This is a genomic window from Apibacter adventoris, assembly GCF_002964975.1.
In the GTDB taxonomy this organism is placed as follows: Bacteria; Bacteroidota; Bacteroidia; order Flavobacteriales; family Weeksellaceae; genus Apibacter; species Apibacter adventoris.
This window is the reverse complement of sequence record NZ_PSZM01000002.1, coordinates 1-57,671: the sequence shown is the minus strand read 5'-3', so window position 1 is coordinate 57,671 and position 57,671 is coordinate 1. Positions and strand designations below refer to the sequence as shown.

The following is a 57,671-nucleotide window of genomic DNA, read 5'->3' as shown; positions in this document are numbered from 1 at the left end:
TTTCATTTTAGAGGCTATATTGAAAAATTCATCGACTGAAGTAATATCAATTTTTTGAGCAGTTAATTCATGTACACCACAAATTATTATTAATAATAGTATAATAAGTTTTTTCATAATAGTTAGAAAAACGTTTTTTTTAATAATATATTTTAATTTTGACAAAACATTTTTTAGGATCTCAACTCTCTTTTCTCTTAGACATGTCTTTTCCTCTATTATTTTATTAATTAACTCGCTATATCTCTATATAATAAAAAGTCCCTCTTTATCATAAAGTCTCCTTTAACCATTTAAAAAATTCCTTTTGCCAAATGATTCCATTTTGTGGCTGCTGTACCCAATGACTTTCTTCAGGAAAATAAAGTAGTCGGCTTTTTATTCCTCTTAATTGAGCAGCCTGAAAGGCTTCTAATCCTTGGGTATAAGGAACCCTATAATCACGCCCTCCTTCAATAATTAATATAGGTGTATCCCATTTATCAACTTTTGTAATAGGGTTAAAATCTTTATATGCTTTGGGTTGCGGATTCTCCCAATAAGCCCCTCCTATATCGTGGTTTGGGAAAAAAACCTCTTCAGTAGATCCGTACATGGATTCTAAATCAAAAACACCACAATGAGAAATAAACGTTTTAAACCTTTTATTATGAATCCCAGCTAAATAATATACGGAATATCCGCCATAACTAGCACCTACAGCTCCTAATCTTGATTTATCTACATAGGATTCTTTAGATATTTCATCTATTGCTGATAAGTAATCTCTCATAGGTTGTCCTCCCCAATCCCCTGAAATTTCTTCATTCCATTTTACCCCAAAAGAAGGTAACCCTCTACGATTTGGTGCTACAATAATATAGTCATTTGCTGCCATAATCTGAAAATTCCATCGAAAACTATAAAACTGAGAAACGGTACTTTGAGGGCCTCCCTGACAATATAACAATGTGGGATATTTTTTATTTTTATCAAAATTTGGTGGAAAAATTACCCACACCAACATTTTTTTTCCATCTGTTGTATCAACCCATCTTTCTTCTACTTTGCCCATAGCTATTTTACTATAAGGTTCATCGTTTACTGAGCTTAATCGGGTTTGTTCACCAGTTTTAATGTTTACTTTATAAATCTCTGAAGCATGATTCATATCTTGACGTTCTCCTACCAAAAAATCTCCTGATAAAAATATGCTGACATAATCGTGAATTCCTTCTGTTATTTGTCTGATTTTTTTACTTTTTATATCTATTTCAAAAAATTGATATGTAGCATGTATTCCAGCTAAAAAATAAATTTTTTTGCCATCTTTACTCCACACATAATCTGATACCGTATTATCCCAGTTTACTGTAAGGTTTTCGGTTTTTCCGGTTTTTACATTATATATTTTTATATCGTTTTTATCTGATTCATATCCATCAGTTTTCATAGATAACCAAGCTAATCTATCTCCTTCACTATTAAACTTAGGATTTGTATCATACCCTTTATTATCCAAAGTGATATTTTTGGTTTGCTGTGTGGCTAATTCATAAAGAAAAATATCGGTATTAGTAGATATAGCATCTGCTGTTCCGAATAATTTTTTTGATTGGTAAACCAAATATTTTGCATCTGGTGAGAAAGAATAGGATTCAGAATTATACTTTTCTCCTTTGTTAATATCAGTTAAAGACTCAGAGGAAGTCCCAAGCCATATATGTTGAAAATCACCGTCTTTCCATGTATCCCAATGTCGGTACATCAAATGATCATATACTTTTGCATCTGACTTTTCCAAATCAGGATATACATCTTTTCCTAATACTTTTTCTTCTTTTACCGACTTTGAAATAGCCATGTATTTATAATCTTTAGAATAAAGTAACCCGGAAAGATTCCCTTGGCCTTTATTTATTTGTTCCGTATCTCCATTAATTATATTATAGGAAAAAACATTTTCACCAATAGAGTAAACCAAGGTAGTATCATCTTTGAAAAAAAGAGCTTTGGCCTTTTCTTTGATATCGGTCAAAGGCTTCATATTTCCTTTTAAGGTTACCAGAAATAAATTCCTTCTGCTATTATTTTCTTGTACATCATAATACTGAACCCCATAAATAATATCGCCCTTATTATTCACTGCATCTATCGATACTCTACCTAAACTCCATAGTAATTCCGGAGTTAATCGTTGCTTTTGCCCCATAAAAAATGTTCCAATTAAAAGTGTTATTACCAAATAAATATTTTTCATTATTGACTTTTTGTACTTCAAAAATAATATTTTTTAAAAAATTATTTAAGTATAAATAAAATTACTCAACAATAATTTAAAAATCTCGATAAATCTAATTAGAATAACTTAATTTTCTTTGTAACTTTACTTAATAATAACTTAAAAAAGTAAACAATGGCTATATTAGTAATGTTCAGGCATGGACAAAGCGTATGGAACTTAGAAAATAAATTTACCGGATGGGTAGATGTAGATTTAACAGACAAAGGAAAAAAAGAAGCTAAAGAAGCAGGTGAAAAACTAAAAGGAATGCATTTTGATTATGCTTATTCTTCTGATCTGAAAAGAGCACAGGAAACTTTAAAAATTGCCTTGAATGAAGCCGGTATTTCTCATGTTCCTACCACTTATGATAAAGCGTTAAACGAAAGAATGTACGGAGACTTACAAGGATTAAACAAAGCTGATACGGCAAAAAAATTCGGAGATGAACAAGTACACATTTGGAGGCGTAGTTATGACATTGCTCCGCCCAATGGAGAAAGTCTTAAAGATACAGCCGCAAGAGTAATCCCTTATTTTGAGAAAGAAATTGCACCTAAACTGAAGGATGACAAAAATATTGTAATTGCTGCCCATGGAAATAGTTTACGTGCTTTAATTATGTTTTTGGAAAAAATGACTCCTGACGAAATACTCAACTTTGAAATTAAAACCGGAGTTCCCCGTGAATATCAATTAGACAAAAATCTTAAGGTTATAAAGGTTAAAAATTTATAATATTTTAAAAATTTAGATCAATATAAGCACTGTATAACACAGTGCTTTTTTATTTCTGTTTATTATTTATTACAATTCAATGAATATGAAAAAAATCATAAAACTATAAAAACATTTTTTTATATATTAAAATTAAAAAAAATATATATATTCGAAATATAATTAACTAACTGCTAATCTATGATAAAAATTTACTCTTTACTTTCTATTTTCTACTTTCAATCTCTTCCTTTTTTTGCTATATTCCTTTATGTGCCCAACAAATTCAGTGGCAAAAAACTTTAGAGGAAAACAGGGTAATTACTTATATGAAGCACTTTCTACCCCTGATTACGGATTATTTAAATGATTTCCAATATAAAAATCATGTATTGGAGTTTTTACCTCATTCAGAAGAATATTATGATTATATCTTGAAAACCTATGTATATCATTATACAGATCATTTGGGGAATATTCGCCTGAGTTACCGCCAAAACCCTGCAAATGGTTCACTGGATGTACTGGAGGAAAATCATTATTATCCGTTTGGATTAAAACATACAGGATATAGTAATAATAATCTGCAACCGGGGTATAAATATAAATACAATGGAAAGGAATTGCAAAATGAACTAGAACTTAATATATACGACTACGGAGCAAGAAATTATGATCCGGCGATTGGAAGGTGGTTTAATTTAGATCCACTGGCGGAACAAATGAGAAAACATTCTCCTTACAATTATGCCTTTAATAATCCTGTTTACTTTATTGACCCAGATGGGATGAAAGGAGTCGGTTGGGGTAAAACCGAAGAAAATCAATGGGTTTATCAAAAAGGAATGAAAGAAGGTGATGCTACATATACAGAAATGGGTTACATAAAATTTAAAGAAGATGGATCATTTATAGAAGGGCGTATTAATGATGGAGAAGTTGGAACCATTAGGCTTGGAGAAAATGGACTTGCTAATTACGTAGAAAATGGCTCAATTTATGAAATATCAACCGCTTTAAAATATTTGTCCTTTAAAATAGGGCAGACATTTAGTAAAATATTCAAAGATTCCGGTAGTGAAACATTTCCAGGATTTTATACAACAGATGGAAGTGGAAGGAAAGAATCTTTTGAAAGACCTTCATGGTTTAGGTTTGGCAAAGATAAAATAGATGATCAAGATTGGGGAAGCTGGATAAAACCAGGAACGGGAGGTCCAAGTAAATTATTTGGAGAAAGTTTTAAGAATTTTGCAGATGGTATAAGTAATGGAATAGATGCTTATCGTACATTTGTTCCTGATCCTAATGAAAAAATTTGGATTAAAAAAGATACAGTAATCCTTATGCAATCAGGAACATATAAGGCAACGGTATCTTATCCTATAATTAGAGAGGTACTTAGAAAGGATTCTGTTGAATACTCAAGGAGGATGGATAAGCATGCTGCATTTATACGAAGTCTAGTAAAATAATACAAATTAAATAATGAAGAGTAAATTAATAATTATAACCTTAGGATTTTTATTATTTGCAGTATTTAGTTGCACAAAAAAAAATATAAGAATAGAAAAATATCCCTCAGGCAAAATTCATTATAAAAAATATTTCACAAATGACAAACAAGATTCTTTAGAAGAATATTTTGAAAATAGTCAGCGACTTAAAATGAAGATAACTAAGATCTCAAAAGATAGTCAATATATAGTTCATTTTGATGAAACAGGAAAAGATAGAATAGAGGGATGGGCTCTTATAAAAAGGGGTAAAACTTATAGAAATGGATGGTGGAAACAGTTTTTAAATGGAGAGAAGTCTAAGATAGAATATGTTACTGTAGGAGATACTACAAGAACAAATCAATTATATTTTTATGATTCTGATGGGAATATAGATTTTAAATTTTCACACTTTTATAAATTTGATTTACCGGATACTATTGAATTTAATAAACCCTATAAATTTCATATAGAACTAAAGTCTCCTATACAGGGAGCGAAAGAATCTTATGTGACAGTTCTTAAGTTATCTGATGAAATAACCCCGGATTATTTAAATTTTTGGAAATCAAAAAGCACTTATGATGTAAAGGAGTTAAGTACAAATTTATGGGAAATAAGTCATACATTTAGATATAAAGGTAACTTTACTATAAGAGGTTTTATTTATAGGGCTTGGTTAGAGTTTAAAGATGAAGGTGAAAAAGATTCAATAACAGAGATAGATTATAGAGATATAACCTATATAAAGAAGCATATATATATTAAATAGAAAGAAAAGAAATGAAAAAACTTTATGATTTAGTTCTGGTATAGATAAAATAGAAATCAAGATTGGGGGACATGGATAAAACCAGAAGCAGGAGCTACCGTATCTAAAGCAAAAGCATATAAGGCAAGTGATGGAATCCTTTTACTAAAGAGTTGGTTTAATAAAAAAATAGAAATTTTATGAAGAAAAAATATATTTTAGTTTTAGTAAGCTTTGGGTTATTTATTTCTTGCTTAAAACCCAATTGTGAAGAAAATGCTAAATTATCAAGAAATAGAGAGTGCTTGCTTATTATAGAACAAGAATTGCCAACAAGTACACCATATTTAAAAGCTAGAGGAAGAAATTTAAAAACAAGTAAATCTTGTGAATGTTTAGATAAAGGACGTTGGTGGATACAATATAGAGATAATATGTCTGTAGGAGATACCTTAATAAAACGCAAAGGAGAGTTAGTATTTTATATACATAAAAAAGATACTATTTTAAGTTTTCCCTGGGAATGTGAGGGTAAAATATATAAATAATGAAAAATTTAATTTCGCTTTTAATTTGCATTTTGATGATTTCCTGTACATTTACTTATACTAACAGAACCAGGGATAAGGAAAACAGAGAAACTATGGAACAATCCAAAATTAAAGAACTAATCCTAATAATTTCTGTATCAGGAGGAACAAGAGCTCATATAATAGATATTGGCCAAAATAATAAATTAACGTATCGAATAGGTTTGTTTAGTGTCGCAGATGATTTTGACTTATCCAAAGTCAAGTGGAACGATAATTATAAAGTGATAAAGAAACAATTAAATAATGAAGAAATAGGGAAGATAAAAAGCTATTGTTCTCGTAAAGAGGATTTAATATTCAATGATCCCAAAATAGTTAAAGATAGTTGGGAATATTATCTCTATATAGATGGAAATAAAGTTGCCTTTGGGCGCAAATTCAATTACGAGGACTTTCCTACAGAACTCAAGAATTTTATAAATTATATTCTTGGGATAACGGGTAAACTCTATGATATACCAGGAATGTCCTAAACATATAAAGCCCGCAATTAGCGAACTTTTCTAATACATAATACTTTGCAATTTAGTTTGTTTAAGGAACGAATCAAGCAGTTCCATTACCACGTTTCTTTTATCGTCCGGGAGTTTTTGAATATCGGCAATTTTAACCATAAGTTCTTTATCAAAAATCAGCTTAGAGTTACAGATAATCAATAAGAAACTTAAAAAAATACCATAATTTTAACAAGAAAATCTGATTGTGCTAAAAAAATGAAAATAATTAATTATATTTTACAAAGTTATGTGAACTAAGCTATCTTAAGGTATTTATGATGAAGTTGCTGTATATAAAGAACAATGGGCATATGATCCATCAAGTGTTGGTGGTTTTAATTTCCTCAAGTCTAATAAAATCAGATTAGGTTCTGAGAATAACTGATTCTATTACAGGAAATAATTTAATTAAGGCCTAGCCTCATCTAAATCTGAAAGAACAAGAATCTTGGAAAAGTACCACTAGTGATTATAAAAAGGCAGTAGAAAATTATGTGAAATGAAAAAAGTAGTTATTATAATATTTACATCTATTTTATATAGTTGTATTACTTATAATCCTGTGATTGCAGATTATAATTTAATTAAAAAAGATGATAAAATAATAAGTTTTAAAGTTTTTTTAAAGAATACAACAAGTAAAGTAGTTGAAATTTCATATAATTTAGAAAAATTGAATGTAGGTTGTGGAAGTTGGGATACATTAGGTATAGAAACTTTTAATATAAGAGATGTAAAAAAGTATTCATTAATAGATAATTTTTTATTAGAAAATAAGAAAGGTGAATATAGAAATTTTTTTAATAGAAAGGCTATACGGAAGGTTTTTTATAATAAAGAAATTATTGATTTTTCAGGACTGGGTGAAATGATAATACACTGTGAAGATAATTCTACTATATTTATTAAGCCTAAAGGCTATATGTTATACGATACGTTATCAATTGACTATAATTTTTTAAAAGTAAAAAATTATGATACAAAAATTAGATTGGTGTATGTATATAGAAGTAGTAATGGTAAATTAGAATTTATAAAGTCTAATTGGATCAACTTAAAAGAGTAATTTTTTAAATGTAAACCCAAATATGCCCCACACCATAACGTGTGGGGTTTAATAATATAGTAATATTTACTTATATTTACACAGCATACGCATTTTTGGTTTTATAGTCACGCAGGAATGCTTCTAGTAAAGTATTTACAATACTCCCCTATTCATATATAAATTTCAGAAAAATGGAGTGTTTTTATGATAAAAATGGAAATGCATTATCCAGTGGAAACTCTGTTGAAGCGCATATCCCTAAAACAGATTATAACCCTAAAGTGATGACTAACTATTAGCTTATGATTTTTAATAAAAGTATTTATAATAATTTATCAGATGATATAAAAGACCAGCATCTTAAGACATGAAGGAGGAGCTAAAGGGCATATTGGGAAACCAAAAGCCAGTCATTCACAAATATATAGTGATCAGAAAAAACAACCTTTATATCCCAAAACCACGCCTGAATTTAAAAAACATATTGAAGATAATATCAAATATTATGAAAAAAAATAAAATAAAAATAGTTTATATTTTTGCCTTTACGATAATTACATTGTTATTTTTTAATTGTAAAAACAAATCTATTCAAGTTAAAATTGAAAATCAAGAGCCTTGGTATGATTCTATAAATAAAAAGGATAGTTTATTTACTATAAAGTTATTTACTACCTTGAGTTTCAAAAATTCAAATTCAAAAGATATTATTATAGAAAGAAAAGATTATAATAATTTCTTTATAATTTTCAGAAAGGATACATTTGCTTTAGTTCCTGAAATAAATTATGCAAAAAAGATAGTTAAAAAAGGAGATAGTATTTCTATTGTATATTTAACAGATTTATATCATAAAGAAAAAGATTTTGATAATCCTGACTTCTTGAAAGAGATTGAAAACTGTTCGATTAAACAATATAACAGTCAGGAAAAAATCAAAAAATCTTCTGAATACAAGATTCAGTCAAGAATAAGTTTATGGAATGCTCCTCCTTCCACAAAAACTATAGATTAACATTAATTAATGTAAATGGCTATTTATAAATAAGAAAAAGTTTGATATTTTCATTAGTGAGTTTATTGTTCTCTTGCAATAAACAGAAGGAGCAAAAAAATATAGTCCCAAAATTAGATTTCGTAATTAATGAATCTTTGAATAAATTAATTTTTCAGGAAATGGAAGAGTTTTCTAAGCATACAAATTATAACTTGGTTAAACTAAAATACCAAAAAAAAGCAAATATTGACTATGTTTTAGTTTCAACCTCTGGAGATTATATACAAGATTCTATATTATACTGTCAAAAAATAAATAATAAACTAGTTTTTGTTTATAAAAGCAGCAATCCTGAGATAAATAAGATTTTTTATTCTCAAAATAATTGTGATAGTATTCCTAAAGAGTTCCTCAAATATAAATATAATTCTAATAATCCTAACTGGAGTGACCCTTGGTATAAAATATTCAAAGTTTTAAAAAAGGATTCTATAGTTCCTTACAATGAGAAATTTGAGGATAGTTTATTTATATCTTTAGAAATCCCTATATCTTATAAATAATGATTCGATAAAAAAATTTAATAATAAAAATACATTTAAAATTATTGATAAAATAATAACATATAAAAAAGATTTATCCAATTACCAGGCTCGAAATTATGATCCGGCGATTGGAAGATGATTTAATTTAGCCCCACTTGTGAAACAAATGAGAAGACTCTCACTTTGTAATTATGCGTTTAATAATCTTATCCGCTTCTTAGACCCCGATGGGATGGCACCAGATGATTGGTTTAAGAATAATCAAACTGGAGAATATGTTTGGATTAACACAGATCCAGATGCAGCAACAGTTGTAGCAAATCATACTTATATTGGTCCTAGTTATGATGACGTAAGAAAAGATTGGCAAGCAAATACAACGGCTATAGAAAGAGTTTTTTCAAACCCTAAAATAGATGCTTCAGGATGGCCAGGAGAAATTGGGGTTCCTAATAATGATAATTTAAGCTTAAAAAGTAAATGGTCTAATTCTGATAGTTTTATAGGTCAATTCTCATATAATTATGTAGATTCTTGGTATACTGTGCTTCGGTTTGCTACATTAAATACTTTTAAAAGTGATACATATTCAGCTAATGATTCAAGATATTTATATTTTGATGGGCACCTCAATATGATTCAGGGGAAAGGGCATTAGAGTTTGTTTCCTCAGTTATACCATACTTAGGAGAAGTAAAATTATTTTCAGGAGCTAAAACACTAAATGCTAGCCAGTTTTCTAAAAAGTTTAAAGAAACTTCCATTTTAAAAGGTTCAGCGAATAGTAGGTGACAGAAAAATAAAATGTATAATTCTTTGATGAGATTATATAATAAGTATGTTGTACCTTGTGGTCTTAATAGTTCAGGGACATTTATAGATGGAACAATATTATTATCAGAAGAAATACAAAAATAAAATATGGCAAATAAAATTTTCGAATTATTAATTAAACAATTAATATCTGTATATATAGGATGCAGTATTATATTTTTATATTATAAAATAATTGGAAAAAATATTTCATATTCTGAAATAATTAATGCAGAGGATAAAAATACAGGTTTAAAAAAGTATAGATATAAGGGATTCTATATAGGGGTTTTATTTATGACAATACTAGTCATTTTAATAGCTGAATTTCTTTAGGGGGTGACTATTATTGATCCTTATGAAAGATATTTTTTTGCAAACAGAGAAAAAACAGTTCCAAGAGTAGTTAAATACACAAATGAAAATTCCAAATATAAAACAAGAACTCTCTAGAGAGAACATCGTTTAATAACCTAATAAATAAGCAATTGAAATTTATTTAAAAATGGTTAAAATATAGGGAGTTATAATGGTGATTCTGGAATAATTGACAATTGGGTTTATTAAAATTAATCTCATGAAAAAGACATATGATAATCTTAAAAAATAATACTAATAGAAAGATTGGCAGTAATAAATATTGGGAATATAAGGTATCTTTTCTTGTTGAATATAAAAAAAAGAATATCGATAAAGAGCTTATTTAAATAAAAATAATGATTCAATAAAAATCTTGTATTATGGTTTATAAAATTTATTTTAAAATAAAACTCTTTGATAAATAAGTTTTATAAGTATAAATACAATAGAAAGGAATGGCAAATGAACTGGTACTTAATATATACAACTACGGGGCAAGAAATTATGAACCTTCAATCGGAAGATGGTTTAATTTAGATCCGCTCGCGGAGAAAATGAGAAGACATTCACCATACAACTATGCGTTTAATAATCCTATCTATTTTATTGATCCGGATGGGATGGCTCCGAATGCCCCACCAGTTAAAGCTAGTCAAGAAATAAAAAATTGGAAAGTTTGGACTGATGATGATGGAACTTGGGAATGGAATAATATTTTGGGAATTTGGGAGGGAATACAAGGAACGAATTATGATGTAGATGATGATGGAACTAGAATAGAAGTAAGAGATATAAATGAAGTTTCAATAATAGGACATGATCCAAATAGTTTAAATCCAAGTACTTTACATAAAAATTTATTTGGTTTAACATATCCGGGAGGTAATAATCCATTAACTTATGGAGGAGATTATACATATGAGTATGTGCCTACCCAATTATCAGAATACCCGGCAATCGGACATGACAGAAGATATGATAATCTAAAAATTGAAGGAGCTTCAGGGCTATTACTTGACACACGAGCAATTGGAGCAGATTGGAGATTTGTAGTTGAATAGTTATTTATAGCTTCAAATCCATTTGGTTATGTTAATACAGGTGATAGCATAATAATTACAAATAATGAAGATAGAGGAAAAGCTCTTATTTTAGGTATTGGTTTAGGAATAGCAGCTACACCTAAAACTATTTTTAAGCTATCTACAGATAATAATGCGTTTTATAATATATATAAAGATTATAAAACAGCAAATAAGGGTGTAGATAATATACCTAGAAAAAATGTATCAAAATAATTTATATATGAAGAGTATATTTAGTTTAGTATTTTTGAGTTTAATTTTTATTATTCAATCGTGTGATAATATAAATAAAATTTCAGCAGGTAGTTATCCTTATTCTGAAAAATATATTGTTAAAATGAACGAGTTAGAATTAATTGATAGAATTAATAAATTTAAAGAAAATAATCCTGAATATAAAGTACCTAATTTGGAAGATCATAGAAGTTCACATGTGTATCGTGTTTATTTTTATTTAACAAGTAAAAACAAGGTTTTTTCATGTTGGACAAGGCCTTGGAAGGATGATGTTTGTAATATTTCAGTATTCGCTTTAGATGCCGTAAGGGATGGAATAGGTTTAGGTAATTGGAAAACAGTAAATACTAAAGATTTAACCAAGGAAGAAAATAAACAAATAAAGCAAGTTTTTAAAGAAAATATTTTAAGTAAGCTGAATTATTAAAATAGATTACTAATGCATATATTCGACATAATATTAGGTAGAGAATTAACCACTTACTTAGGAGCAGGAATCCGATACTTGTATTTACGATTAAGAGGAAAAAAAGTGAAATTTTCCGAGATTTTAAATAGTAAAAAGAAGAGCATGAAATAGATAAAATGTTCAATTCTACTAGAAATTATTATACAGCACTCATAATCGGATTAGTTATTATGGCTTTAATTATGGGATATCGTAAATATTTTATGTAATACTGTTTTTTTATAATAAACATATGAAAGTAAAATACAAGATAAAAGACATACAACAAAGGTTATTTAGTGATAATTAAGTATTTTGCAATTACTTTGATGAAGCATGGGAGGTAGTTTCTAATGCAGGAATTATTATTTGCCCAAAATGTGGTAAACGAAATAATAATCCTTTTTGGAAATATTGATTATATTTTAACAATAATAACCTGCAACTATTAGTTAAATACAATGGAAAGGAATGGCAAAATGAAATCGGACTTAATATATACGATTAAGGGGCTCGAAATTATGATCCAGCAATCGGAAGATGGTTTAACTTAGACACGTTGGCAAAACAATATCGTGGATACTAACCTTATACTTACGCGACAAATATCACTATTTACCCCATATTAAAAGTTAGAAAGAGATGGAAGAATAGTATTGATTAGGAAAACAAATGATATTTTTGATAAACTTTATACTACTGATAATAAAGGAAATGTAAAAGAGAATAAATGTATAATTGTAACAAAAAACAATCCACAAGAAGAAACTATTATCTGTGACTTGGTTACTTCTTATAAAAAAGTATAGAAAAAACTAAATTTGCTAAGTCTTGCTAAAAAATGATTAATATGAATTATATATTACCCATAACAGTATTATTTTCTATTTTTTTTACAAGAAAAAAATAGAAAATAAATTCTTTATAAATGATAAAATCTATAATCAAGTAGTGAAAGGTGTAGATGTATTAAGAAAAAACTCCATTACTAAAAAAATATTCTATATTTTATATTTTTTTTAGAAGAGATAGTTTATATGAAGATAAATTTAAAATAATGGCCAATGTCGACAAAGTAGATTTTTTTACTTACAAAACCAATACAATAATTATTACTCAACCACACAATTTGAAATATAATATATTACTCCCAACCCATACTAATACCTACAAAAATCCATCTCCAGTTATAAATGATAAATTTGATAATAATTACAAAAGGAATAGCATACAAAATAACACAAGATCGCTTACTATATCTTTATAAAGAAAATTTAAATTCAATATTTAGAAATAAAAAAGAGTATGAATTTCCAAAACCACCTAAACCTAAGACTATAAACTCTTTAGAATGAAAAGATAAGAGATAATTATAAGGAAAAATGACAGTAAAATTACTTCCTTTTTAAAAACCCCTGTTAATGATTTTATTAACAGGGGTTTTTATTGTACCCGGAGTGGGAATCGAACCCACACGATATTGCTATCACTGGATTTTGAGTCCAGCGCGTCTACCAATTCCGCCATCCGGGCAAGTAAACAGGGAGGCAAATATACTTATTTATTTTTTTCTTATCAAAATTATCTCCTTATTTTATTCTTTTATATATTCGTATAAATTTTAAAGATGAAAATTATAATTATTAACGGCCCTAATTTGAATCTGTTGGGAAAACGGGAACCTGAAATTTACGGATCTCTTACCTTTGAAGATTATTTTTCTTCCCTTCAAAAAAAATTCGCAGCGGTAGAATTAGAATATTTCCAATCTAACCACGAAGGTACTCTGATTGATAAAATTCATGAAATCGGTTTTTCTTATCAAGGAATCGTAATTAATCCCGGAGCCTTTACCCATTATTCATATGCCTTATATGACGCATTAAAAGCCGTAACCACTCCGGCGATTGAAATCCATATTTCTGATATTGATAAACGTGAAGACTTCCGTAAGGTTTCCGTTACCTCTGCTGCTTGCATTGCTCAAATCAAAGGTAAAGGACTATCCGGATATGAAGATGCAATTCATACATTTATAAAGAATACAAAATAATAAATCTTTGTAGTCATGAAAAATAAAATAAGCGCCAAGGTAATACATCAAATATTATTTATATTAATCATTATTGCCCTGTTTATACTTATAATCAGCCAATTGGCTGTTTTTTTACCTAGTTTGCTAGGAGCTGTTACCCTATATGCTATAACAAGAAATTTTTTTCTTTACTTAACTGAGAAAAAAAAGTGGAATTCCTGGCTGGCATTTATACTTATTTTCGTTCTTGCCCTATTAATTATTGCCGCTCCTGTTTATCTACTTATCGAACTGACCTACTCTAAAGTGCAGACGGCCATTTCTTATTGTGAAAAAATTAGTATTTCTTTAAATAAAATATTAAATGACTTGCAAGTCCATTATGGCTTTAATCTCTTCAGTAAAGAGAATATTATAGAGTTTACAGGATGGGCAAGCAAGTTTATTCCTGATGTATTAAATTCTACCATAAACTCTATAATCGTTTTCTTTTTTTCTTTTTTCATCTTCTTTTTTATGATTATGAATATACGAAGTATGGAATCTACCCTTATGAAATGGTCTCCTTTAAAAGACAATAATAGTATAAAACTAGCCCAACGATTAAAAACAATGATTCAATCTAATGCAATTGGTATTCCGGCCGTAGCTTTGATACAAGGAATAGCTGGAGTAATCGGATATGCCATAGTTGGAGTCGACAATTTATGGTTTTGGTTTGCAGCAACAACTTTCGCTTCCATGATCCCTATTATAGGGTCTGCCCTGGCATATATTCCAATAGCTATTTTACTATTTACTTCAGGACAAAACTGGCAGGCTGTATTTGTTGTGCTTTATGGAATCCTGGTTATTGGAAGTATTGATAATATTTGCCGATTTACCCTGTTAAAAAAATTGGATAATGTACATCCGTTGATTACTGTTTTCGGGGTAATTTTCGGAATGAATATTTTTGGTTTCCTTGGGCTTATTTTTGGACCTATATTACTCTCTTCTTTCTTTCTTCTTTTAGATGTTTACACAGATGAATTTAGCGATAGTAATTAAATTAATGATCTGAAAAACTTTTTGAAGTTATTTCCCAAATAAAAAAGTGTTATAATTTATTATATGAACCTAAAGACCATCTATCTTGGCACTAAATATATAAATGAATATAATGTCAACAATAAATTTTATATCTTAAAAACCTAAAAATGTAAAAAACTATGGCAAAAATATTAAAAATTCATCCGGAAAATCCTTCCGAAAAACAAATAGACCAAATAGTTTCCATATTAAAAAAAGGTGGGGTTATTATATATCCAACCGATACGGTTTATGGACTAGGATGTGATATTTTCAATCATAAAGCCATGGAAAAACTGGCAAGAATAAAGGGCATAAAGCTAGAAAAGGCTCAATTTTCCTTTGTATGTAGTGATTTGAGTGATCTGGCTAAATTTTCCAAACCTATCGATAATTCTATATTTAAATTATTAAAAAGAACTCTACCCGGTCCCTTCACTTTTATTCTTAATGCATCCAACAATTTACCCTCTATTTACAAAAATAAAAAAACCGTAGGTATAAGGATACCAGACAATCCTATTCCAAGAATGATTGTAGAAAAATTGGGGAATCCTATTGCTTCCACTTCTACTTATAGTGATGATGAAATTATTGAATATACCACAGATCCTGAATTAATTGCCGAAAAATATGACAAACTGGTGGATTGGGTTATAGATAGCGGAATGGGTGATCATACAGCTTCTACTGTAGTAGATGTAACCTCTGGAAACCCGGTAATATTAAGGCAAGGAAAGGGAATTTTAGAACCATACTTATAATATAATCATCTAAAAAACAAACAAGTACTTTTTAAGCTAAAACTTTAATTTATACCCATTATAAGAACTTCAATTCTAGCTATAAAACTTGTTAATAATCATTTTAGTATAGCAAACTTAAATAGCCTTTCTTTTTTTAAAAACAATAAAATATAAATCAAGGCAGCAGGAAAAAAAATGCCCGAATTATTTATTCAGGCAAAGAAATATCATTAAAAGCTAAACCATTTTTAGCTAATAAATTTTTCATTTATATATCTTATCTACATTTTTCCAATTATAATTTAAATGGAATAATATATAAGGTAATAGTACTCTTGATTTTTTCAAAAAAAGATTTATATACTCTTGATTACTACTAATTTTTAGTATGTAGGTTTATTTATAAATCCTATTTGGAACTTAATAATTAAAAAGTTCATTAATACTCAACTCTTTAATTTTTCCTAATTTTTCAACAGCATTCCAATCCAAGTTCTCTTTTTTTCCAATTAGAGAAACATTATACTTTTTTCCCTTTATATATTTATTAAAAAAATCTCTTAAATCATACATTTTCATTTCTTTGATTTTTGCATATATTTCTTTTCTTATATCATAATCCAGCCCTCTTTTACGTGCTGCCCTATAAGACCAAAATATATTGGATTTAGTGATCCGGTCCGAAGCAATTTGTTTTAATGCTCCGTTTTTTGCATTCTCAAACTGTTTATCTATCTCAGGCATATGATTCATCAGTTCACTCATAGCTTCAACTGCCTGAGGTAATTTATTTGCTTGCGTTCCCAAATAGCAAGATATAAAATCATAATCTTCTTTTTTGGTAGCAACTGCATAATTTGCATAGGCTGAATAGGCTAGTGAACGGCTTTCACGAATTTCCTGAAATACAATTGAAGATAATCCCCCTCCAAAATATTCATTAAAAACTCTCGCTAAAGACATTTTTCCTACATCAAACAAATCCCCTTTAGACTGAAATAAGATTTCTGCCTGTACCATATCATAAGGTGCATAATATAAAGTACCGTCAGATGATAATTTTTCATATTTTATTGGAGATTTATATGTTAAACCTTTTCCAAAATTATGTGATTTTAAAAGTGCTTTTTCAGCTACTGACATTCTTTTACCGTAATAAAAAATTTCTTTCTTATAATTATGTAAATCATGAATTATATCTACCAGATCCTGAGGATTTTTATTTTTTAATTTATCCTTAGAAATATTATTTGTAATCCGGTTAAATTTACCATATTGAGCATAAATAGCTAAAGCTTTAAAAATAGATTGTTTGTTTAGTTTAGAATTTTTTCGGCTTTTCTTAATTGTTTTCACATAATCATTATAGGCATCCGCATCCGGCAGAGCCCGAGAAAATAAATGCTCAAGTAAATCTAACCCTTGCGGGATATTCTCTTCCAAACCTTTCAGGTGAACATATATTCTGTCATTATATACTTGTACATCGTAAGTAACTCCAGCCTTATAAAATTCTTGTTCCAGCTGGGATTTACTATATCGATCAGTCCCTAATAAATGAAGATAATTTAAAGCTAAAATTAAATCTTTATTATTATCTGTTCCAAAATCATATATAAAATAAAGTCCGGCCAACTCATTTGTTGTATTTTTTATAAAATAAAAAGGGGTATGCTCTAATTCTTTTACTTTAATAAGTGCTTTATAATCTAAAAATACCGGTTTAATTTCTTTTTCTGGAATCTGGGAAAATTCTTTGTAAAATAGAGATTGATCTGTACGGTTCAAAACAATAGGGGTAATACCCGGATTTTCTACTCTTATTAATTTATTGTTTTCTCCTTTTTCTTTAAAAACTACCACATAATTATTCTGATAAAAATTATTGGCAAATTGCATTAATTCCTGTTTGGTTATCTGGCTTAATTGATCAATTTCTCCTAAAACCTCTTCCCAAGATTGTTTTTGAATAAAAGCGTTATACATTTTAGTTGCTACCCCATTAGCTTTCTCCCAAGATCTCAATCGTCTAGTTTTTAAATCTTTTACTATAGCAACTAATAACCAATCTTCAAAATTTCCTTTTTTAATTTCTTCTAATTGTTCTAATAATAATTGCTGTACTTGTTCTAGAGTTTGCCCTTCCTTTGGAGCTCCATAGAGAACATGTATTCCATAATCTTTAAATATACTAGTATAAGACCCTGCTCCATGTGCCCTTTGTTTTTGGTTAATGTTCATATCAATAAGTCCGGCTCCGGTATTACTTAGAATCATATCTATCATTTGCACATATAATTCTTCTTTACTCCCTGTGCCTTCAGTTCTGAAAGCTAACTGCAACCTTTCTGAAGTCGGACTTTTTACCACTCTTTTTATAACATGATTGAGCGGTTTTTCTATTACCTTTTTCTTTACTGGTTGTTCCTTATACTCGAAACTACCAAAATATTTATCTATAAGCTGTATGGTTTTATTATACTCTAAATCTCCCACTAAAACCAACGCCATATTATTAGGAACATAATATGTATTAAAATATTTATGAATTGCTTTCATAGAAGGATTTTTTAAATGCTCTGATTTTCCCAATGTGGTTTGCTGTCCATAATTATGAGTTGGAAATAAGGCATCCATTAGTTCATAATTCACTAAACGGGCATCATTATCTTGCGCCCTGTTAAATTCCTCATATACTGCTTCCAATTCAGTATGAAAAAGTCTGAGTACCAATTCTGAAAATCTTTCTTTTTCTACAAACAACCATTTTTCTAATACATTGGCAGGAATGTTATTTTTATAAATTGTTTCATCTAACCAAGTATGGGCATTGGTTCCGGTTGCTCCCAAGTTAGAAATCATTTTATCATATTCATTTGCAATTGCATATTTTGAAGCCTCTTTTGAAACACTATCGATTTTTTTATAGATTTTTTTCTTCATTTCAGGATCTGTTTCTTTTTTATGTTTTTCGTATAAATCCGAAATTTGTTCCAGTAATTGTGATTCATTATCCCAGTTCAAAGTTCCTATTTTACTGGTTCCTTTAAATAACATATGCTCTAAATAGTGTGCTAACCCTGTATTTTCGGAAGGATCGTTAGACGATCCTGTTCTTACAGCAATATAGGTCTGTATCCTAGGTTCATCTTTATTCTGTGATAAATAAACTTTTAATCCATTTTTTAAAGTGTATACTCTAGACTTTGAAGGATCCCCATTTACTATTTCATAGGCATATCCCTTAGCATCTGTATGAATTTCTGTGTAATAATTTTGTGCTTTTGCCATGATGACCGAATAATATGTAATTAATAAAACTAAAATTGATTTTTTCATATTAATTAGTTATTTTACTATGATTTTAGAATAATATTTTTTTTAAATAAAAATAACCTACGAATGCTGAACATAAAGAAGTTGTAAGTATGATAAATTTAGCATGATTTATATAATACTGTTGTGATATAGGATCAAATGCCAAAAGGGTAATAAATATTGACATAGTAAACCCTATTCCTCCTAAAAATCCAACCCCAAGCATTTGTTTCCATAAAACCCCTTCAGGTAATTTAGAAATTTTACCAACACAGGCTAAAATGCTGAAAAGCATAATTCCTAAAGGTTTTCCTAGAAACAGACCAAAAAAAATACCCTGGCTATAGCGTTGAGTAAAAATATTTTGTATATCTGAATTCACAACAATAGCTGTATTAGCTAATGCAAAAAGCGGAAGAATAATATAATTTACCGGTCGATGTAACGAATGTTGCAATTTTGAAAAATTAACTTTTTTCTCTCCTTTTTGAAATGGAATAGCAAAGGCTAATAGTACACCAGAAATGGTTGCATGAACTCCTGAATTTAGCATAAAATACCACATAAAAATCCCTCCTACTAAATAAGGTATTAAAGAATAGATCTTTACTTTATTTAGAAAAAGCAATACTCCCCATATCATTAATGCAATACTTAAATGAAGTACAGACAAATCCTGAGTATAAAATAAGGCAATCACCACAATTGCTCCAAAATCATCAATTACGGCTAAAGCAGTTAAAAATACCTTAAGAGCCCCTGGAACTCTTTTCCCTAATAGTGAAAGAACCCCTAAAGCAAAAGCTATATCAGTAGCCATAGGTATTCCGGCTCCTGATTGTGTTTGAGTTCCGTAATTAAAAAGCATATAAATAAATGCTGGAATGATCATTCCTCCTAAAGCTCCCATTATAGGTAGCAAAGCTTTTTTGAGGTTTGCTAATTCACCGGCATAAATTTCTCTTTTAATTTCTAAGCCTACAGATAAAAAAAATACGGCCATTAAAGCTTCATTTATAAACGTTTCAAACGTCAAGGGTTTTCCATGGAAATTAAAAAAATTAAAATCACCAAATTGTAATCTTACCGGAATTTCCCAAAGTTCCAAATAAAAAATCTGCACAGGTGAATTTGCTATGATCAAAGAAATAAGAGTACATAATATAAGCAATATTCCGGTAGATTGTTCTTTTTGAAAAAAATTTATAAATGATTTACTAAGCCGATTCATTGTAAATTACTAAAACATAAAACTTTATTTTTCTATTTAGTTATGACATAATAAAAACTGCAATTTACAACTTTCTGTATTTATAAATATTTGAGATACAAAAACGTCACCTAAGTTTTCAGTATTTGTAGTTAGTATTTAATGGTATTATTATTTTGATGATGTTGTTTATATTTGATTTACTTACTTTTGTAAATTATTTTAACCATTTGAATAAATGTTAACAATTCTCAGAACCTTTTTCGGTTACTTAGTCAGACCCCAATTATACCCTGAATTATTAAGAAAAATTTATAAAAATATTTTTGATAGAGGAAGTGCTTTTAAAGGAAAAAAAGAAGCGGAAAATTGGTGTGCAAAAATGGCTATAAGCCAAAAAGAAGCGATTTTAAAAATAACAAATTCACATTTTTCTTTATCTACTGAATTCCCTAAGGTATTAGAAGAAGCAAAAAAAATGGAATTAAATTGCCCGGTAAAAATGGGTGGAGCCGGAGCTATGGATTTAATTTATGGAATATGTGAATATACACAGGCAAAAAATGTTTTAGAAACAGGAGTTGCTTACGGATGGAGCTCTTTAGCAGCTTTATTGTCCTTACAAAAAAGAGAAGGAATTTTATATAGTTCGGATATGCCTTATTTAGACAGAAATAATGATAAATTCGTAGGCTGTGTAGTTCCTGATTCATTACGTAAATATTGGAAATTATTTCGTTTTGCAGATAAAGAATCTTTACCAAAGATTTTTACCCAACAATCTCATTTTGACGTTGCACATTATGACAGTGATAAAAGTTATAAAGGAAGGATATGGGCTTATAAAATCATCTGGGATAAGATTTCTCCTAAAGGTTTTTTTATCAGTGATGATATTGGGGATAATTCTGCATTTATAGATTGGGTTCAAGAAAATAAATTAAATGCTGTAATTGTAGAATTTGAAAGAAAATATATTGGGATTGTACAAAAAATATAAAATTATTTTATGATATCTTATGAAGAAATTCTGGAGTGGTTATATTCTCAGGTTTCAAACTATCAAAATATAGGAAAATCTGCTTATAAACCCGGATTTGAAAATATTCTGAAATTATGTGATATTTTGGGAAACCCTCAAAACAAATTTAAATCTATTCATGTAGCAGGAACTAACGGTAAAGGGAGTGTTTCTAATATGACCGCTTCTATTTTGAAGGAATCCGGATATAAAGTAGGGCTATTTACCTCTCCTCATTTAAAAAATTTCGCAGAACGTATTCGAATAAATGGTAAAGAATGTCCTCAAGAATTTATTTATCAATTTCTTGTTGAAATTCAATCTTATTTTTCAAAAGATTTTAATCCTTCTTTTTTTGAACTGACTACTGCTATGTCTTTTTCATATTTTGCAAAAGAAAAAGTAGATATTGCAGTCATAGAAGTCGGCTTAGGAGGCCGTTTAGATTCTACTAACATCATCATCCCTGAAGTTTGTGCTATTACAAGTATATCTATGGATCATACTGACTTATTAGGAGATACTTTAGAAAAAATAGCTAAGGAAAAGGCAGGTATTATTAAAGAGGGAATACCTGTAGTTATTGGTGAAAATAAAGAAAATATTAAATCTTTATTAATTAACATTGCTGAAGAAAAAAAAGCTAAACACTTAGATGCTACCCTAATACAAAACAACTACATTTCAGACCTTAAAGGTATTTACCAATTTCAAAATATAAAAACTACTTTAGGAATTATTAAAATCTTACAAGAAAAAGGTTATAATATAAATAATCATGCCATTGAAATTGGATTACTACATGTAAACAAAAACATGAATTTCAGAGGAAGATGGGAAATTCTCCAACAAAAAGATCCATTAATTGTATGTGACACAGCACATAATGAAGATGGTTTCAAACAATTATCTCGACAATTTAAAACTTTATCATATAAACATTTAAGGATTGTTATAGGATTTGTAAAAGGTAAAGATTTAGATAAAATATTTCCTTTACTCCCTGTAAATGGAATTTATTATTTTGTGAAACCTTCCATAAAAAGGGGTTTAAGTCCTAATCAATATAAGATGAAAATTGAACAATATTTTTCTAATTATAAGATATATAACAGTGTACTTGAAGGCTTTACAAATGCTAAAAATGATTCCGATAAAGATGATATTATATTTATCGGAGGAAGTAATTTTGTAGTATCAGAAATTTTTTAAAAAAATATTTGCAAGTATAAAAAATGAGCGTATATTTGCAATCCAATTACAAAACAAAGTAATTACACAAGGTTCTTAAACATATTTTGTTTAGATTAAAGAGGGCGATTAGCTCAGCTGGTTCAGAGCACCTGCCTTACAAGCAGGGGGTCGCAGGTTCGAACCCTGCATCGCCCACCATAAAAAACCTTACTCTTAAATCAGTCAAGGTTTTTTTATTGGTACAGACCCATGGTGTAACGGTAGCACACCGGTTTTTGGTACCGTTTGTCGGGGTTCGAATCCCTGTGGGTCTACTTTTTTATAAGTAAATTAATTTAAATTTTGTAATTAAATAAATTTAAATTAAATTTGCAACCGCAAAATTAAAAAAGAACCTGTAGTTAGGTTGTGGATTTTAAATATTTTAAAAAGAAAATTTAAAAAAAGTTATGGCAAACCATAAGTCAGCGTTAAAAAGAGTAAGACAAAACCATGTAAGAAGGTTACGCAATAAATATTATCATAAATCTACTCGTACAGCTATAAAAGAGCTAAGAGAAGAAACTGAAAAAAACGTTGCAGTAGAAAAATTACCATCTGTCTTCTCTCAAATAGACAAATTGGCAAAAAGAAATATAATTCATAAAAATAAAGCTGCCAATCTAAAGTCGAAATTAAGCAAGCATGTAAATGCTCTTTAATATAAAATAACTATTGGCCCGTTCGTCTATCGGCTAGGACTTCAGATTTTCATTCTGGCAAGAGGGGTTCGACTCCCCTACGGGCTACTTAATTAAAAATCACTTAAGTATATTAAGTGATTTTTTTGTATTCTATTTTTTCTAATAAATTTTTTCATCTGAATTTTTTATTTTCTTTTGATCTCGGTTGGTTACAATGTAAAACTTGTCTTTAGACCATTGTGCTAAAAATATTTTTGATATATCTGTATAGCCCTCTTTTTTTAATTCTTTTTTCAGCCATTCTTCATCTTTGTCTATTCCTTCAAGATATACATGATTAATACGTCCGTTTATAACTAATAAAACTGTATATTGATCAAAATCATCTGTAAAGGCTGTAAGAGATCCATCTTGTTCTAATTGCGCAAAATAAATTTTTGAAATATCATATATACCTTTGCTTTTCAACATATTTGCATAGGTCAATAAATCAATTTTAGATTTTTTAAACCCTTCTACATTTAACTTTCCTTTTATAACTAAGGGAATAATTGGACCTTCTACCATTTTACGGATTAAACCATTTCTTTTCATTATATAAGCAACTATATATATAATCAAAGTCCACATAAATAAGACAATAGCAAATTCTAAAATTGTTATATCCGGATTATAAATAATTCCTCCTACAAGACCTCCTAAAATAATATTCTGTACTAGATCAATACCTGAAACTTGATTTAAAATAGTCCTACCAACAATTTTTATATACACTAAAATGGCAATGAATGCCACAATGAGTTTAAATCCTATCAATAAGTTTTTTGGTATATCTATGTAATTTAACGTACTTTCTAGCATAATAAAAAAAATTTCAGTTTAACATATTTTTCCTGAATAATATATGTTTATTGAATTATAAATAAATATGTACGCAAATATAATAATTAAGATAAACATAATATAATTATATTGCATATTAAACAAAAAAAACTCAGATGAAAATCACCTGAGTTTTTTTATATTTTTAAAATTATTAGAATCTCATCCCCAAAGTAAGAACAAAATTATTTTGCGTATTCTTTATTTTACCAAAGGTTACACTATCAAATATTGGAGATAATGGACCTTCAGAACCAGGTCCAAAATTTCTTATTTCTTTGTTGTTATAATAAGCTCCTGAAAAAGAAGTATAATAATCTGTTTTTATAAACTGATATGCAAAATCTGCAAAAAATTGTCCTATATCATAACCTAAACCGAAAGAAAATTTATTTTTTTCACCTGCCATATAATTTTTCACCATTGAATCTGTCCCTGTTTCATAATTAAATCCTGTTATAGTGTTATCTTTTACAGGAGATGACATATAAGCATACCCTGCTCTTACTTTTAACTCTTTAAATCTATACTCAATACCTGCACGATATTCTTGAGAATCATGCATATAATTATCGACAAAAGTATTATTTAACCTATAATCGGGACTGCCTTTAAATTCATAATCTTTATTAAAATAATTTATAAAGTCAAAGTTAAAAGCTAACGAATTATCATCATTGACAATGTCGGATGCATAAGCTGCACTTAAAACTAATTTACCAGGTGCTGTAACTTTATACTTATCATAATAACCATAATAAATATCCCAATTTAAAACATTATCTTTAGAAACTTCTGCTGTAAAATAATTATAACCTGTATCTATGTCAGACCACCATATCGGAGAATGATAAGCTGCTCCTAATCTTAATTCAGGAAAAACTTTTCCTATTACCCCTACAGATAAACCAAAACCATTGGCATCTTGAGAATATGGTGTTCCTTGTCGATAAAAATAACCTAAATTATTATCAGAAAGCAACCTATCTGAATAACTATCCATTCTATCCATACTTATATAATGCCAATCTAATCCTAAACCAAAATAAATAACATCATCAAAATTAGTAGCAATACTAAATTTTAATTTGGATTTATATCCGTCTACAGATTGTTCATAACTGTTAAAATCAAACTCTTGATTGTTTATAGTATAAACATAATTTTCATTATATGGAAAAACTACATCATTATCTAATCTCTGATAACTATAATTCACTCCTAAATTTAATTTGAGACGATCTGATTCATCACCAAATGCCATAACAAATCCAGCATTAGAAAAGTTAAAATTTGTATCGGTATTGGAATATGAATTTTTCATAGTTGCTTTATTTTTATTAGATAAAACACCCAATGTTAAATTTGCAACAGAATTTCTAAATATTCCTAATCCAGCAGGATTGGTTTCTACAGCGCTTATATCTCCACCTAAAGCTCCCATAGATTCTCCCATACCTATATACCTTGCTGTCCCAGAATTTTCAAAATTTCCATTATATGCATTTAATCCATCATATATAGAATTTGGGTCAAAAATCTGAGATTTTCCATACTGAAACATTGCTAATAAAGCAGTAAAGAGTACTATTTTTTTATTCATAGCTAATTAAAATATTTAATAATTTTTACTATCTTCTTCCTCCAATGGAACCTCCTCTACTTCCACCAAATGAACCTCCTCCTATAGAACCTCCTCTACTTCCACCAAATGAACCTCCTCCTATTGAGCCTCCTCTGCTTCCTGAAGAAGGAGAATATGACGGCACAGAACGACTTTCTGAATTATAATTTCTTGATGGTTGAGATGTTCCAGACATTTCCCTATTTGATGAACCAATGGAGCTGTTTCTGCTGCCACTGAATGTTCCATTTCGAGAGCCTCCTATTACATCGGAACTAATTCTTGCTCTTCCTGAAGTATTATTATTTATTCCACTGTTTCGTGAACTAGAAGTACTTAAAGCATTTTTGTCTCTAGATGTGTTTCCTATTCTTGACCCAGATATAGCATTATTTCTAGATCCATTTACTAAACCGCCTCTACTACCAGAAATAACATTATTACGCACAGTTTGTCGTTGAACATCTTGTAGTTGTCTGCTTCGTACAGATGAATAAGATTGGTCAAGATATGAGGAATTTCTTCCATATACCATACTTGTTGGTCTTGGACCATAATTGGCATAATATCTAGGATTATTCCATCCCCAATATCCATGGTGCCACCTATCCCAATAGGAAGGATATCCCCAACCCCAAGATGGTCCCCAAGAATTTCCCCAGCCCCAACCGGACCAGCCCCAGCTCCATCCTATAGAAACATTCCAATTCCATCCGCCATAAGGTCCCCAATAGCTGTTAAATCCCCAAGGGCCTCCCCAATAATAAGAGCCAAAATATGGATAATAACCACCACCATAATAATAATTATTAACTACTGTTCCTCCATCATCACCCCAAACGTCATTACTCTGATAAGACGAACGATTACTATTAACATTAGAATTATTAGATGCATCATCATATAATAAATCACTTGCTTTGGTTGTAGGGTCAATATAACGTTTCCCTATCCTTACTTCGTCAGAACTTCCAGATGGTTGATTATCGTTATATACATAATCATAAGATTTTTGTGTTTTATTTTTCTTTTTAGGATTGTAATAAATACTATCTTCTCCCGCATAAGACTGTCCCGTATAACATGAAATTAAAAGGCTAATTAACAAAAAGAAAACTCCTGTCGTTAACCAAAATCTTTTTAATATACTATTAATATTATTCATGATATTTTTTTTAGTAGTTTATATATTATATTTTTGTTGCTAAATTAAATTTTTGTTAAAAATACAAAAGTCATACCAATTAATTACACAAATATCCGTTTAAAATTAGGACAAAATATAATTTATGGCAACAATTACATCTAGAAAAGAAGACTATAGCAAATGGTACAATGAATTAGTAATTAAAGCCGATATGGCTGAAAACTCAGGTGTTAGAGGATGTATGGTAATAAAACCCTACGGGTTTGCTATTTGGGAAAAAATGCAAAGACAACTAGATCAAATGTTTAAAGATACCGGTCATGAAAATGCATATTTCCCACTTTTTATTCCAAAATCTTACTTATCTAAAGAGGCAGATCATGTCGAAGGCTTTGCAAAGGAATGTGCTGTAGTCACCCACTATCGATTAAAAAATTCTGAAAACGGAAATGGTGTAATTGTAGATCCTGAAGCTAAACTTGAAGAAGAACTGATAGTTCGTCCTACTTCTGAAACCATTATATGGAATACTTATAAAAACTGGGTAAAATCATATAGAGATTTACCTATTCTGATTAATCAATGGGCAAACGTTGTACGTTGGGAAATGCGTACCCGCTTATTCTTACGAACTTCTGAATTTTTATGGCAGGAAGGACATACCGCACATGCTAATGAAAAAGAGGCTATTGAAGAAGCTGAAAGGATGTTGGAAGTTTATGCGGATTTCGTTGAAAACTTTATGGGTGTACCTGTTATAAAAGGTGTAAAATCTCCATCAGAAAGATTTGCCGGAGCTATAGAAACTTATTGTATAGAAGCTATGATGCAAGATGGTAAAGCTCTTCAGGCCGGAACCTCACATTTTCTTGGACAAAACTTTGCAAAGGCTTTTGATGTTAAATATCAATCTAAAGAAGGAAAACAAGAATTTGTATGGGCTACTTCTTGGGGGGTCTCTACGCGTTTAATAGGAGCTCTTATCATGTCTCATTCAGATGATAACGGTTTGGTTCTACCTCCTAATATAGCCCCTATACAAGTGGTTATTATTCCTATTCATAGGACTGATGAACAACTAGATGCTATTTCAAAAATAGCTAAAGATTTGAAAATTGAGCTTAATAAATTAGGCATTTCTGTTAAGTTTGATAACCGTACAGAATATAAACCCGGATGGAAATTTAATGAATACGAATTAAAAGGTGTCCCTGTACGCGTTACCATAGGTCCAAAAGATTTAGAGAATAATCAAGTAGAAATTGCACGTAGAGATACTTTAGAGAAATCTCTTGTTAATATAGAAGGACTGTCCGTTTATATAACAGAATTATTACAAGAGATACAAAATTCAATTTTTAAAAAAGCTAAAGAAAGAATGAATTCTTTAATAACTCCGGTAGATACTTATGAAGATTTTAAAAAAGTATTGGATGAAAAAGGAGGATTTGTATCGGCACATTGGGATGGATCTATAGAAGTGGAAGAAAAAATAAAAGCAGAAACTAAAGCTACCATTCGTTGTATCCCTTTTGATGCTGTTGAAGAAAACGGAGTTTGTATTTATTCTGGGAATCCTTCTAAAAAAAGAGTTTTATTTGCCCGTGCTTATTAAATTTATATAATATGGATACTCTATTTTCAGAATTATTCTAATCCAAACAAAATTTTTTTTATTCTATTTTTTAACTGAAAAAAAATAAAGTAATTAAAGCTAATATATTTTTAAATCTATCTTTTTAAACAAACTAGTTTAAAATATTTATTATGAAAATCTAGTATGTATAATTATTTTAGTGCTAAATTTCAAAAAAACACATTAGATATAATTCTTATCTATTCTCTACTACATATATTAATAATTGGAACTTAATAAATGTATAATCCAAAAGATATAATTGAATCATATTTACTTTAAAAAGACCAATTTATATTATATAAATTAGCTAAAAAACAAAACTTATGGAAACAAATAATTTTAATTATGTTATAATAAATGAAATAGATTTAAAAGATATTTTTGTATTATTAAAAAAATTGTTAATTATGTTTTCTAGTTTAGCTCATAAAGTCGTGATATAAATGTATTATATTATTTTTTAATCAATATATTCCTTAAATATCTTATATATAAGGTTAAGGTATTTTTTAAATAAGTCGTTCACTCTTATGAGTAAATATTTTCTAAATAAAAAATAAAATTTGAATCAATTCTTTTATAATATAGTCATTTATTTATTAGGTCTGGGAATGAACCTAGCTTCTCTTATTTCAGAAAAGGCTAAATTATGGGTAAAAGGAAGGAAAAACTTATTTATAAAAATTAAGAATAGTATTTCACCGAAAGACCAGGTGATTTGGATGCATGCAGCTTCTTTAGGGGAATATGAACAAGGGTTGCCAGTGTTTACTGCATTAAAAGAAAAATTTCCAACCTATAAATTTGTTCTCAGTTTTTTCTCCCCATCCGGATATGAAATAATTAAAGATCAATCCTGGGCTGATTTGGTCTTCTATTTACCTTTAGATACTAAAAAAAACGCAGAGAAATTAATCAAATATTTACATCCTGAACATGTGATTTTTGTAAAATATGATTTTTGGTTTAATTTACTTCAAGAATTATCAAAACATCATATTAATACTATTTTTATTTCTACTATATTTCGAAATAATCAAATTTTTTTTAAAACATATGGTAAATGGATAATTTCCATACTTCAAAAAGTTTCTCATTTTTTTGTCCAAAATGAAAATTCACAAAAATTACTAAATTCAATTGGTATTCCTCAAAATACTATATCAGGAGATACTCGTTTTGATCGTGTCAAAATGCTTTTATCGCAATCCATTCACTTAGAATGGTTAGAACAATTCAAGCAAAACAAAATTTTATTAGTAGCAGGAAGTACTTGGAAAGAAGATGACGATTTAATTGAAAAATTTATTCATAAAACGGACATTTTTGAAAACTTTAAAATTTTAATTGCCCCTCATAATATGAATTCAGAATATTTTCAGAAATTAAAAAAAGTGTTAAAAGTTCCTACACTTTTATTTTCTGAAATAGAAGGTAAAGATTTACAGTTTTATAATGTAATTATTTTGGATACGATTGGTATTCTTACACAGGTTTATTCTTATGCTGATATTGCTTATGTGGGTGGCGGCTTTGGTAAAGAGGGGGTACATAACGTTTTAGAACCTGCCATATTCCATACTCCGGTTATTTATGGTCCTATTTATCACAAATTTATAGAAGCTGAAGAATTAGTAAATAACGGAGGGGGAATAGTAATTCATTCCTCAAAAGATTTTAATACTATTTTGTATGAATTAATACAAAATGATCAAAAACGAAATGAGATAGGACAAAAAGCCCAAAAATATATTTTAAACAAGCCTAATTCTACTCAAATAATACTTCGTTATTTTAAATCTTAATAAAAATATATAAGTTACTAGATATTAAAGATTTTATTATGTAAAATCATTTACATAATTTATTCATTTATACATCTAAAATCAATTTTGATTTTTTTGCATCAATTTTAATAATATATTTCAGAAAAAATGTTTATAATAAAAAGCAGCTGATACAAATATACCTGCAGTTTCAGTTCGTAGTCTGCTTCTTCCTAAATCAATCCCCTTAACTTTGTGTTCATATAATTCCTCAATTTCTTTTTTAGAAAAATCTCCTTCCGGGCCTATCAATATTATAGGATCTAATACTTGATCTAATACTTGATTTAAAAAAACTTTTTCATATTCTTTATAACAATGGGCTACATATATATTTTGATTTATTTTCTGGTAAAATTCTTTTAATGGGGTAAATGGATTTATTATTGGGAAATGTAATTTTAAAGATTGCTTACATGCATTTTCTATCTGTTTTTGTATTTTATCAACTTTCAAAATTTTCCTTTCAGAATTTTTACATATAATAGGAGTAATTTCTGTAATTCCTAATTCTACAGATTTTTCTACAAAAAACTCAAATCTGTCTATATTTTTTGTAGGGGCAATAGCAATATGCAATTTATATTCTGATTTTGCTTCTTCATCAAACCTTTCTTGAATATCTACATCAATTTTTTTCCCAGATATGTTAATATTTCCTCTCACCAAATTTCCTTTGCCATCTGTTATATATATTTCCTCTCCGGCTGTCATTCTAAGAACGTTTAGTATATGATGTTGTTCTTCTTCTCTTAGTTTCACCTCATAAGAATTTATATCTCCTATAAATAATTTCATTGCATATATATTAAAATTATGTACAAATATAATTTTTAACTCTTTACTTTTTAAATTCGTATATCTTTTTACAAACCATTTTTTTATTATTTTTCTTAATATTCACAAAAAGTTTTAAGGCATTTTTAAGCTTTCATAGATTTTTAATCTGACTAAATATTTTACCATAATTAAAATATTGATTATTAGATAATTATTCTTGATTGTTAAATATACGTTAATTAATTTAGTGATTTTATTTTTTTATGAAATCCTAAATACCTTTGATATAAGAATTTTAAATGAAAACAAAATGAAAACAAAAATTTTAACTTTAGCTTTAACTGCTATATTTGGATTAGGTTTAATTAATGCACAAGAAGTAAATAAATCTAAACAAGAACCTACTAAAAAAGAAGTAAAAGCAACAAATTCAAAGCCTACTAAAAAGAAAAAAGCTTCTAGCAAAAAAGCTACTAGTGCAACTAAATCTAACGATAAATCAGCAAAAGCAATGTAATTTAAATTAGTTTTAGATTTTATAAATATAATAGCTCCACAAATGTGGAGCTATTATATTTATAAAAGACCTAATTCAAACTTGGCCTCTTCACTCATCATATCTTTATCCCAAGGAGGATCAAAAGTAATTTTAACTACTGCATCTGTAATTTCATCAATAGATTTTAGCTTTTCTTCTACTTCTATTGGTAAAGATTCTGCAACTGGACAATTGGGAGTAGTCAATGTCATCAGTATTTCTGCTTGTCCTTCTGTACTGATCTGCACATCGTATACTAATCCTAATTCATAAATATCCACAGGAATTTCAGGATCGTAAACTGTTTTTAATTTTTCAACAATTTTACTTCCTAAGTCTTCTATTTGTTTTTCAGTCAAAGACATAATTTTAACAGAATTCTTCGTAAGCCTGTTGTAAATTTTCAGCAATCATTTCTGCAGAATGACCTTCTATATGATGTCTTTCTAAAAAATGCACCAATTCACCATCTTTAAACAAAGCTATTGAAGGTGAGGAAGGAGGAAAAGGCACTAAATGTTCTCTTGCTGTTTTTACTGCTTCAATATCAAACCCAGCAAAGGTTGTGGTTAAAAATTCTGGTTTTTTACCTGCTCCTTCTATCGATAATATTACCCCTGGGCGTGCAGATCCTGCAGCACATCCACAAACAGAATTAATAATGAGTAGTGTAGTTCCCGGTTTATTGAGTGCTTCTGTTACTTTTTCAGAAGTATCTAAATCTATAAATCCTTTTTGGGTTAATTGTGCCTTCATAGGCATTACTACATCTTCTGGATACATAATTGAAATTATTTTTAATTAGACAAAATTAATTAATGTTTATCATTTAGACAAATAAGTCTATATTTGAAAAACTATTGATTAGTGCTATAGCAAGAATAATACAAATGCATTAATTTAACTATTTAAATTAATTATTATATTATTTATTTTATGAAATTTAGTTATACTAAAAATGAACATTTAAAAAATAAATCTCAAATAAAATTTTTATTTGAAAACGGTATATGGTGTAATAAATTTCCTTTAAAATTAATTTATTGCCCCACCAGTCATTTTCATTTATTTAACAATCATAAAATCGGTGTTTCTGTTTCTAAAAAACATTTTAAAAAGGCAGTAAAGAGAAATTATATTAAAAGAGTTTTAAGAGAATGTTATCGTTTGAATAAAGATATCTTTTATAAAACATTTCCAGATCCTCATTGGGTTATGATCATTTATGTGGGAAATGAAATTCTTCCTTTTTCAGAAATAGAAAAAAAATATTTACAATTACTAAAAAAAATTCCCCAATAAAAATATTATTTTAATTTGTTTTAGATGCAAGTAAACGAATTTGTTTTACAATGCAAACTACAATAACTCCAATAATAGCAACTAAACCTGAATATAAAAATTTATCATTGGGACTCGAAGTAATTCCAATACTATAATTAATTCTTGTAGCATTAAATATAATAACTGCAATAAAAAGAACTAACGTGATATTTAAAAAATATTTCATTTTATGTGTTTATAACAAATATAAGAAATTTACTTAATGTAAATTCAATTAGGTACTTTTTCTATTAATGAAGTAATGTTAGTTGTAAATAGTTTAATTGATATGGCCAATAATATAACTCCAAATACTTTTTTCATTACAGAAATGAATCCCTGACCTAATATTTGTTCTAATCTTCCACAATTTTTTAAAACTAAATAAACAACTATCATATTAAGTATTATGGCTAAAATAATATTTTCGGTATGATATTCTGCTTTTAAAGCCAATACTGTAGTGAGAGAACCAGCACCGGCAATTAAAGGAAAAGCTAATGGAACTATAGATGCAGATTTAGGTTCATCCATTTTATTGATTTCAATACCTAATATCATTTCTAGAGCAATAACAAACAAAACAAACGCTCCTGCTACTGCAAATGAAGGAACATCTATCCCAATTATTTTCAATAATTTTTCCCCTATAAAAAGAAAAGAGATTAGAATGACGCAAGCTACTAATGAGGTTTTTCTGGCTTGAATATATCCCACTTTATTTTTTATGGTAACAATAATTGGAATACTACCAATAATATCAATAATAGCAAATAAAACCATAAAACAGCTAATAATTTCTTGTATTGAGAAATGATAATGCATTTATTACTTGGACCTTGATTTAATTTGTAAAAATAATGAAAAGAAATATTAAAAAATATATGTATTTACATAAGTTTATTTATGAGTTTTTCTACTTTTAAATATACCTCATCTAAACAATCTTCTTCTGAAATGCTAGAATATCGTTCAATTTGTGATTTTAAGAGTAGATTTTTGTATTCATCTGAAAACTCATCTCCAAATTTATTAGCTAATTGTTCTTCTATTTCTGATGTTGTTAGAAATTGATCTTCTTTTAAATCTAAATTATTCCGAACTGCTTTCTGCAACAAGAATTCTACCAAATTATAAAATTCTTCTTTATTTTCATTTTTTTCTGCCATCTTCTTCAATGTAAACAGCCGGGAATTTAGATCGTCTTTATTTTGTTCTATTATATGAATGTTTTTAGGTGTATTTTCTTTATCCAGTTTTTCAAAATTTACATTTTTCTCTCCTTTTATTGATGTTTCTTTTTTCGTTTTACTATTATTTTTTATAAATCTCAAATAAATAATACAAATAATAATTATTATAACTATCGCCATTATGGCAAGTAATATCCAATCCAAAGTTTTTTGTTTTCCATCTAGAACATCAGACAGAGTATCACTAACTTTAATACTAGGTATAAAAGACAATGGATCTTTTATATTTTTATTTTTTAAAACACTGATACTATCCCTTTCTCCTTTCAAGCTATCTCCAGTGACAGTTAATATAACAGGATCTGGAATAATTTTTCTATACGTTCCCGTTTGAGGATCAAAATAACTAAATGGACTTACTTTTATAGTAAACTGTCCACCTCTATGAGGAACTAAAACAGTTGAAGAGTTTAATTTTCCAATAACTCCCTCTGATCCAGGATAAGATTCCATCTTTTCTTTTGGAGTAAATGATTCTATCCCTTCCGAAACAATTAAAGCTGGTGATTTTATTAACCCTATATTTCCGTTACCTGATACTTCAACATTAATAGTTGTAGATTCGTCTGCTTTTAAATGTGTTTTACTAGGAGTTATATTAATTTTATAGCTTCCTACTACTCCATAAAAATCTACAGGAGGATTTGCAGGCAATTTTTTTACCTGTAATGTTATGGGAGCTGATTTAATATTTACCTCTTGTTCATCAAAAAAACCACTAGGAACAGCTATTGTTAAAATAAATGGATTAATTACAATTACTCCTGGCTTTGATGGAAATATTACATAAGAACTTATAGTTCTTGAAAGATAGGTTTCCCCATTTATTATTTCTTGTTCATATGTATTATTCCTTTCTTTTATAGGTTGTACAAATAACCCCTGAAAATTTGGTGGAGTAAGGTTTGTAATACTATTTAATAGTTCCAAACGCTTTGTATAAAATTTTAATTTTGCAATTACACCTTCATTTTGGTACGGGTTTTTGTCTGATATTTTAAAAGCTAAAAATGTTTCTCCTATTTTGGCTGGAAATCCTTTTTCTTCATGGTTATTAGCATATCCTGATACTATTATAGTTAAAGGTTTAGTGGAATATACTTTTCCATTTATAATTACCGAAGCAGAACCTATTTTTATACTTCCCGATTTAACGGGCCTTAAACTTATTTCATTACCATATTCAATAGTAGAAATGCCATCTTCATAAGTCTGATTCTGAATTATTTGTTTCCCAATTACCTGTGTATTTGTAAATGCAGGCAATTTTATATTCCCTACATCCCTTACATCCTTTCCTTTTATTGTAAGAATAAATTGTATACGTATCGGTTCATCTATTCCTACCTCTTTTTTTTGGGGAATAGCTTGAAAGGATATTTGTGCTGATATTCCTATTACTCCTAAAAAAATAACATTTATAAGTAATACTATAATTTTCATTACCAATCTTTCCCCTTTATTGATTGAGATTGGGGAATTTTTTTATTTATAATTTTTTGTTGAGCCCTTTTTTCCTGTTCTTCCATAGAACCTAAAATACCTTCATAAAATTGTCTTTGTCCTTCTAAATCTTTTTCACTCTTACTCTTTTCGTCTGACTGGAGATTATTATTATTTATCTTTTGATTTCCTTGTCTCTGTCCGCCTCCTTGTCCTGATTTTTCATTGTCTCCATTTCCTCCAGATTTTCCTTGTTGATCATTTTCTTGTTGAGAACCTTGATTTTGTTGCTTATCTGGTTGATTTTCTTGTTGGGAATTATTTTTTTGGTTTTGTTTAGAATTTTTTTTGGAATTATCTTTTTTATTTTCCTTTTCTTCTTTGTCTTGATCTTTTAGTTTTTGTTTAGCTAATGCATAGTTATATCTTGCTTTATTATCTTTAGGATTTAATTTCAAAGCTTTTTTAAAAGCTTCAGCAGCCTGCTCATAATCTTTCTTTTTATAATAGCTATCTCCAATATTGAAATAGGCATCTGCTTCTTCTGATTTATTTGTTGCTAATTTAGTAGATTTTTTGTATTGTGAGATAGCTTCATCATATTTTTTCAATCGATACATTGCATTCCCTAAATTAAAGTTAGATTTATATGAATTTCCACCTTCTTGTATAGCTCTTAAATAATCAGCTGCTGCTTCATCATAGGATAATTTAAGATATTCTTTATTCCCTTTCACAAAATATTTCCTTGATTTTGATTCTTGAGAAAAAAGAGTGCATGATAAAAAAAGGATTAATATTAGTATTTTAATTTTATTAAACATCATAACAAATATACTAAGATTAAACGTTAAAATCTCTTTTATAATCTATTAAAGAAACCATAATTAATATAAATAATGCAGCTCCTACAAAAAATTGAAAATATTGTTTATTAGCATAACTATAACTGGTTGATTGTTCTTTTTTATGCAATAAAGATAATTCATTAAAAACCTGCTTAGACACTATATCTGTAGTATTACTTCCATAAAAGTAAGCCCCTTTAGTTAAAGACGCTAACCTTTTTAAAGATCCATCTTCCAAACGGGTTAATACTATGTCTCCATTTTCATCTTTTTTATATTCTGAATATCCATTTTCATAATTCATAGGAATTGGAGTTCCTTGTGATGTTCCTATTCCAATTGAAAATATAGTAATATCATTTTTTTTTGCAGTTTCTATAGCTTTATCTTCCTCTCCTTTATGCGTTTCTCCATCAGAAATCAAAACTATGGCTTTAGATGTATTACTAATATTAGACAACATATTGGAAGCTTCTAAAACCGCATCTGCAATATTAGTTCCTTGTGCTGTAATTAAATCTGTACTTATTCCGTTTAAATATAATTCTGCAGCTCCATAATCATTAGAAAGTGGCATTACGGAATAAGCTTGGCCTGCAAAGATTACAATGCCTACTCTATCTCCTCCTAGTTTTGAAATAATCTGATTAATAATTTTTTTAGCCTTTTCTATTCTAGAAGGTTTTATATCTTCTGCATTCATTGAATTAGAGACATCTATAACAAACACCATATCTATACCTTCTCTTTTTACTTCTTTTTTTTCTATTCCCCCCGTTAAATTCATCAGTCCTAAAACAAGTAAAATATAAATAATAATAACCCATATATTGGTTTTTATATACTTTGATAAATCTATATTCCCAAGAATTTTATTTTTTAAACCCGGATCAACAAAATGATCTATTTTTATTTTTTTCCAGTTATATAAATATAACATCCTCCATACTAAAAATGGTACGAGTAACAATAAAAATGCATATGATATTTTTTCAAACTCCCAATTCATTAAATTATTTCTTTATATTATGCTTCGGAAAACAAAACCTCTCAAGAATAACTCCAACAACAATAAAATTAAAGCCGGAACTAAAAACATTCTATATTTTTCAGTATAATTATAATATTTTAAATCATTAATATCTGATTTTTCTAATTGATTAATATTACTATAAATATCTTGCAAACTTTTTGTATCTATAGCTCTAAAGTACTCTCCTCCTGTTTGCTTTGCTATATACTTTAATAAATCTTCATCTATTTCAACTTTTTGCTTTTCGAAATATATTTTACCTGTATAGGGATCTTGACTGGACGGGAATAAAGCCCAATCATTGGTTCCTATACCAATAGTATAAACTTTAATCCCTTTTTGTGCAGCAATATCTGCAGCAATAGTAGGTTCTACAAATCCATCATTATTGACCCCATCGGTCATTAGAATAATAATTTTTGATTTTGCTTTACTGTTTTTAAGGTGATTTACTGCAGTAGCTAACCCTACTCCTATGGCGGTTCCTCCTTCTAGTGTTTGAGTTTTTAATTCACTTAACTGTTGGGTCAGTAAATTTCTATCTGTAGTTAAAGGTACTAAAGTAAGGGCTTCCCCCGAATAGGCTATCAGTCCAATTCTATCTATAGGTCTTTCATTTACGAAATTTATAGCTACTTGTTTTAAAGCAGTTAAACGATCGGGGTTTAAATCTTTAGCCAGCATACTGAGAGATATATCTACAGTTAGCATTATATCAATTCCTTTTTCACTTTCCAAAACCCGAGATACATCGATAACTCTTGGACGTGCAAACGCAAATATTAGTAAACCAATTATAAACAACCTTAACCAAAAAAGAATGGGCTGAAGAATACCTAATTTATTTCCGGATGTACCAAATGCTTTTACATTAGGAATAGAAATTACCTCTAACTTTACTTTTTTCCTGTATTTTAAAAATATGAATACTGGTATGAAAAGCAACAAAAGTAAAAACCAAGGATATTCAAATTCTAAATTAGTATTCATTTTTCTCCTTAAGATTTAAAAATTCCATCTTTGTATCGTTGATAAATTTTCTGGCCATTTCTGTATGGATACGCGTTTCTTGGACAGTAGGTCTTGATTTAGCAAATTTTGCTAAATCTGCTGAATGAAAAATTACAATTAAAGCTTCTTCTTCTTCACTATTTATAAATTTATTATTAATTAAATAACTTATTAGATCCTCAGTAATTAATTTGGAAGCAGGAAATTTCCAACGAAATTCCATATAGTCTTTTAGAATTACAATTAATTCTGAATAATATTTTTTACTTAAACCTCTATTTAAATAGTTACTTTTTTCAAGTTTATTAATTTTTTTAATAGCTAAAATACCTAGGTCCGAATTTTTCTTTCTCCAAGATCCCTTTCCTTTTTTTTCCAAATAATAAGAAATAATAACTATAATAAATATAATAATAAAAATAAGCCCTGCCAGCATATACATCCAGTACTGCTCTATGTAGTCTTTTATTGTTTTAGGCTCTGTTATAATTGGTCTAATGTCATATAATGGCTGTTTTAAACTATCTATAACCATTGAGTCTACAGTTATATGATATTCAGGAGAAAAATATTCTTTTGAATTTATTATTACTTTTTGTGGAGGAACTTTAAATTGTCCTAATTCATAGACAGAAAATGATATACTATCGGTATAAATACGAATCTTATCGTGAGTTAAAGTATCAATTTTTCTATTTAATAATTCCAAATGATATGTAAGAGTATCTTTAATATAAGGAAAAACTATGCGATCAGATTTATTCCCTTTTACTTCCAATTTTAGAATTATAGGTTCTCCATACTTAATTTTTGTAGCAGAAATTGAACATTTTAATTCTTGCGAATAAGCAAAAGTATATAAAAATAAAAAAGAAAATATGTAAACTATTTTTCTTTTCATTAATGATGTCCTTTAAAATAATTAAATAAAACTTTTATATAATCTCCTTGTGTAGGAATATTCAAAAAACCAGCTCCGTTTTTGGTAAATGTATTTTCCACACGGGTGACCAACATCGCATAATATTTAGAATACTCTTCTCTAATCTTTGAGGAAGAAGTATTAATCCACTGAATTTTTCCCGTTTCTAAATCTTTGAATTTTACTAATCCAATATTGGGAAATATTTTTTCAATATCATCATAAACCCTTATTCCTGTAATATCATGTTTTTTGGTAACAATACTCAAACTTCTTTCAAAGTTTGGAATATCAAAATCCGAAATTAAAAAAATGTTTGATTTTCTCTTTATTGTTTTTAGTAGAAAATCAAAAACAAGATTTAAATTAGTTTGAGCAGGTTTGGGTTCAGTTTCTAAAATTTCTTTTATCATCCTTACCACATGAGAATTCCCTTTTTTAGGTGGAATGAATGATTCTATTTTATCAGAATATAAAATTAAACCGACTTTGTCATTATTTTTTATGGCAGAAAATGCTAATGTAGCACTAATTTCGGCAACTGTATCATTTTTAAATTGTTTACGAGTACCAAAATTCATAGAAGCACTAATATCTATCAAAATCATAGATATCATTTCTCTTTCCTCTTCAAATATTTTCACAAATGGTTCATTAAAACGTGCGGTTTTATTCCAATCAATTTTTCTTACATCATCTCCATACTGATATTGACGTACTTCAGAAAAAGTCATTCCTACTCCTTTGAAAGAACTGTGATACTCACCTAAAAACAATGAATTTATTTTCCTTTTAGATTTAAATTCTATTAGCCTGACCTTTTTTAAAAGCTCTTCTGCTGTCAATTTTTTTTATTTTAAAAAATTAAATAATAAATTATGGCGCAGTAATGGATTGTAATACATGATCTATTATATCTTCCGTGGTTACATTTTCCGCTTCCGCTTCATAACTAATGCCGATTCGATGACGAAGTACATCTTTAGCTACAGATTTAACATCTTCCGGAATTACAAACCCTCTTTGATTGAGAAAAGCATGTGCTTTAGCCGCTAAAGCCAAACTTATACTTCCTCTAGGTGAAGATCCAAACAAAATATATGATTTGAGCTGAGATAAATTATATTTTTCAGGAAAACGAGTAGCAAATATAATATCAAGAATATAACTTTCAATTTTTTCATCCATGTATATTTCTCGAACCAATTCCCTGGTTTCAAATATTTTTTCTAATGATACTATTTTTTTTACCCTATGTTTTTCATTAGAAATATTTTGTTTTAATATTTCCCTTTCTTGTTCAAATTCTGGATAGGTTACTACACATTTTAACATAAACCTATCTACTTGAGCTTCAGGTAAAGGGTATGTTCCTTCCTGATCGATAGGGTTTTGAGTAGCTAAAACTAAAAAGGGTTCTTTTAAATTATAGGTTTCATCGCCAATAGTTACTTGTTTTTCCTGCATAGCTTCCAGCAAAGCCGATTGTACTTTTGCCGGTGATCTGTTTATTTCATCTGCTAATATAAAATTAGCAAACACAGGTCCTTTTTTAACGGAAAAATCGTTATCCTTTATATTATAGATTAAGGTTCCTACCACATCTGCAGGTAATAAGTCAGGGGTAAATTGAATTCTGGAAAATTCGCCATCCAAAGCCTCTGATAAAGTTTTTATAGCTAAAGTTTTAGCCAACCCCGGAACTCCTTCTAAAAGTACATGTCCATTAGTTAATAATCCAATAAGCAAACGGTTTATCATATATTTTTGCCCTATAATTACCCGATTTATTTCTTTAATTAATAAATTAAAGTCTTGACTTTTTTCCTGAACCTTTTCTATAATAAGTTTTATATCTTCAGAAGTTGATGTGTAATCCATTATTGATCTAAAAATTATCTTTTTACAAATTTCATTATTTTGATTGAATTGAGCTACAAATAATTCGTTAAATTTTATATCAAAAATTATGGCAAAAACGGTTATTTTCGCATGTTTTTTTTTATTATAAAATTACTTTTATCTATAGAATCACTCTATAGGTAATACTAATAAAAAGTTAGTAACTTTGTAAGTTATAGTAATATGAAAATGGAAGCATCAATAGGAACAAAACCTAAGTGGATAAGAGTAAAATTACCTAGTGGAAAAAATTATAAAGAGTTAAGGGGATTGGTTGATAAGTATAAGCTCAATACCATCTGCCAAAGTGGAAGTTGTCCAAATATGGGTGAATGCTGGGGAGAGGGTACTGCGACCTTTATGATTTTAGGAAATATATGCACAAGAAGTTGCGGGTTTTGTGGGGTGAAAACCGGTCGCCCATCAGAAATTGATTGGGAAGAACCTGAAAAGGTAGCTAAATCCATTAAATTAATGAAAGTAAAACATGCTGTACTTACTTCAGTAGATCGAGATGATTTAAAAGATATGGGATCTATTCTTTGGGCAGAAACAATTGGTGCAATCAGAAGAATAAGTCCGGGAACTACTATGGAAACATTAATTCCTGATTTCCAAGGGATACACAAACATATTGATAGACTTATAGATGCTGCTCCTGAAGTTATATCCCATAATTTAGAAACGGTGAGAAGGTTAACAAGAGAAGTTAGAATCCAGGCCAAGTACGACAGAAGCTTAGAAGTTTTAAGATACATGAAAGAACAAGGGCAACGAAGAACTAAAACAGGAATTATGTTAGGATTAGGGGAAACTACAGACGAAGTTTTTGAGACTATAAAAGATATTCACGAGGCAAAAGTAGATGTTATAACTATAGGCCAATATTTGCAACCCAGCAAAAAGCATTTGCCTGTAAAAGAATATATTTCTCCTGAGCAGTTTAAGGAATATGAAAATTTTGCTTCACATTTAGGAGGATTTTTACATATTGAAAGTAGCCCGCTTGTACGATCTTCTTATCATGCTGAACGACATGTAAATTAATAATTATTATGAATACACAAGTAAAATATTATATTTTTTTAATTTTATTAAGTTCCACATTAATTTGTTGTAAAACTATTTCAACTAAAAATGAAGAAATTGCTCTTAAAAATAATTTCCCTGTAGAAAAATTTAATTTTGAAGAGTTTGCTAATACTAATTATGGAAAACAACCTTATAAAAAAGAAAATGGAGAGACCATTACCCAAATGGGATTCGATTATGTCTTCGGAGGTTATGTATGGGAAGATTTACCAGCTCCTTCCTTTTTCAGCTTGTATAAGTTATATTATACAAACGGAAATATAAGAGCTGTACATACCGTATTAGGACAAAAAACATGGATAGGCACTTCTCTTTACTACAAAAAAAATGGTGAATTATATAAAGAAGTCAATGAAGAAGAAAAATTTGGTTCTGTTAAACCTTTAGATATTTTAAAATTTATTCAGGAAAAGGGATATATAAATTTAGATTCCGGAGAAGGAAGATATCTAAATACTGGAAATCAAAGAATAGAAGTAACTTTTGAAACAAAAGAGGAAAAAAAGATTTGGACCATTAAAATTTTAAAAGGAAAAGAAAATATTGAAACCCAAAACCGAAAAACTTTAGGCAAAGCCCTATTTTCTAATTCTGCTAGTGATTGGCTTTATCATAAATATGAAATTGATGGCGATACAGGAGATCTATTATTTTCTAGTGATAGATCTTTATAAATAACCTTTATTTTTATAATTTGAATTTTTACATTATAAGCTAAATTCTATTTTATACATTTTAGGCCATAATTTCCCAGTAATTAAAAAAGTATTTCCCTCTATTTGAGCAATTCCGTTAAGAACGGCTTCCTCATCAGTTTGATTATGTTTCACCAAGTCAGGAAAAGATGCTTTAGCTATAACTTCTCCAGTTTTAGGATTTATTACTAAAATAATATCTTCATTAAAAACATTGGCATAGATATACCCATTTGCATACTCTAATTCATTCACATAAGAATAAATTCTGTCATATCCTACGACAGTTATTTTTCTTTTCAAATTAAAATTAGAATCAAAAAATTTCAATTCCGAAGAACTGTCTGAAACTACAATTTCATTTCCGATGGTAGTAGCTCCCCAACCTTCTATAATTACTCCTGGAAAAGGAATTACTTTTTCAAATTTAAAATCAGACTCATTATAAACCAACGCTGTTCTTTCTTTATAAGTTAACATGTAAATCTTACCATTAAGAATAGAAAAACCTTCAGCGAAATATTTTGGATCTAAATTCACACATTGTGTATAAGTAGTAGCTCCTAATGGATATCTAACTAATTTAGATTTGCCATATTGCCCAGAACTTTCTGTAATTATACCATTTTTATATACAAAACCTTGAGTAAATAATTCCGGATTATGAGGATATTCCTGAATTATTTTATAATTCAGTTTTTTTTCTTTATTTTTTGCAAACACATTAAAAGTAGCATCAATTTCTTTTTTATGCTGTCCATTATATTGTAAGGTTAAAACCAAATAATTTGAGCCTAATTTTGTATTGGTAGAATCTAAAATAATATTTTTTTGATTGGTATATACTTTATCATTTAATTTTATAGTATAAGAATCGATTGTTGCATCAGCAGAGTTAAATTCCAAAGGTAATTTGTCTCCCCAATGCAAACCTTTCTCATCTAAATGATCAAAGTTTGTACTAACACTTATATCGGAACTATCTTTACACCCTATAATTATAAAAGAAAGGGTCAAAAGCAAGAAAAATATCTTATAAGAACATATCTTTTTCATCTTTTATTTATTTTTATCAATATACAATCTGTTTTTTGCAGTAATAAGAATGAATATTCCTGCGATAATAAAAGGAATACTTAACCATTGACCCGTGTTTAAGCCAAACCAGTTAATATATTCTTTTCCCTGAGGTTCCTTAAAAAATTCTACTATGAAACGGATTCCAAACAAAATGATTAGAAAATACCCGAATATCCAACCTAAATATTTTTTCTTGTCCGTTTTAAAATATATATAAAGAAGAGAAATAAATAAAAGAAAATAGCCCAAGGCTTCGTATAATTGAGCAGGGTGCCTCGGTGAAACAACTCCATATTCATGGGTATCTTGTTGAATAAAAAGTACTCCCCAAGGTAAATTTTCACTACATACTTTCCCTACTATTTCAGAATTTATAAAATTTCCAAAACGTATAAACATTCCGCCTATAGCTACAGGAATTACAATTCTGTCTAAAATCCATAAAATATTTCTTTTCAAATATTTACGACTAAAGAGGTATAAAGATATTAAAATACCTATAGCTGCTCCGTGACTTGCCAAGCCCTGAAAACCTGTAAACTCAAAATCAGGTTTTGTTCTGATAGGTAAAAAAACTGCTAAAGGATCTTCTACAAATAATTCTTTTTGATAAAATAGAACATGTCCTAATCTGGCACCCAAAATAACCGCTAAAAACATATAAATAAATAACGGGTCTAATAATTTCCGATTTATATGATCTTTTTTAAAAATAATATCCATTAAATAAAACCCTAAACCAAAAGCTATCACATACATCAGACTATAATACCTAAGTGTAAAATTTCCTAAATGTATACCTAAACTAGGGTCCCATATTATATACAATAAATGGCTCATATCTTATATATTATTTTTTTTCTGCGGAACCGGATCGTATCCGGACCCTCCCCAGGGATGGCATCGTAATATTCTTTTAATTCCTAACCAAAAACCATAAAAAAGCCCATGAACTTTAAGTGCTTCCAGCATATAGTTAGAACAGGTGGGTGTATACCTGCAATTATTTCCCATCCAGGGAGAAATAGCCTTCTGATAAAACCTAATCAAAACTACTAATGGCAATATGGCTATTTTCTTTCCCACAGCATTATTATAATTCTTGACAAATATATATAGTTTTTGATTAAAATATCTGTTCCTCATATATAAATATTTGCCAAAGTATTGATAAAAATAATTTTCTTAAAGAGTAAGCTAATTTCTTATTTTTAGCCATTTACTTGTCTGACATTTATCATTTATGTAAGTAATAATTAGTATTTTTGCAAAACAAGAAATATTTTGAATGAAACGAAGCGGGAAAATAGAATTAATGGCACCGGCAGGAAATTTTGAATCACTTCAAGCTGCTTTAGATAATGGAGCTGATTCTGTATATTTTGGAGTAGAACAGCTAAATATGCGCGCCCGTTCTTCTATAAATTTTACATTACACGATTTAGATGAAATTTCCAGAAGATGCACAGAAAAAAATGTAAGAACTTATCTTACACTTAATACTATTATTTATGATCATGATCTTTCTATCATAAAAACCGTGTTAGATCGTGCTAAAGCTGCTAACATTACAGCAGTTATAGCTATGGATCAGGCTGTGATTTCTTATGCGCGCCAAATTCAAATGGAGGTACATATTTCCACCCAAATCAATATAACTAATATTGAAACCGTTAAGTTTTATTCTCTCTTTGCTGATACTATGGTGCTTAGCAGAGAACTAAGTCTTAACCAAGTAAAAAAAATAACTTCCCAAATTGAAAAAGAACAAATAAAAGGGCCTAATGGGAAACTTGTAGAAATAGAAATTTTTGGACATGGAGCTCTATGTATGGCTATTTCAGGAAAATGCTACCTAAGTCTTCACTCTCATAACTCCTCGGCAAATCGAGGTGCTTGTAAACAAAATTGTCGTAAAAAATATACTGTTATAGATCAGGAATCAGGATTTGAAATTGAATTAGATAATGAATATATGATGTCTCCTAAAGATCTTTGTACAATAGATTTTTTGGATCAAGTAATAGATTCCGGAATAAAAGTATTAAAAATTGAAGGAAGAGGAAGAGCTCCTGAATATGTTGCTACAGTTACGCGTTGTTACCGTGAGGCTATTGACTCTATTGAAGATTGTAGCTTTTCTAAAGAGAAAGTTTATAATTGGATGTCCAAATTGGAAACTGTTTACAACCGTGGATTCTGGAGTGGATATTATTTAGGTCAAAAATTAGGTGAGTGGTCTGATAATCCGGGTTCAAATGCTACACAAAAAAAAGTATATATTGGTAAAGGAAGGCATTATTATCCTAAAACTAGGATAGGGGAATTTGAAATTGAAGCCTACAATTTAAATATCGGAGACAGAATTTTAATTCAAGGCCCCACAACCGGTTCTCAGGAATCCGAAGTAGCTTCAATGATGGTTGATGACTTGCCGGCCCAGGAAGCAAAAAAAGGTGATATTCTTACAATGCCTGTCAGTTTTAAAGTTCGTCCATCGGATAAATTATATAAAATAGTAAAAAACTCTTTATCTTAATGGTTATTATAACTTTACAAAGAGACAAATGTATTGGTTGTAATTATTGTGCTGAATTCGATCCTGAAAACTTTCGAATGTCTAAAAAAGATGGGAAATCTGTTTTATTAAGATCTCAGGAAAAAAAAGGTTTTTATACTATTAAAAATCCTGACGATTCTATTTTTGATTCTGCCGACAAAGCTGCAAAAGCTTGTCCTGTAAAGATTATTTCTGTAAAAAAAATATAAGTCTATGCTTTTCATGAATAAAAAGGAAGCTCGTTCTCATTTTTTAACAGAACGAAATTTACTTTCTGAAAAAGAAATAGAAAATTACTCTTTAAAGATATTGGATCAATTTATCTTATCAGGATTTTCTCATTTTAATTCTTTTCATATTTTTCTTTCTATGAGAAATAAAAAAGAAGTCCAAACTTCATTTTTAATTAATTATTTGCATAAAAATAAAAAACAACTTTTTTGTCCTAAAATAAAAGATCATTCACTATCGCATTATATACTAACTCCTGACACAAATATGGAAATCAATAAATGGGGAATTCCGGAACCCAGGGGTAAAGAACCTGTAATTCAGCCATGTATTGATTGCATTTTTATTCCTTTATTGGCTTATGATAAAAAAGGAAACCGAGTAGGATATGGAAAAGGTTACTATGATAAATTTTTAAGTAATTTTCCCTTATCTAAAAAAATTGGGCTATCTTTTTTTAATCCAATAAATAAAATTACAGATATCTCCGATTGGGATTTAACTTTAGATTACATTATTACTCCTAATTATTTTTCTGCATTCCCAATGGATGAAAAATAAAATTTGAATTCTGATTTAAACTTTTCCGGATTCTTTTTTAGTATATAATTAGCCTTTTTATCTTGTGAAGTAAAAAATTTTTTGTTCTTATCATAAAATTGAATTTTATATTTTACTGTCCCTATGGAATCGTGTAAAGCATTGAAATTTTCAAGACTTTTCTTATCCAGCTCTATTTTTACAAATTTAACTTTAAGAGAGTCCAATCCATTCACTATTCTAGATACAAAAATTGTATCTTCCTGTGGGAAATATCCTTGTAATTGAGATAGTAAAAGTGTATCTATATCTTTATTAGATTTATTTTCTGCTGCCAAAATAGCCAAATCATAAACTTCTTGTAATTTTTGAGCAGTAATATGAGAAATTGCCTGTAAAGAGTCCATTTCACCCGAAGCATAATAGTTTTCGTTTTTATATCCTTTTATTTTTTTCGGATCTTTCTCCCCTTCATAATATTTATCTTTATTACAAGCAACAAAAAACAACAATAGGTTCAGTAAAATAAATTGAAATATATATTTAATTTTCATCCTTCTGTATTTTAAATTTAATCAAATTAATTTTATTATTCTTATCCGTCTGGCTAGCGATTAAAACATAGTTTTTTAATGAGGTTGTGGGAGTAGTCATAAAATCAATATACTTTTTCTTATCTAAAACCTCCACTCCAAACAACTCACTGTCATACACTTGATAAATTAAAGCATTATCTGCAATTAATTTATTAAGTTCTTCTTTTCTTTGTTTAATTAATTCTGATTTTTGTTTTTCATCTGCGCTGTTTAAAAGTGTTGAATAATAATATAACATAATTGCATAATCATCTGGCCTAAGTTTAAAATTTCTATGATTATCTTCTCCGTTATCTCTAATTTCTTTCAACCCCACCACAAAAGTTTCTTTTTTATAAATTGGAGAGCTTACAATCATCTTTAATGTGTCTGTGGTAGATTTATAAGAAAAACAACCATTACTTACGGCATAGTATTCGGGAGAAAAGCCTTGTCTCTGAACAATAATTTCTAATTTGGATTTAATTAAGGTACCACGATCTGCATCATAAAAACAAAAATCATATGTATTTTTATTTTCATAGAATTTAATAAAACCATATACTATAAAGATAAGAACAATCAAAATAATTCCTACATATATATATGCCTTTGTTTTTATTGGTTTTTTATAATTAACTTCTTCTTTATCGGCTTGTTCATTTTTTCCTGATTCAGACTCAGTTGTATTGTTATTTAAAAGAGCTTCGTTAGGTTTTTCTGATTTTGTTATATGATTGTTTTGCGTATTTGAAAGAGACTCTAAATGTATGGTTTCTGTAAATTCGGTCCATCCTCTTCTATATCCACAATACTGAGCTAATAAATTAAGCATATCTATACGTGGTAATTTTTCAAATGGAGATTTAAAATAGGTGTAAAACCACTTTTCACTTACATTTCCTTTAACTTTTTGTCTCAAATGTTCCTGAAAGTATATAATATCTAATCCTTTCCACTGAGAAATATCAGGATTAGAAGAAGGAAAATCTTGTAAAAAAGTTTGAGCCACCTCCTTTTTTAGCCTATCAAACAACAATTCTTCCTGAGTTATCATTTGTAAATTAATTCTAAGTAATTGAAAATCATATGTGTTTTTTTGTAAAATACTATTTAGCGTTTTACAAACATATTACAATTGTTTATATTTCACAAGTACTATCATCTATTCTATATTTGCATCATAAACTTATAACAAAATATTTAAATTTAAAAACACAATGAAAAAAACAATTTTAAATTTCGCTGCTGTTGCTGTAATTGCAACTTCTTCATTTATCGCTTGTGATAAAAAACAAGCTACTGACGCTGCTCCAGCTGCTGATTCTACTGCTGTTGATTCAACTGCAGTTGATACTCAAGCACCTGCTCCAGCTGCTGATTCAACTAGCGTTAAAGCTGATTCTGCTAAAGATGCTTCAGTTAAAGAAGCTCCGGCTAAAGAAGCTCCGGCTAAAGCTGAAGAAAGCAAATAATTTTTGTATAAAAAGATTTAAACAAAAATACGAAAAAAGGTTACAATCCTGTAACCTTTTTTCAAATCTAAAAACCCTTTAATTCCTTAAAAATCAAAAAAAATATATAATTAAAAATCAAAAAGTTATGAAAAAAACAATTTTAAATTTCGCTGCTGTTGCTGTAATTGCAACTTCTTCATTTATCGCTTGTGATAAAAAACAAGCTAATCAAAACAATACTCCAGCTGATTCTGCTCAAGTGGATTCTGCTGCTTCTACAGTAATTGATTCTGTATCTAAAAAAGTTGATTCTTCTTCTGCTAGTGTTAAGGAAACAGTAAAAAATGCAGCCGGAGAGGTAAAAGATGCTGCTAAAGATGCAGCAAATGAAGTAAAAGATGCTGCTAAAAATGCGGCCGGAGATGTAAAAGACGCGGCAAATGATGTAAAAAATAAAGTTACTAAATAACGTTTTTTATAAAAATTTAAAAAAAAGGAAGTGTAATAACACTTCCTTTTTTTTTATTATTTTTCTTTTAATTTTTCTCCTACATATTGCGATGCGGAAAAAGAAGTTAACATATTGGTTAGCATATCACTGGCTGCACTCGGGCTGTTGGGCAATAATATTAGGTTGGATCGATTGTTTGACCCTATGGAACTTAGTGTATCATAATGTTGAGTAACTACTATTAATGAGGAGGCTTCTTGAGAGTTTATATTTACTCCGTTTAATACTTTAACGGATTCTTCTAATCCTTTAGCAATTTCTCTTCTTTGATCTGCTATTCCTTTTCCTTGTAATTGTTTACTTTCTGCCTCTGCTTTAGCTTTAGCAACAATCTTTATTCTTTCAGCTTCTGCTTCATATTCTGCAGCTATTTTTTCTCTTTCTGCTGAATTGATTCTGTTCATAGCTTGTTTTACCTGTTCATCGGGATCTATATCTGTAACCAATGTTTTTATTATTGTGTATCCATAGCTTTGCATAGCTTCTTGCAACTCTCCTTTAACCGCTATGGCTATATCATCTTTTCGTTCAAAAACGTCATCTAACCTTAGCTTAGGTACTTCAGCCCGTACAACATCAAAAACATATGAGGTAATTTGTTCATGCGGATTTTGTAATTTATAAAATGCATCATACACCGCAGATTGCATCACCTGATATTGAACGGAAACTTTAATTTTTACAAAAACATCATCTTTGGTTTTCGTCTCAATTGTAACATCCAGTTGTTGTATTTTAAGGGTTACTTTACCTGCAATGGAATCTATTATTGGTATTTTAAAATTAAATCCCGGCTGACGAATACTTTGAAATTTTCCTAATCGTTCTACAATCACTATAGTTTGTTGTTTAACGGTAAAAAAAGCTCCTAGTACTAATAGAAGAATAATAATAAAAATAAAGAAAACGATACAGTAAAATAGAAATACAATTACTTCCATAAATTTAATTGTTTAGTTTTGTTTTATAATTTATTTAAAGATATTAAAAATTATTTATACCTTTTATTATTATTTGTTTTTTTGTCCCATCAACATTAAATAGGATTTTAAAAACTCATCTATTTCCCCATTCATTACTCCGTCTACATCTGAAGTTTCAGTCCCTGTTCGTACATCTTTTACCAGCCTGTATGGATGCATAACATAATTTCTAATCTGGCTTCCCCATTCTATTTTCATTTTACCTGCTTCTATTTCTTCTCGTTTGGCATTTCTTTTTTCCAACTCCATTTCAAATAATCTGGATTTTAATAATTGCAGGGCTTTTTCTTTATTTTGTAATTGTGACCGACTTTCTGTATTTTCTATTATGATTTCTTGTTCTTCTTGCGATTCATCTTTATATTTATACCTAAGCCTTACTCCTGTTTCCACTTTGTTAACATTTTGCCCCCCTGCTCCACTAGAACGAAAAGTATCCCATGAAATGGATGCCTGATTTATTTGTATATCTATAGAATCATCTACCAATGGATATACGTACACAGAGGCAAATGAAGTATGCCGCTTCGCATTAGAATCAAAAGGGGATATCCTAACCAAACGATGAACTCCGTTTTCTCCTTTTAAATATCCAAAAGCATATTCCCCATCAATTTCAAGAGTCACAGTTTTTACTCCTGCAACATCTCCTTCCTGATAATTAAGTTCTCTGACTTTGAATTTATGTTTTTCTGCCCACATGATATACATACGCATAAGCATGCCAACCCAATCACAACTTTCGGTACCTCCTGCTCCGGCAGTGATTTGTAAAATAGCGCTCAGATCGTCCCCTTCTGCAGATAGCATATTTTTAAATTCGATATCTTCCAGTTTTTTATTCAATTTAAGATATTGTACTTCTATTTCTTCCTCAGAAACCTCTCCAGATTTATAAAAATCCAACAATACCGTTAAATCTTCATATAAAAGATAAACTTCATTATATTCTTCTATCCATCTTTTTTTTAACCGCAAATTTTTTAATAACGACTCTGCTTGTTTAGGGTTATCCCAAAATGTAGGATCTGAAGATTTTTCTTCTTCATTCTGAACTTCTACCTGCTTTTTTTCTATTTCTAAATATTCATATAATCCCTGTATTCTGGATTGTATTTCTTTTAGATTTTCCTGTGTAACCATAGATTGCAAAAATACTAATTTTCAGATTTATATTTTTATACTGTTTATTACACAATAAATTATATATACAACCTATTTTAAATTCGTAAATCTTGTGCTTTATATATTAAAATTCAAGTTTAATTCCATCTATAGAATAGAGTAAAGAACTTTTATAAAGTTTGAAATTATATAAATACACTTTTTAAATTAAATCGTAAACGAGTACTATTAATGAAAAAATTATTTAACAAAAAAAGCCCCGCAATTTCGGGGCTTTTTTTGTTTATTATTTACTCTCTGGGTTATTTCCCTTTTAGACACTGAGCGATCTTATCCTCTCTGCCTTTGCCCTCTTCCATACTGCAATTATACTTTTTCTTTATCGACGCTAAGGTGGTTTTCACATATTTTCCTCCTTTATTTAGGTAATAAACATTTTGCTGACCTTGTTCTCTATTTTCGGTAGTAGTATCATTTCCTAATGTTACTGCTGTTAATTTATGCACAGAATACAGTTTATTGGCTACTATTTCTTTGGCCAGAATTGTTTCTCCTTCTATTTCCATGGGTTTATAAGTTACCGTTTTTACTTCTTTGCTAAACATTTTTGCTGGTAACTGATACTCTATCTTATCTATCTGGTCTATGCTTATTTTCATCCTTTTACCTCCTTTGGGCTTTAGCTTGATCTCTTTCATAAATTTCTTACCCTTAATTCTTACGCCTATGCCCATTACTTTTATCCGGGTATTGTTTACATTCATCATAGATCTGCCTTCTTTGATTTCTCCGTTTTTTAAATATACTTTGGAAGCTACTTTTATGCCTCCTGTTTGTCCATAAGCTACTATTCCTATCAGGAATATTATACTCATTAGTAAAAACTTTTTCATAGTTGTTTTGTTTTATTAATTATTTTGTTTTTAATGTCTTTGAAAGCCCCGCTAAGTGCGATTTTTTTGTTTTATGTTTTATTTGGTTATTTTTTGGCTAAAAATTACTCTCAATAAGAACAATTTATGGTTGAGGAAAAGAATCTTCCATCTCCTCAATTCCCTGTATTAAGCCATAATCATAAAAGAAATCAGAAAAATTATTATTAACTTTTTTCATACTATCTATTTCTTTTATTGCCTTATCTTTTCCATTTAAATATGCCTTCATCCTAAAATAATCAAAATATAATAATGAGTCTTCAGGTGTTTTACCTATTTGTTGATGAATTAATGAAACATTATTTCTTATAAAACCTTCTGATAAAATTTTATCTTTTTTATAATATTTTAAATATTTCACATAATTCAATACAATAGTATTATTGTATGAATCAGGAATATTTCGAGCTTTCAACAACAATCTTTCTAAATCATCATACTTTTTCATATAAATAAGTATAGTAATTGCTAAACTAAAATTACTTTTAGTAAGACCATTTTTTTTAAAATCTTCATTTTTATTTAATTCTTTATAACTTTTACTCAACAATTCTTTCTTCTCTTGTTCCTCTGATAAGGTAAAATATTCATTCAAATATTTCCTAGCATTTTTCAATGTTATTTCATCCGAACCCTGATTACTAATTTTATTCTGACATGAAACACATGTCAAAATTAAAATTAATATACCAATTTTTTTATACATCTTTCAAATATTATTTATATTTATACAACTAAGGCTTCGATATAGATGTTGTAATACTATTTTTAAATGGTACTGAAATATTCAAATTTGTATAATTAGGTATTAGAGTCCCACCTAAACCTATTATACCTAAACATCCTCCTCCTTCATTAAAATATTGCCCTTTAAATTTAAAATCTAAATTGTAAGATCTCCTAAAATTGGATTGAATAGATTTTGCTCCCCACGAATTTCTATATAAGATTGTTGGAACATCTCCTCCTGGAATGATATATTCTCCTGTAGGCATATTTCTTTTCATATTATTACCTTGCAATGTCATTTTATTGGGAACTAAAAATAAATTCATGCCTGGATATGGTGCAAGAGTCTTTCCTGTAAGGGCTACATCTATATTAACACCTAAAAATTCTTTACTTTTAATGTTTCCTTGATTATCATATTGAGTATCTACAAGCGAAGAAATACTTACCCCCATTGTCGTAGTTGCTTTCATATTATAAGCAGCGGCACCTTTTGCTGAATATGGATTATCAAAATCTTCTGCAGATATTAACCCTATATCCCATGTTGAAGCACTAAAATAAGACCCTCCAAATAAATCTTTCACTATATCTCTGTCTTCCTTTCCAATATAACTGTATCCGCTTGGAGTATTACTTTTTGAAGTCACTTCATTTTTCCATTCGTACTTACCTGTCTTGTTATTTTTAATCCAATCATCTGGCTTATTCACTTCTTCTCCCTCCATTCCGTTAGGATCTGTAAATTTTATAGGATTTTGATAAGTATACTGATACGGAGTCATCGTTTCTTCAAACATCGGATCTACACTTAAAAAGATAGACTCCTTCGGATTATAATACCTAGCCCCATAATAGTATAATCCTGTTTCCTCATCCAGTTCCTTGCCATTAAACAGGTAAGGGGTATTCCAACTCTGGTTCCTTTCCTCAATAAACACCTCCCCAAACGGTACATATTCTACATGCTGTACTATTTGTGCGTCTAAGTTAGTAATATAACTGCTACTTCCCAAATGATCCGCATGATCATAATACTGCATCTTTTCATATTCTTCATTCCCTTTGCCGATTCCGCCTCCATAGGCTTGGAGTTTTTTATCTTTGCCTGCACAGCAGAAGCCTGCTCCGTTTACATAATCATTATGGTCTTTTAGGCATAGTTGTCTTTATTTAGGGAGTAACCTCTGTAAATCCTCCCTTATCCTTTCTTTGTAGCATAAGGAATTTCAAGAACACAACACATATCTAGGATATTAATAATACCATTGAATTTCTGCGTTCTCTTATATCACTAAGGATGAACTGGAGTTGTTGGATTTGATTAATAAGGAGTAATTAAAAAAGCCCGATATAAATCGAGCTTTTTGGTTAACTCTAATTATTTATAGAAGTTATTTTAATTTTATTTTACCTGAAAACATAGTGAAGAAATTATAGAATCTAGTTCTTTACTTAATGCAATATAACTCCCTTTAAAAATTTTGATATTATTAGGGTTATTTTTACAATATATAAAATGAACCCCTTCTAAAATATCTTCATTCAATTTGATAGAATTAAATTCTATTAATGAATCCTCTATCTCTTTTTTATATTTCATCCCCAATATCTTTATTTCTTGGTAACTTAACCCCTCGTTATAATTCGACATCGGAACTATAATTACAGTATCTTTTTTGTTTTCAATGATTTTAAATCGCTCAAACAATTGAAAAGGACGGCGCACTTCTAACACATTTATTGATATATAGGATTTATTTTCTGAAAGAAAACCCACTAAAACTTTATTACTTTGTTTTTTAATATTGCTAATACTATCTATAACATTTTTTGGTATATCGATATTCCATTCTACTTTAGATACTTCATAATGATTTCTTTTTACATCAATATTTTTATTACAACTGTAAAAGAAAATAAATATTATTACACTAATTAAAACTGCTTTTTCCATCCTAATTTTGTTTTTACATTTTCTTCAGTATATTTAATATTGTTCTCCTTTAATTTTGCATGCCCTCCATACATACCTTGACTATTAGACCAATAATGACTCACATTGTACCTTCCAAATATAAAATTAACTGGTTTATTCTTTATTGCATTGAAAATATCTTGATCTGAAGGCTCTGAAGATCCCATTCCTACATAAAATCCAGGATGAGTATGAGCTTGAGCTATTAACATTCCATTCATAAAAGAAGGTGATAATGATGTTGTCATATCATTTTTATCATATGGTAATATCTTCATTTCATACATTCCCATACAATGAGAAGCACTATATAGTCCTGATGACATCTCTTTCTGCAAATAAACTGAAAAAGGTAACACAAAGTCCTCCATAATATCTAAAAATTGATTATATGAATCTTTTTCGCTTAAATTAATCGTCAAGCCTCTCTTTTGAATATTAATACCATCAGATAAAATATCTTTTTTAATGTTTTTAGCGATAATATCTCCATTCTTTGCTATTAATCTATCTGTTTTATCTGTAGTTTTTTTCTTTAAACTTATGGTCCCATCCTCTCCCAATTGATAATCATTATCTACTCCTTCTCCCTCCATCCCCGTAGGATCTGTAAATTTAATTGGATTTTGATAAGTATACTGATACGGAGTCATCGTTTCTTCAAACATCGGGTCCACACTTAAAAAGATAGACTCCCTCGGGTTGTAGTACCTAGCTCCGTAATAGTATAACCCCGTTTCCTAATCCAACTCTTTCCCATTAAACAAATAAGGGGTATTCCAACTCTGGTTCCTTCCCTCAATAAACATCTCCCCAAACGGTACATATTCTACATGCTGTACTATTTGTGCGTCTAAGTTAGTAATATAACTGCTACTTCCCAAATGATCCGCATGATAATAATACTGCATCTTTTCATATTCTTCATTCCCTTTGCCAATTCCCCCTCCGTAGGTTTGGAGTTTTTTATCCTTGCCTTCACAGCAGAAGCCTGTTCCGTTTACTTAATTATTATGAGCTTTACACTTCAAAATAAGAATAGTGGTCTTTATTTTGGGAGTATCCTCTGTAAATCTTCTCTTATTTTCTATTTTTGGAACAATCCGAACTCTAAAAACACAACAAGTGGGATATTAAAAATACCAATGAACTCCTTAGACTACTTTCTCTGGATGAAGAGATTATTGAATAATAAAAAGAATCCGCCTCTGTTGCGAGGCGAATTCTTTTATAACTTCTTTTATTACCTTAAAACTAATTTATCATATAAAGGAACCTATTTTTTTATTATTAAAATATTTACTGACACACTAATCTATCATTTAAACTTTTCTTAAACTCTTTTGGCAAATTTAATTTATCTTTACAATAATCTTTAGTACTAAACTTCATTTTTTGTTCATCAAAAAATAAAACTACAGTTTCTTGATAATCAGAATTATAAACCCAAACATTAAAATCTTCATCGATATATAAACTCCAAAAAGCATGTTGACTAAATGCTTTAAATATATCACTCTGATACAATAATTTATTTTTTTTATCAGATATTCCAAATAAAAGCCCTGATTTAGTTTCTACTAGTTTTAAATTATATTTAGGCACCTTATAAGTACCTTCTGCTTTTACAAATCCTCCATTGTAAAAAGGCATAATATTATCCTTACTTTCATTACAAGAATTTATTAAAACTAATATTGATATAAAAAAATATTTTTTTAACCTATTCATAATTTTAATATATATTAAAAAATTTCTTGACTTCCTCTTCTTGCAGGCTCTGGTCTTTGTATATTTTTCTTATTAGAATCTAACTTTATATCCACTGTCTGGGACCATTCTATACTTATATTATAATCAACTGGGTTTATACCTGGC

60 protein-coding genes, 4 tRNA genes and 1 pseudogene (1 of these 65 running past the window's edge) are annotated in these 57,671 nt (G+C 28.9%); 31 read left to right on the top strand and 34 right to left on the bottom strand.

Annotated features, from left to right (window positions below; genetic code table 11):
• Nucleotides 1–117 carry the start of a DUF5700 domain-containing putative Zn-dependent protease gene (locus C4S77_RS02300; protein WP_105245783.1) on the bottom strand. The gene continues 987 nt to the left of window position 1, outside the view, so only the first 117 of its 1,104 coding nucleotides appear in the window; it begins with the start codon at nucleotides 115–117; the stop codon falls past the left edge of the window.
• A 154-nt stretch (nucleotides 118–271) separates the two neighbouring features.
• Nucleotides 272–2,239: a S9 family peptidase gene (locus C4S77_RS02295; RefSeq protein WP_105245781.1), complete on the bottom strand. Its 1,968-nt coding sequence runs from the start codon at nucleotides 2,237–2,239 to the stop codon at nucleotides 272–274.
• A 156-nt stretch (nucleotides 2,240–2,395) separates the two neighbouring features.
• Here C4S77_RS02295 and C4S77_RS02290 point away from each other — a divergent pair, with 156 nt between their 5' ends.
• The 9 genes from C4S77_RS02290 to C4S77_RS02250 all read left to right on the top strand — a co-directional run bounded on the left by C4S77_RS02290 (nucleotide 2,396) and on the right by C4S77_RS02250 (nucleotide 9,568).
• Complete coding sequence (locus C4S77_RS02290) at nucleotides 2,396–3,001, top strand: 2,3-bisphosphoglycerate-dependent phosphoglycerate mutase (RefSeq protein ID WP_105193319.1); 606 nt, start codon at nucleotides 2,396–2,398, stop codon at nucleotides 2,999–3,001.
• Between the two features lie 308 nt (nucleotides 3,002–3,309).
• Nucleotides 3,310–4,455 carry an RHS repeat domain-containing protein gene (locus tag C4S77_RS02285; RefSeq protein ID WP_105245779.1) on the top strand — a complete coding sequence of 382 codons (1,146 nt, stop codon included), beginning with the start codon at nucleotides 3,310–3,312 and terminating at the stop codon, nucleotides 4,453–4,455.
• Between the two features lie 13 nt (nucleotides 4,456–4,468).
• On the top strand, nucleotides 4,469–5,251 hold the full coding sequence (locus tag C4S77_RS02280) for a hypothetical protein (RefSeq protein ID WP_105245777.1): 783 nt from the start codon (nucleotides 4,469–4,471) through the stop codon (nucleotides 5,249–5,251).
• 179 nt (nucleotides 5,252–5,430) lie between these two features.
• A complete protein-coding gene (locus tag C4S77_RS02275) occupies nucleotides 5,431–5,778 on the top strand; it encodes a hypothetical protein (RefSeq protein ID WP_105245775.1) in 348 nt (115 codons plus the stop codon).
• A gap of 35 nt (nucleotides 5,779–5,813) precedes the next feature.
• Nucleotides 5,814–6,296, top strand: coding sequence for a hypothetical protein (locus C4S77_RS02270; RefSeq protein ID WP_105245773.1), 483 nt, complete (start codon nucleotides 5,814–5,816; stop codon nucleotides 6,294–6,296).
• A 523-nt stretch (nucleotides 6,297–6,819) separates the two neighbouring features.
• On the top strand, nucleotides 6,820–7,386 hold the full coding sequence (locus C4S77_RS02265; RefSeq protein ID WP_105194137.1) for a hypothetical protein: 567 nt from the start codon (nucleotides 6,820–6,822) through the stop codon (nucleotides 7,384–7,386).
• A 487-nt stretch (nucleotides 7,387–7,873) separates the two neighbouring features.
• Complete coding sequence (locus C4S77_RS02260) at nucleotides 7,874–8,383, top strand: hypothetical protein (RefSeq protein WP_105245771.1); 510 nt, start codon at nucleotides 7,874–7,876, stop codon at nucleotides 8,381–8,383.
• 137 nt (nucleotides 8,384–8,520) lie between these two features.
• On the top strand, nucleotides 8,521–8,928 hold the full coding sequence (locus tag C4S77_RS02255) for a hypothetical protein (RefSeq protein WP_146106011.1): 408 nt from the start codon (nucleotides 8,521–8,523) through the stop codon (nucleotides 8,926–8,928).
• Nucleotides 8,929–9,076: 148 nt separating this feature from the next.
• Entirely contained in the window at nucleotides 9,077–9,568 is a 492-nt protein-coding gene (locus C4S77_RS02250) for a hypothetical protein (RefSeq protein ID WP_146106010.1), read from the top strand.
• Here C4S77_RS02250 and C4S77_RS13300 read toward each other — a convergent pair.
• On the bottom strand, nucleotides 9,540–9,674 hold the full coding sequence (locus tag C4S77_RS13300; protein ID WP_260209345.1) for a hypothetical protein: 135 nt from the start codon (nucleotides 9,672–9,674) through the stop codon (nucleotides 9,540–9,542). The two genes, C4S77_RS02250 and C4S77_RS13300, sit on opposite strands and share 29 nt — an antisense overlap.
• Nucleotides 9,675–10,538: 864 nt before the next feature.
• On the opposite strand from C4S77_RS13300, the gene C4S77_RS02240 reads away from it, so the two are divergent.
• Both C4S77_RS02240 and C4S77_RS02235 read left to right on the top strand, forming a co-directional pair.
• Nucleotides 10,539–11,144, top strand: coding sequence for an RHS repeat-associated core domain-containing protein (locus tag C4S77_RS02240; protein ID WP_260209343.1), 606 nt, complete (start codon nucleotides 10,539–10,541; stop codon nucleotides 11,142–11,144).
• A 244-nt stretch (nucleotides 11,145–11,388) separates the two neighbouring features.
• Complete coding sequence (locus C4S77_RS02235) at nucleotides 11,389–11,832, top strand: hypothetical protein (protein ID WP_105245765.1); 444 nt, start codon at nucleotides 11,389–11,391, stop codon at nucleotides 11,830–11,832.
• A 1,470-nt stretch (nucleotides 11,833–13,302) separates the two neighbouring features.
• On the opposite strand, the gene C4S77_RS02230 is transcribed toward C4S77_RS02235, so the two are convergent.
• Nucleotides 13,303–13,386, bottom strand: a tRNA-Leu gene (locus C4S77_RS02230).
• Nucleotides 13,387–13,480: 94 nt separating this feature from the next.
• On the opposite strand from C4S77_RS02230, the gene aroQ reads away from it, so the two are divergent.
• The 3 genes from aroQ to C4S77_RS02215 all read left to right on the top strand — a co-directional run bounded on the left by aroQ (nucleotide 13,481) and on the right by C4S77_RS02215 (nucleotide 15,723).
• The gene (gene aroQ, locus C4S77_RS02225) at nucleotides 13,481–13,906 is read left to right on the top strand and encodes a type II 3-dehydroquinate dehydratase (RefSeq protein WP_105194148.1); all 426 of its coding nucleotides are present in this window, start codon (nucleotides 13,481–13,483) and stop codon (nucleotides 13,904–13,906) included.
• Nucleotides 13,907–13,921: 15 nt separating this feature from the next.
• A complete protein-coding gene (locus tag C4S77_RS02220; RefSeq protein WP_105194149.1) occupies nucleotides 13,922–14,938 on the top strand; it encodes an AI-2E family transporter in 1,017 nt (338 codons plus the stop codon).
• A 161-nt stretch (nucleotides 14,939–15,099) separates the two neighbouring features.
• Nucleotides 15,100–15,723: an L-threonylcarbamoyladenylate synthase gene (locus C4S77_RS02215; RefSeq protein WP_105245763.1), complete on the top strand. Its 624-nt coding sequence runs from the start codon at nucleotides 15,100–15,102 to the stop codon at nucleotides 15,721–15,723.
• Between the two features lie 402 nt (nucleotides 15,724–16,125).
• Here C4S77_RS02215 and C4S77_RS02210 read toward each other — a convergent pair whose 3' ends face one another.
• The gene (locus C4S77_RS02210) at nucleotides 16,126–19,044 is read right to left on the bottom strand and encodes a M16 family metallopeptidase (protein ID WP_105245761.1); all 2,919 of its coding nucleotides are present in this window, start codon (nucleotides 19,042–19,044) and stop codon (nucleotides 16,126–16,128) included.
• 25 nt (nucleotides 19,045–19,069) lie between these two features.
• Entirely contained in the window at nucleotides 19,070–20,254 is a 1,185-nt protein-coding gene (gene nhaA, locus C4S77_RS02205; RefSeq protein WP_105245759.1) for a Na+/H+ antiporter NhaA, read from the bottom strand.
• Between the two features lie 217 nt (nucleotides 20,255–20,471).
• On the opposite strand from nhaA, the gene C4S77_RS02200 reads away from it, so the two are divergent.
• From C4S77_RS02200 to C4S77_RS02175, 6 genes are all read left to right on the top strand, one after another.
• Nucleotides 20,472–21,233, top strand: a complete 762-nt coding sequence (locus C4S77_RS02200) for a class I SAM-dependent methyltransferase (RefSeq protein WP_105245757.1) — start codon at nucleotides 20,472–20,474, stop codon at nucleotides 21,231–21,233.
• A 9-nt stretch (nucleotides 21,234–21,242) separates the two neighbouring features.
• Entirely contained in the window at nucleotides 21,243–22,466 is a 1,224-nt protein-coding gene (locus tag C4S77_RS02195; RefSeq protein ID WP_105245755.1) for a bifunctional folylpolyglutamate synthase/dihydrofolate synthase, read from the top strand.
• Nucleotides 22,467–22,568: 102 nt separating this feature from the next.
• Nucleotides 22,569–22,646 (top strand) — tRNA-Val (locus tag C4S77_RS02190).
• 45 nt (nucleotides 22,647–22,691) lie between these two features.
• Nucleotides 22,692–22,762 (top strand) — tRNA-Gln (locus C4S77_RS02185).
• A gap of 135 nt (nucleotides 22,763–22,897) precedes the next feature.
• The gene (gene rpsT, locus C4S77_RS02180; RefSeq protein WP_105194155.1) at nucleotides 22,898–23,149 is read left to right on the top strand and encodes a 30S ribosomal protein S20; all 252 of its coding nucleotides are present in this window, start codon (nucleotides 22,898–22,900) and stop codon (nucleotides 23,147–23,149) included.
• Between the two features lie 15 nt (nucleotides 23,150–23,164).
• Nucleotides 23,165–23,236, top strand: a tRNA-Glu gene (locus C4S77_RS02175).
• 54 nt (nucleotides 23,237–23,290) lie between these two features.
• On the opposite strand, the gene C4S77_RS02170 is transcribed toward C4S77_RS02175, so the two are convergent.
• From C4S77_RS02170 to C4S77_RS02160, 3 genes are all read right to left on the bottom strand, one after another.
• Nucleotides 23,291–23,992: a DUF421 domain-containing protein gene (locus C4S77_RS02170; RefSeq protein WP_105245754.1), complete on the bottom strand. Its 702-nt coding sequence runs from the start codon at nucleotides 23,990–23,992 to the stop codon at nucleotides 23,291–23,293.
• Between the two features lie 175 nt (nucleotides 23,993–24,167).
• Nucleotides 24,168–25,616 carry an OmpP1/FadL family transporter gene (locus C4S77_RS02165; RefSeq protein WP_105245752.1) on the bottom strand — a complete coding sequence of 483 codons (1,449 nt, stop codon included), beginning with the start codon at nucleotides 25,614–25,616 and terminating at the stop codon, nucleotides 24,168–24,170.
• Between the two features lie 28 nt (nucleotides 25,617–25,644).
• Nucleotides 25,645–26,802, bottom strand: a complete 1,158-nt coding sequence (locus C4S77_RS02160; protein ID WP_105245750.1) for a VENN motif pre-toxin domain-containing protein — start codon at nucleotides 26,800–26,802, stop codon at nucleotides 25,645–25,647.
• A gap of 124 nt (nucleotides 26,803–26,926) precedes the next feature.
• Here C4S77_RS02160 and proS point away from each other — a divergent pair, with 124 nt between their 5' ends.
• Nucleotides 26,927–28,399 (top strand): proline--tRNA ligase, encoded by a 1,473-nt coding sequence (gene proS / locus C4S77_RS02155; RefSeq protein WP_105245748.1) that lies wholly within the window; start codon nucleotides 26,927–26,929, stop codon nucleotides 28,397–28,399.
• A gap of 587 nt (nucleotides 28,400–28,986) precedes the next feature.
• The gene (locus tag C4S77_RS02150) at nucleotides 28,987–30,228 is read left to right on the top strand and encodes a 3-deoxy-D-manno-octulosonic acid transferase (protein ID WP_260209338.1); all 1,242 of its coding nucleotides are present in this window, start codon (nucleotides 28,987–28,989) and stop codon (nucleotides 30,226–30,228) included.
• Nucleotides 30,229–30,348: 120 nt separating this feature from the next.
• On the opposite strand, the gene C4S77_RS02145 is transcribed toward C4S77_RS02150, so the two are convergent.
• Complete coding sequence (locus C4S77_RS02145; protein ID WP_105245744.1) at nucleotides 30,349–31,047, bottom strand: RsmE family RNA methyltransferase; 699 nt, start codon at nucleotides 31,045–31,047, stop codon at nucleotides 30,349–30,351.
• Nucleotides 31,048–31,339: 292 nt separating this feature from the next.
• On the opposite strand from C4S77_RS02145, the gene C4S77_RS02140 reads away from it, so the two are divergent.
• Entirely contained in the window at nucleotides 31,340–31,546 is a 207-nt protein-coding gene (locus C4S77_RS02140; protein ID WP_146106009.1) for a hypothetical protein, read from the top strand.
• A 59-nt stretch (nucleotides 31,547–31,605) separates the two neighbouring features.
• On the opposite strand, the gene C4S77_RS02135 is transcribed toward C4S77_RS02140, so the two are convergent.
• Nucleotides 31,606–31,932: an iron-sulfur cluster assembly protein gene (locus tag C4S77_RS02135; protein WP_105194163.1), complete on the bottom strand. Its 327-nt coding sequence runs from the start codon at nucleotides 31,930–31,932 to the stop codon at nucleotides 31,606–31,608.
• Between the two features lie 4 nt (nucleotides 31,933–31,936).
• The gene (locus C4S77_RS02130) at nucleotides 31,937–32,350 is read right to left on the bottom strand and encodes a BrxA/BrxB family bacilliredoxin (RefSeq protein WP_105245740.1); all 414 of its coding nucleotides are present in this window, start codon (nucleotides 32,348–32,350) and stop codon (nucleotides 31,937–31,939) included.
• A gap of 153 nt (nucleotides 32,351–32,503) precedes the next feature.
• Between C4S77_RS02130 and rnpA the strand changes: the two genes are divergently transcribed.
• Nucleotides 32,504–32,869 (top strand): ribonuclease P protein component, encoded by a 366-nt coding sequence (gene rnpA, locus C4S77_RS02125; protein ID WP_105245738.1) that lies wholly within the window; start codon nucleotides 32,504–32,506, stop codon nucleotides 32,867–32,869.
• A 252-nt stretch (nucleotides 32,870–33,121) separates the two neighbouring features.
• On the opposite strand, the gene C4S77_RS02115 is transcribed toward rnpA, so the two are convergent.
• The 8 genes from C4S77_RS02115 to C4S77_RS02080 all read right to left on the bottom strand — a co-directional run bounded on the left by C4S77_RS02115 (nucleotide 33,122) and on the right by C4S77_RS02080 (nucleotide 41,281).
• Nucleotides 33,122–33,715, bottom strand: coding sequence for a MarC family protein (locus tag C4S77_RS02115; protein WP_105194167.1), 594 nt, complete (start codon nucleotides 33,713–33,715; stop codon nucleotides 33,122–33,124).
• A gap of 65 nt (nucleotides 33,716–33,780) precedes the next feature.
• Nucleotides 33,781–35,586, bottom strand: a complete 1,806-nt coding sequence (locus tag C4S77_RS02110; RefSeq protein WP_105245734.1) for a BatD family protein — start codon at nucleotides 35,584–35,586, stop codon at nucleotides 33,781–33,783.
• Nucleotides 35,586–36,323 carry a tetratricopeptide repeat protein gene (locus tag C4S77_RS02105; RefSeq protein ID WP_181042776.1) on the bottom strand — a complete coding sequence of 246 codons (738 nt, stop codon included), beginning with the start codon at nucleotides 36,321–36,323 and terminating at the stop codon, nucleotides 35,586–35,588. The genes C4S77_RS02110 and C4S77_RS02105 overlap by 1 nt, the downstream gene beginning before the upstream one ends.
• A gap of 106 nt (nucleotides 36,324–36,429) precedes the next feature.
• Nucleotides 36,430–37,443, bottom strand: a complete 1,014-nt coding sequence (locus C4S77_RS02100; protein ID WP_105245730.1) for a vWA domain-containing protein — start codon at nucleotides 37,441–37,443, stop codon at nucleotides 36,430–36,432.
• Nucleotides 37,444–37,455: 12 nt separating this feature from the next.
• Nucleotides 37,456–38,457 (bottom strand): vWA domain-containing protein, encoded by a 1,002-nt coding sequence (locus C4S77_RS02095; RefSeq protein WP_105245728.1) that lies wholly within the window; start codon nucleotides 38,455–38,457, stop codon nucleotides 37,456–37,458.
• Nucleotides 38,447–39,379: a BatD family protein gene (locus C4S77_RS02090; RefSeq protein ID WP_105245726.1), complete on the bottom strand. Its 933-nt coding sequence runs from the start codon at nucleotides 39,377–39,379 to the stop codon at nucleotides 38,447–38,449. The genes C4S77_RS02095 and C4S77_RS02090 overlap by 11 nt, the downstream gene beginning before the upstream one ends.
• Nucleotides 39,379–40,245, bottom strand: a complete 867-nt coding sequence (locus tag C4S77_RS02085) for a DUF58 domain-containing protein (RefSeq protein ID WP_105245724.1) — start codon at nucleotides 40,243–40,245, stop codon at nucleotides 39,379–39,381. Before C4S77_RS02085 ends, C4S77_RS02090 begins: the two co-directional genes overlap by 1 nt.
• Before the next feature lie 31 nt (nucleotides 40,246–40,276).
• Nucleotides 40,277–41,281 carry an AAA family ATPase gene (locus tag C4S77_RS02080; RefSeq protein ID WP_105194174.1) on the bottom strand — a complete coding sequence of 335 codons (1,005 nt, stop codon included), beginning with the start codon at nucleotides 41,279–41,281 and terminating at the stop codon, nucleotides 40,277–40,279.
• Nucleotides 41,282–41,491: 210 nt separating this feature from the next.
• On the opposite strand from C4S77_RS02080, the gene lipA reads away from it, so the two are divergent.
• Together lipA and C4S77_RS02070 are read left to right on the top strand one after the other, a co-directional pair.
• A complete protein-coding gene (gene lipA / locus C4S77_RS02075) occupies nucleotides 41,492–42,349 on the top strand; it encodes a lipoyl synthase (protein WP_245915820.1) in 858 nt (285 codons plus the stop codon).
• 8 nt (nucleotides 42,350–42,357) lie between these two features.
• On the top strand, nucleotides 42,358–43,068 hold the full coding sequence (locus tag C4S77_RS02070; protein WP_105245722.1) for a hypothetical protein: 711 nt from the start codon (nucleotides 42,358–42,360) through the stop codon (nucleotides 43,066–43,068).
• 33 nt (nucleotides 43,069–43,101) lie between these two features.
• Here C4S77_RS02070 and C4S77_RS02065 read toward each other — a convergent pair whose 3' ends face one another.
• The 3 genes from C4S77_RS02065 to yidD are packed head-to-tail and all read right to left on the bottom strand — an operon-like array spanning nucleotide 43,102 to nucleotide 45,255.
• A complete protein-coding gene (locus C4S77_RS02065) occupies nucleotides 43,102–44,145 on the bottom strand; it encodes a glutaminyl-peptide cyclotransferase (RefSeq protein WP_105245720.1) in 1,044 nt (347 codons plus the stop codon).
• 3 nt (nucleotides 44,146–44,148) lie between these two features.
• A complete protein-coding gene (lgt, locus tag C4S77_RS02060; protein ID WP_105245718.1) occupies nucleotides 44,149–45,009 on the bottom strand; it encodes a prolipoprotein diacylglyceryl transferase in 861 nt (286 codons plus the stop codon).
• A 3-nt stretch (nucleotides 45,010–45,012) separates the two neighbouring features.
• Nucleotides 45,013–45,255, bottom strand: a complete 243-nt coding sequence (gene yidD, locus C4S77_RS02055) for a membrane protein insertion efficiency factor YidD (RefSeq protein WP_260209329.1) — start codon at nucleotides 45,253–45,255, stop codon at nucleotides 45,013–45,015.
• Nucleotides 45,256–45,457: 202 nt separating this feature from the next.
• Here yidD and C4S77_RS02050 point away from each other — a divergent pair, with 202 nt between their 5' ends.
• From C4S77_RS02050 to C4S77_RS02040, 3 genes are read left to right on the top strand one after another with little or no spacing between them, the layout of a single operon-like run.
• Nucleotides 45,458–46,708 (top strand): peptidase U32 family protein, encoded by a 1,251-nt coding sequence (locus tag C4S77_RS02050; protein WP_105245714.1) that lies wholly within the window; start codon nucleotides 45,458–45,460, stop codon nucleotides 46,706–46,708.
• A complete protein-coding gene (locus C4S77_RS02045; RefSeq protein WP_105194181.1) occupies nucleotides 46,708–46,938 on the top strand; it encodes a ferredoxin in 231 nt (76 codons plus the stop codon). Before C4S77_RS02050 ends, C4S77_RS02045 begins: the two co-directional genes overlap by 1 nt.
• Nucleotides 46,939–46,951: 13 nt before the next feature.
• Nucleotides 46,952–47,521: a 5-formyltetrahydrofolate cyclo-ligase gene (locus C4S77_RS02040; RefSeq protein ID WP_181042775.1), complete on the top strand. Its 570-nt coding sequence runs from the start codon at nucleotides 46,952–46,954 to the stop codon at nucleotides 47,519–47,521.
• Here the strand turns inward: C4S77_RS02040 and C4S77_RS02035 are convergent.
• Nucleotides 47,488–48,054, bottom strand: a complete 567-nt coding sequence (locus tag C4S77_RS02035; protein WP_105194183.1) for a hypothetical protein — start codon at nucleotides 48,052–48,054, stop codon at nucleotides 47,488–47,490. The genes C4S77_RS02040 and C4S77_RS02035 overlap by 34 nt on opposite strands.
• Nucleotides 48,044–49,132, bottom strand: coding sequence for a hypothetical protein (locus C4S77_RS02030; protein ID WP_105194184.1), 1,089 nt, complete (start codon nucleotides 49,130–49,132; stop codon nucleotides 48,044–48,046). The genes C4S77_RS02035 and C4S77_RS02030 overlap by 11 nt, the downstream gene beginning before the upstream one ends.
• A gap of 163 nt (nucleotides 49,133–49,295) precedes the next feature.
• Here C4S77_RS02030 and C4S77_RS02025 point away from each other — a divergent pair, with 163 nt between their 5' ends.
• Both C4S77_RS02025 and C4S77_RS02020 read left to right on the top strand, forming a co-directional pair.
• Entirely contained in the window at nucleotides 49,296–49,550 is a 255-nt protein-coding gene (locus tag C4S77_RS02025) for a hypothetical protein (RefSeq protein WP_105245711.1), read from the top strand.
• A 127-nt stretch (nucleotides 49,551–49,677) separates the two neighbouring features.
• Nucleotides 49,678–50,001 (top strand): hypothetical protein, encoded by a 324-nt coding sequence (locus C4S77_RS02020; protein WP_105194186.1) that lies wholly within the window; start codon nucleotides 49,678–49,680, stop codon nucleotides 49,999–50,001.
• Between the two features lie 56 nt (nucleotides 50,002–50,057).
• On the opposite strand, the gene C4S77_RS02015 is transcribed toward C4S77_RS02020, so the two are convergent.
• From C4S77_RS02015 to C4S77_RS01980, 9 genes and pseudogenes are all read right to left on the bottom strand, one after another.
• A complete protein-coding gene (locus C4S77_RS02015) occupies nucleotides 50,058–50,984 on the bottom strand; it encodes an SPFH domain-containing protein (protein ID WP_105194187.1) in 927 nt (308 codons plus the stop codon).
• Between the two features lie 69 nt (nucleotides 50,985–51,053).
• Nucleotides 51,054–52,169, bottom strand: coding sequence for a peptide chain release factor 2 (gene prfB, locus C4S77_RS02010; RefSeq protein ID WP_105245709.1), 1,116 nt, complete (start codon nucleotides 52,167–52,169; stop codon nucleotides 51,054–51,056).
• A 284-nt stretch (nucleotides 52,170–52,453) separates the two neighbouring features.
• On the bottom strand, nucleotides 52,454–53,044 hold the full coding sequence (locus tag C4S77_RS02005) for a hypothetical protein (RefSeq protein ID WP_146106008.1): 591 nt from the start codon (nucleotides 53,042–53,044) through the stop codon (nucleotides 52,454–52,456).
• A gap of 124 nt (nucleotides 53,045–53,168) precedes the next feature.
• Nucleotides 53,169–53,792, bottom strand: a complete 624-nt coding sequence (locus C4S77_RS02000; protein WP_105245705.1) for a hypothetical protein — start codon at nucleotides 53,790–53,792, stop codon at nucleotides 53,169–53,171.
• A gap of 28 nt (nucleotides 53,793–53,820) precedes the next feature.
• Nucleotides 53,821–54,858, bottom strand: a complete 1,038-nt coding sequence (locus C4S77_RS01995) for an RHS repeat domain-containing protein (protein WP_221405048.1) — start codon at nucleotides 54,856–54,858, stop codon at nucleotides 53,821–53,823.
• A gap of 362 nt (nucleotides 54,859–55,220) precedes the next feature.
• Nucleotides 55,221–55,772: a hypothetical protein gene (locus tag C4S77_RS01990; protein WP_105245701.1), complete on the bottom strand. Its 552-nt coding sequence runs from the start codon at nucleotides 55,770–55,772 to the stop codon at nucleotides 55,221–55,223.
• Nucleotides 55,754–56,521: pseudogene (locus C4S77_RS01985) on the bottom strand (RHS repeat domain-containing protein); the annotation flags it as partial. The pseudogene C4S77_RS01985 and the gene C4S77_RS01990, both read right to left, overlap by 19 nt.
• Before the next feature lie 12 nt (nucleotides 56,522–56,533).
• Nucleotides 56,534–56,704 carry a hypothetical protein gene (locus C4S77_RS13295; RefSeq protein WP_260209352.1) on the bottom strand — a complete coding sequence of 57 codons (171 nt, stop codon included), beginning with the start codon at nucleotides 56,702–56,704 and terminating at the stop codon, nucleotides 56,534–56,536.
• Between the two features lie 388 nt (nucleotides 56,705–57,092).
• Nucleotides 57,093–57,524 carry a hypothetical protein gene (locus C4S77_RS01980; RefSeq protein WP_105245700.1) on the bottom strand — a complete coding sequence of 144 codons (432 nt, stop codon included), beginning with the start codon at nucleotides 57,522–57,524 and terminating at the stop codon, nucleotides 57,093–57,095.
• Nucleotides 57,525–57,671 lie beyond the last annotated feature (147 nt).

What these genes read in the sequence shown, in the direction of transcription:
- C4S77_RS02295 (WP_105245781.1), bottom strand. Translation starts at nt 2,239, where the DNA reads ATGAAAAATATTTATTTGGTAATAACACTTTTAATTGGAACATTTTTT.
- C4S77_RS02290 (WP_105193319.1), top strand. Translation starts at nt 2,396, where the DNA reads ATGGCTATATTAGTAATGTTCAGGCATGGACAAAGCGTATGGAACTTA.
- C4S77_RS02285 (WP_105245779.1), top strand. Translation starts at nt 3,310, where the DNA reads ATGAAGCACTTTCTACCCCTGATTACGGATTATTTAAATGATTTCCAA.
- C4S77_RS02280 (WP_105245777.1), top strand. Translation starts at nt 4,469, where the DNA reads ATGAAGAGTAAATTAATAATTATAACCTTAGGATTTTTATTATTTGCA.
- C4S77_RS02275 (WP_105245775.1), top strand. Translation starts at nt 5,431, where the DNA reads ATGAAGAAAAAATATATTTTAGTTTTAGTAAGCTTTGGGTTATTTATT.
- C4S77_RS02270 (WP_105245773.1), top strand. Translation starts at nt 5,814, where the DNA reads ATGATTTCCTGTACATTTACTTATACTAACAGAACCAGGGATAAGGAA.
- C4S77_RS02265 (WP_105194137.1), top strand. Translation starts at nt 6,820, where the DNA reads ATGAAAAAAGTAGTTATTATAATATTTACATCTATTTTATATAGTTGT.
- C4S77_RS02260 (WP_105245771.1), top strand. Translation starts at nt 7,874, where the DNA reads ATGAAAAAAAATAAAATAAAAATAGTTTATATTTTTGCCTTTACGATA.
- C4S77_RS02250 (WP_146106010.1), top strand. Translation starts at nt 9,077, where the DNA reads ATGAGAAGACTCTCACTTTGTAATTATGCGTTTAATAATCTTATCCGC.
- C4S77_RS13300 (WP_260209345.1), bottom strand. Translation starts at nt 9,674, where the DNA reads ATGGAAGTTTCTTTAAACTTTTTAGAAAACTGGCTAGCATTTAGTGTT.
- C4S77_RS02240 (WP_260209343.1), top strand. Translation starts at nt 10,539, where the DNA reads ATGGCAAATGAACTGGTACTTAATATATACAACTACGGGGCAAGAAAT.
- C4S77_RS02235 (WP_105245765.1), top strand. Translation starts at nt 11,389, where the DNA reads ATGAAGAGTATATTTAGTTTAGTATTTTTGAGTTTAATTTTTATTATT.
- aroQ (WP_105194148.1), top strand. Translation starts at nt 13,481, where the DNA reads ATGAAAATTATAATTATTAACGGCCCTAATTTGAATCTGTTGGGAAAA.
- C4S77_RS02220 (WP_105194149.1), top strand. Translation starts at nt 13,922, where the DNA reads ATGAAAAATAAAATAAGCGCCAAGGTAATACATCAAATATTATTTATA.
- C4S77_RS02215 (WP_105245763.1), top strand. Translation starts at nt 15,100, where the DNA reads ATGGCAAAAATATTAAAAATTCATCCGGAAAATCCTTCCGAAAAACAA.
- C4S77_RS02210 (WP_105245761.1), bottom strand. Translation starts at nt 19,044, where the DNA reads ATGAAAAAATCAATTTTAGTTTTATTAATTACATATTATTCGGTCATC.
- nhaA (WP_105245759.1), bottom strand. Translation starts at nt 20,254, where the DNA reads ATGAATCGGCTTAGTAAATCATTTATAAATTTTTTTCAAAAAGAACAA.
- C4S77_RS02200 (WP_105245757.1), top strand. Translation starts at nt 20,472, where the DNA reads ATGTTAACAATTCTCAGAACCTTTTTCGGTTACTTAGTCAGACCCCAA.
- C4S77_RS02195 (WP_105245755.1), top strand. Translation starts at nt 21,243, where the DNA reads ATGATATCTTATGAAGAAATTCTGGAGTGGTTATATTCTCAGGTTTCA.
- rpsT (WP_105194155.1), top strand. Translation starts at nt 22,898, where the DNA reads ATGGCAAACCATAAGTCAGCGTTAAAAAGAGTAAGACAAAACCATGTA.
- C4S77_RS02170 (WP_105245754.1), bottom strand. Translation starts at nt 23,992, where the DNA reads ATGCTAGAAAGTACGTTAAATTACATAGATATACCAAAAAACTTATTG.
- C4S77_RS02165 (WP_105245752.1), bottom strand. Translation starts at nt 25,616, where the DNA reads ATGAATAAAAAAATAGTACTCTTTACTGCTTTATTAGCAATGTTTCAG.
- C4S77_RS02160 (WP_105245750.1), bottom strand. Translation starts at nt 26,802, where the DNA reads ATGAATAATATTAATAGTATATTAAAAAGATTTTGGTTAACGACAGGA.
- proS (WP_105245748.1), top strand. Translation starts at nt 26,927, where the DNA reads ATGGCAACAATTACATCTAGAAAAGAAGACTATAGCAAATGGTACAAT.
- C4S77_RS02145 (WP_105245744.1), bottom strand. Translation starts at nt 31,047, where the DNA reads ATGAAATTATTTATAGGAGATATAAATTCTTATGAGGTGAAACTAAGA.
- C4S77_RS02140 (WP_146106009.1), top strand. Translation starts at nt 31,340, where the DNA reads ATGAAAACAAAAATTTTAACTTTAGCTTTAACTGCTATATTTGGATTA.
- C4S77_RS02135 (WP_105194163.1), bottom strand. Translation starts at nt 31,932, where the DNA reads ATGTCTTTGACTGAAAAACAAATAGAAGACTTAGGAAGTAAAATTGTT.
- C4S77_RS02130 (WP_105245740.1), bottom strand. Translation starts at nt 32,350, where the DNA reads ATGTATCCAGAAGATGTAGTAATGCCTATGAAGGCACAATTAACCCAA.
- rnpA (WP_105245738.1), top strand. Translation starts at nt 32,504, where the DNA reads ATGAAATTTAGTTATACTAAAAATGAACATTTAAAAAATAAATCTCAA.
- C4S77_RS02115 (WP_105194167.1), bottom strand. Translation starts at nt 33,715, where the DNA reads ATGCATTATCATTTCTCAATACAAGAAATTATTAGCTGTTTTATGGTT.
- C4S77_RS02110 (WP_105245734.1), bottom strand. Translation starts at nt 35,586, where the DNA reads ATGAAAATTATAGTATTACTTATAAATGTTATTTTTTTAGGAGTAATA.
- C4S77_RS02100 (WP_105245730.1), bottom strand. Translation starts at nt 37,443, where the DNA reads ATGAATTGGGAGTTTGAAAAAATATCATATGCATTTTTATTGTTACTC.
- C4S77_RS02095 (WP_105245728.1), bottom strand. Translation starts at nt 38,457, where the DNA reads ATGAATACTAATTTAGAATTTGAATATCCTTGGTTTTTACTTTTGTTG.
- C4S77_RS02090 (WP_105245726.1), bottom strand. Translation starts at nt 39,379, where the DNA reads ATGAAAAGAAAAATAGTTTACATATTTTCTTTTTTATTTTTATATACT.
- C4S77_RS02080 (WP_105194174.1), bottom strand. Translation starts at nt 41,281, where the DNA reads ATGGATTACACATCAACTTCTGAAGATATAAAACTTATTATAGAAAAG.
- lipA (WP_245915820.1), top strand. Translation starts at nt 41,492, where the DNA reads ATGGAAGCATCAATAGGAACAAAACCTAAGTGGATAAGAGTAAAATTA.
- C4S77_RS02070 (WP_105245722.1), top strand. Translation starts at nt 42,358, where the DNA reads ATGAATACACAAGTAAAATATTATATTTTTTTAATTTTATTAAGTTCC.
- C4S77_RS02065 (WP_105245720.1), bottom strand. Translation starts at nt 44,145, where the DNA reads ATGAAAAAGATATGTTCTTATAAGATATTTTTCTTGCTTTTGACCCTT.
- lgt (WP_105245718.1), bottom strand. Translation starts at nt 45,009, where the DNA reads ATGAGCCATTTATTGTATATAATATGGGACCCTAGTTTAGGTATACAT.
- C4S77_RS02050 (WP_105245714.1), top strand. Translation starts at nt 45,458, where the DNA reads ATGAAACGAAGCGGGAAAATAGAATTAATGGCACCGGCAGGAAATTTT.
- C4S77_RS02045 (WP_105194181.1), top strand. Translation starts at nt 46,708, where the DNA reads ATGGTTATTATAACTTTACAAAGAGACAAATGTATTGGTTGTAATTAT.
- C4S77_RS02040 (WP_181042775.1), top strand. Translation starts at nt 46,952, where the DNA reads ATGAATAAAAAGGAAGCTCGTTCTCATTTTTTAACAGAACGAAATTTA.
- C4S77_RS02035 (WP_105194183.1), bottom strand. Translation starts at nt 48,054, where the DNA reads ATGAAAATTAAATATATATTTCAATTTATTTTACTGAACCTATTGTTG.
- C4S77_RS02030 (WP_105194184.1), bottom strand. Translation starts at nt 49,132, where the DNA reads ATGATAACTCAGGAAGAATTGTTGTTTGATAGGCTAAAAAAGGAGGTG.
- C4S77_RS02025 (WP_105245711.1), top strand. Translation starts at nt 49,296, where the DNA reads ATGAAAAAAACAATTTTAAATTTCGCTGCTGTTGCTGTAATTGCAACT.
- C4S77_RS02020 (WP_105194186.1), top strand. Translation starts at nt 49,678, where the DNA reads ATGAAAAAAACAATTTTAAATTTCGCTGCTGTTGCTGTAATTGCAACT.
- C4S77_RS02015 (WP_105194187.1), bottom strand. Translation starts at nt 50,984, where the DNA reads ATGGAAGTAATTGTATTTCTATTTTACTGTATCGTTTTCTTTATTTTT.
- prfB (WP_105245709.1), bottom strand. Translation starts at nt 52,169, where the DNA reads ATGGTTACACAGGAAAATCTAAAAGAAATACAATCCAGAATACAGGGA.
- C4S77_RS02005 (WP_146106008.1), bottom strand. Translation starts at nt 53,044, where the DNA reads ATGAAAAAGTTTTTACTAATGAGTATAATATTCCTGATAGGAATAGTA.
- C4S77_RS02000 (WP_105245705.1), bottom strand. Translation starts at nt 53,792, where the DNA reads ATGTATAAAAAAATTGGTATATTAATTTTAATTTTGACATGTGTTTCA.
- C4S77_RS01995 (WP_221405048.1), bottom strand. Translation starts at nt 54,858, where the DNA reads ATGCAGTATTATGATCATGCGGATCATTTGGGAAGTAGCAGTTATATT.
- C4S77_RS01990 (WP_105245701.1), bottom strand. Translation starts at nt 55,772, where the DNA reads ATGGAAAAAGCAGTTTTAATTAGTGTAATAATATTTATTTTCTTTTAC.
- C4S77_RS13295 (WP_260209352.1), bottom strand. Translation starts at nt 56,704, where the DNA reads ATGCAGTATTATTATCATGCGGATCATTTGGGAAGTAGCAGTTATATT.
- C4S77_RS01980 (WP_105245700.1), bottom strand. Translation starts at nt 57,524, where the DNA reads ATGAATAGGTTAAAAAAATATTTTTTTATATCAATATTAGTTTTAATA.